At 67.2% G+C, this 56,559-nt stretch carries 54 protein-coding genes (1 of these 54 running past the window's edge); 33 read left to right on the forward strand and 21 right to left on the reverse strand.

The genetic code is table 11. The annotated features are described in order from the left end of the window. Positions 1-275 precede the first annotated feature (275 nt). The 4 genes from VL15_RS32505 (at position 276) to VL15_RS32520 (ending at position 4,360) form a co-directional block, all read left to right on the forward strand. Positions 276-1,373, forward strand: coding sequence for a polyamine ABC transporter substrate-binding protein (locus VL15_RS32505; protein WP_048250930.1), 1,098 nt, complete (start codon positions 276-278; stop codon positions 1,371-1,373). Between the two features lie 85 nt (positions 1,374-1,458). Continuing rightward, on the forward strand, positions 1,459-2,619 hold the full coding sequence (locus VL15_RS32510; RefSeq protein WP_048250931.1) for an ABC transporter ATP-binding protein: 1,161 nt from the start codon (positions 1,459-1,461) through the stop codon (positions 2,617-2,619). After that, complete coding sequence (locus tag VL15_RS32515; protein WP_048250932.1) at positions 2,616-3,542, forward strand: ABC transporter permease subunit; 927 nt, start codon at positions 2,616-2,618, stop codon at positions 3,540-3,542. Before VL15_RS32510 ends, VL15_RS32515 begins: the two co-directional genes overlap by 4 nt. Beyond that, positions 3,539-4,360, forward strand: coding sequence for an ABC transporter permease subunit (locus VL15_RS32520; protein ID WP_048250933.1), 822 nt, complete (start codon positions 3,539-3,541; stop codon positions 4,358-4,360). Before VL15_RS32515 ends, VL15_RS32520 begins: the two co-directional genes overlap by 4 nt. A gap of 96 nt (positions 4,361-4,456) precedes the next feature. Here the strand turns inward: VL15_RS32520 and VL15_RS32525 are convergent, their stop codons facing one another. The 4 genes from VL15_RS32525 to VL15_RS32540 form a co-directional block, all read right to left on the reverse strand. Further along, complete coding sequence (locus tag VL15_RS32525) at positions 4,457-6,058, reverse strand: RICIN domain-containing protein (protein WP_080971027.1); 1,602 nt, start codon at positions 6,056-6,058, stop codon at positions 4,457-4,459. A gap of 139 nt (positions 6,059-6,197) precedes the next feature. Further along, complete coding sequence (locus tag VL15_RS32530; RefSeq protein ID WP_048250935.1) at positions 6,198-7,004, reverse strand: sulfite exporter TauE/SafE family protein; 807 nt, start codon at positions 7,002-7,004, stop codon at positions 6,198-6,200. An 18-nt stretch (positions 7,005-7,022) separates the two neighbouring features. After that, the gene (locus tag VL15_RS32535; RefSeq protein ID WP_048250936.1) at positions 7,023-8,693 is read right to left on the reverse strand and encodes a bifunctional protein tyrosine phosphatase family protein/NAD(P)/FAD-dependent oxidoreductase; all 1,671 of its coding nucleotides are present in this window, start codon (positions 8,691-8,693) and stop codon (positions 7,023-7,025) included. 30 nt (positions 8,694-8,723) lie between these two features. Then, positions 8,724-9,608 carry an MBL fold metallo-hydrolase gene (locus VL15_RS32540; RefSeq protein ID WP_048250937.1) on the reverse strand — a complete coding sequence of 295 codons (885 nt, stop codon included), beginning with the start codon at positions 9,606-9,608 and terminating at the stop codon, positions 8,724-8,726. A 249-nt stretch (positions 9,609-9,857) separates the two neighbouring features. On the opposite strand from VL15_RS32540, the gene VL15_RS32545 reads away from it, so the two are divergent. From VL15_RS32545 to VL15_RS32565, 5 genes are all read left to right on the forward strand, one after another. Beyond that, positions 9,858-11,240: a sigma-54 interaction domain-containing protein gene (locus tag VL15_RS32545; RefSeq protein WP_048250938.1), complete on the forward strand. Its 1,383-nt coding sequence runs from the start codon at positions 9,858-9,860 to the stop codon at positions 11,238-11,240. Positions 11,241-11,321: 81 nt separating this feature from the next. Further along, positions 11,322-11,849 (forward strand): M949_RS01915 family surface polysaccharide biosynthesis protein, encoded by a 528-nt coding sequence (locus tag VL15_RS32550; RefSeq protein WP_048250939.1) that lies wholly within the window; start codon positions 11,322-11,324, stop codon positions 11,847-11,849. 160 nt (positions 11,850-12,009) lie between these two features. Beyond that, entirely contained in the window at positions 12,010-12,573 is a 564-nt protein-coding gene (locus VL15_RS32555; RefSeq protein WP_048250940.1) for a DUF2975 domain-containing protein, read from the forward strand. An 8-nt stretch (positions 12,574-12,581) separates the two neighbouring features. Next, positions 12,582-12,806: a helix-turn-helix domain-containing protein gene (locus VL15_RS32560; protein WP_048250941.1), complete on the forward strand. Its 225-nt coding sequence runs from the start codon at positions 12,582-12,584 to the stop codon at positions 12,804-12,806. A gap of 28 nt (positions 12,807-12,834) precedes the next feature. After that, positions 12,835-13,482, forward strand: coding sequence for a hypothetical protein (locus VL15_RS32565; protein ID WP_230684572.1), 648 nt, complete (start codon positions 12,835-12,837; stop codon positions 13,480-13,482). Between the two features lie 51 nt (positions 13,483-13,533). Here the strand turns inward: VL15_RS32565 and VL15_RS32570 are convergent, their stop codons facing one another. The 4 genes from VL15_RS32570 to VL15_RS32585 form a co-directional block, all read right to left on the reverse strand. Further along, positions 13,534-14,562 (reverse strand): MerR family transcriptional regulator, encoded by a 1,029-nt coding sequence (locus tag VL15_RS32570; protein ID WP_048250943.1) that lies wholly within the window; start codon positions 14,560-14,562, stop codon positions 13,534-13,536. 117 nt (positions 14,563-14,679) lie between these two features. After that, positions 14,680-16,257 carry an efflux transporter outer membrane subunit gene (locus tag VL15_RS32575; RefSeq protein WP_048250944.1) on the reverse strand — a complete coding sequence of 526 codons (1,578 nt, stop codon included), beginning with the start codon at positions 16,255-16,257 and terminating at the stop codon, positions 14,680-14,682. A gap of 2 nt (positions 16,258-16,259) precedes the next feature. Beyond that, positions 16,260-19,409 (reverse strand): efflux RND transporter permease subunit, encoded by a 3,150-nt coding sequence (locus VL15_RS32580; protein ID WP_048250945.1) that lies wholly within the window; start codon positions 19,407-19,409, stop codon positions 16,260-16,262. Then, positions 19,406-20,515, reverse strand: a complete 1,110-nt coding sequence (locus tag VL15_RS32585) for an efflux RND transporter periplasmic adaptor subunit (protein ID WP_048250946.1) — start codon at positions 20,513-20,515, stop codon at positions 19,406-19,408. The genes VL15_RS32580 and VL15_RS32585 overlap by 4 nt, the downstream gene beginning before the upstream one ends. Positions 20,516-20,694: 179 nt before the next feature. Between VL15_RS32585 and VL15_RS32590 the strand changes: the two genes are divergently transcribed. Beyond that, positions 20,695-21,315 carry a TetR/AcrR family transcriptional regulator gene (locus VL15_RS32590; protein WP_048250947.1) on the forward strand — a complete coding sequence of 207 codons (621 nt, stop codon included), beginning with the start codon at positions 20,695-20,697 and terminating at the stop codon, positions 21,313-21,315. Between the two features lie 27 nt (positions 21,316-21,342). On the opposite strand, the gene VL15_RS32595 is transcribed toward VL15_RS32590, so the two are convergent. Next, positions 21,343-23,076: a ClcB-like voltage-gated chloride channel protein gene (locus VL15_RS32595; RefSeq protein ID WP_196319653.1), complete on the reverse strand. Its 1,734-nt coding sequence runs from the start codon at positions 23,074-23,076 to the stop codon at positions 21,343-21,345. Between the two features lie 97 nt (positions 23,077-23,173). Next, positions 23,174-24,241, reverse strand: a complete 1,068-nt coding sequence (locus VL15_RS32600; protein ID WP_048250949.1) for a YeiH family protein — start codon at positions 24,239-24,241, stop codon at positions 23,174-23,176. 112 nt (positions 24,242-24,353) lie between these two features. Between VL15_RS32600 and VL15_RS32605 the strand changes: the two genes are divergently transcribed. The 8 genes from VL15_RS32605 (at position 24,354) to VL15_RS32640 (ending at position 32,161) form a co-directional block, all read left to right on the forward strand. Next, a complete protein-coding gene (locus VL15_RS32605) occupies positions 24,354-25,247 on the forward strand; it encodes a LysR family transcriptional regulator (protein WP_048250950.1) in 894 nt (297 codons plus the stop codon). Between the two features lie 161 nt (positions 25,248-25,408). Next, complete coding sequence (locus VL15_RS32610; protein ID WP_048250951.1) at positions 25,409-26,173, forward strand: sugar phosphate isomerase/epimerase family protein; 765 nt, start codon at positions 25,409-25,411, stop codon at positions 26,171-26,173. 28 nt (positions 26,174-26,201) lie between these two features. Continuing rightward, positions 26,202-27,194 (forward strand): sugar kinase, encoded by a 993-nt coding sequence (locus VL15_RS32615; RefSeq protein ID WP_048250952.1) that lies wholly within the window; start codon positions 26,202-26,204, stop codon positions 27,192-27,194. 158 nt (positions 27,195-27,352) lie between these two features. Then, positions 27,353-28,633 (forward strand): MFS transporter, encoded by a 1,281-nt coding sequence (locus VL15_RS32620; protein WP_048250953.1) that lies wholly within the window; start codon positions 27,353-27,355, stop codon positions 28,631-28,633. A gap of 4 nt (positions 28,634-28,637) precedes the next feature. Beyond that, a complete protein-coding gene (locus VL15_RS32625) occupies positions 28,638-29,603 on the forward strand; it encodes an NAD(P)-dependent oxidoreductase (RefSeq protein WP_048250988.1) in 966 nt (321 codons plus the stop codon). Positions 29,604-29,899: 296 nt separating this feature from the next. Further along, positions 29,900-30,943 carry a LacI family DNA-binding transcriptional regulator gene (locus tag VL15_RS32630; RefSeq protein WP_048250954.1) on the forward strand — a complete coding sequence of 348 codons (1,044 nt, stop codon included), beginning with the start codon at positions 29,900-29,902 and terminating at the stop codon, positions 30,941-30,943. A gap of 53 nt (positions 30,944-30,996) precedes the next feature. Beyond that, complete coding sequence (locus VL15_RS32635; protein ID WP_048250955.1) at positions 30,997-31,785, forward strand: YhfC family intramembrane metalloprotease; 789 nt, start codon at positions 30,997-30,999, stop codon at positions 31,783-31,785. A 13-nt stretch (positions 31,786-31,798) separates the two neighbouring features. After that, a complete protein-coding gene (locus VL15_RS32640) occupies positions 31,799-32,161 on the forward strand; it encodes a DUF3022 domain-containing protein (RefSeq protein ID WP_048250956.1) in 363 nt (120 codons plus the stop codon). Between the two features lie 33 nt (positions 32,162-32,194). On the opposite strand, the gene VL15_RS32645 is transcribed toward VL15_RS32640, so the two are convergent. Further along, positions 32,195-32,626: a PGDYG domain-containing protein gene (locus VL15_RS32645; RefSeq protein ID WP_048250957.1), complete on the reverse strand. Its 432-nt coding sequence runs from the start codon at positions 32,624-32,626 to the stop codon at positions 32,195-32,197. A 128-nt stretch (positions 32,627-32,754) separates the two neighbouring features. Next, a complete protein-coding gene (locus VL15_RS32650) occupies positions 32,755-33,300 on the reverse strand; it encodes a Spy/CpxP family protein refolding chaperone (protein WP_048250958.1) in 546 nt (181 codons plus the stop codon). Positions 33,301-33,555: 255 nt separating this feature from the next. Here VL15_RS32650 and VL15_RS32655 point away from each other — a divergent pair, with 255 nt between their 5' ends. Further along, positions 33,556-34,020 carry an Lrp/AsnC family transcriptional regulator gene (locus VL15_RS32655; RefSeq protein WP_048250959.1) on the forward strand — a complete coding sequence of 155 codons (465 nt, stop codon included), beginning with the start codon at positions 33,556-33,558 and terminating at the stop codon, positions 34,018-34,020. Between the two features lie 37 nt (positions 34,021-34,057). Here VL15_RS32655 and VL15_RS32660 read toward each other — a convergent pair whose 3' ends face one another. The 4 genes from VL15_RS32660 to VL15_RS32675 form a co-directional block, all read right to left on the reverse strand. Further along, entirely contained in the window at positions 34,058-35,434 is a 1,377-nt protein-coding gene (locus tag VL15_RS32660; protein WP_048250960.1) for a sensor histidine kinase, read from the reverse strand. Beyond that, entirely contained in the window at positions 35,410-36,075 is a 666-nt protein-coding gene (locus VL15_RS32665; protein ID WP_048250961.1) for a response regulator transcription factor, read from the reverse strand. Before VL15_RS32665 ends, VL15_RS32660 begins: the two co-directional genes overlap by 25 nt. Positions 36,076-36,157: 82 nt before the next feature. Then, positions 36,158-36,598: a hypothetical protein gene (locus VL15_RS32670; protein WP_048250962.1), complete on the reverse strand. Its 441-nt coding sequence runs from the start codon at positions 36,596-36,598 to the stop codon at positions 36,158-36,160. A 38-nt stretch (positions 36,599-36,636) separates the two neighbouring features. Continuing rightward, positions 36,637-37,419, reverse strand: a complete 783-nt coding sequence (locus VL15_RS32675) for a membrane protein (RefSeq protein WP_048250963.1) — start codon at positions 37,417-37,419, stop codon at positions 36,637-36,639. Between the two features lie 250 nt (positions 37,420-37,669). Here VL15_RS32675 and VL15_RS32680 point away from each other — a divergent pair, with 250 nt between their 5' ends. Further along, positions 37,670-38,770 carry a saccharopine dehydrogenase family protein gene (locus VL15_RS32680; protein WP_034181371.1) on the forward strand — a complete coding sequence of 367 codons (1,101 nt, stop codon included), beginning with the start codon at positions 37,670-37,672 and terminating at the stop codon, positions 38,768-38,770. A 95-nt stretch (positions 38,771-38,865) separates the two neighbouring features. Here VL15_RS32680 and VL15_RS32685 read toward each other — a convergent pair whose 3' ends face one another. Both VL15_RS32685 and cydX read right to left on the reverse strand, forming a co-directional pair. Further along, positions 38,866-39,483, reverse strand: a complete 618-nt coding sequence (locus VL15_RS32685) for an AAA family ATPase (RefSeq protein ID WP_048250964.1) — start codon at positions 39,481-39,483, stop codon at positions 38,866-38,868. Continuing rightward, positions 39,480-39,638, reverse strand: coding sequence for a cytochrome bd-I oxidase subunit CydX (cydX, locus tag VL15_RS39295; protein ID WP_048250965.1), 159 nt, complete (start codon positions 39,636-39,638; stop codon positions 39,480-39,482). The genes VL15_RS32685 and cydX overlap by 4 nt, the downstream gene beginning before the upstream one ends. Positions 39,639-39,817: 179 nt before the next feature. Between cydX and corA the strand changes: the two genes are divergently transcribed. Next, positions 39,818-40,795, forward strand: coding sequence for a magnesium/cobalt transporter CorA (gene corA, locus VL15_RS32695; RefSeq protein ID WP_048250966.1), 978 nt, complete (start codon positions 39,818-39,820; stop codon positions 40,793-40,795). 9 nt (positions 40,796-40,804) lie between these two features. Here the strand turns inward: corA and VL15_RS32700 are convergent, their stop codons facing one another. Both VL15_RS32700 and VL15_RS32705 read right to left on the reverse strand, forming a co-directional pair. Beyond that, the gene (locus tag VL15_RS32700) at positions 40,805-41,092 is read right to left on the reverse strand and encodes a YciI-like protein (protein WP_048250967.1); all 288 of its coding nucleotides are present in this window, start codon (positions 41,090-41,092) and stop codon (positions 40,805-40,807) included. Between the two features lie 302 nt (positions 41,093-41,394). Continuing rightward, positions 41,395-41,883, reverse strand: a complete 489-nt coding sequence (locus tag VL15_RS32705) for an adenosine-specific kinase (protein ID WP_155420342.1) — start codon at positions 41,881-41,883, stop codon at positions 41,395-41,397. Between the two features lie 142 nt (positions 41,884-42,025). Here VL15_RS32705 and VL15_RS32710 point away from each other — a divergent pair, with 142 nt between their 5' ends. Together VL15_RS32710 and VL15_RS32715 are read left to right on the forward strand one after the other, a co-directional pair. Continuing rightward, positions 42,026-43,012 carry a cysteine synthase A gene (locus VL15_RS32710; RefSeq protein WP_048250968.1) on the forward strand — a complete coding sequence of 329 codons (987 nt, stop codon included), beginning with the start codon at positions 42,026-42,028 and terminating at the stop codon, positions 43,010-43,012. 101 nt (positions 43,013-43,113) lie between these two features. After that, a complete protein-coding gene (locus tag VL15_RS32715) occupies positions 43,114-43,599 on the forward strand; it encodes an aminoacyl-tRNA deacylase (RefSeq protein ID WP_048250969.1) in 486 nt (161 codons plus the stop codon). Between the two features lie 491 nt (positions 43,600-44,090). Here VL15_RS32715 and VL15_RS42270 read toward each other — a convergent pair whose 3' ends face one another. After that, entirely contained in the window at positions 44,091-44,498 is a 408-nt protein-coding gene (locus VL15_RS42270; RefSeq protein WP_196319654.1) for a hypothetical protein, read from the reverse strand. On the opposite strand from VL15_RS42270, the gene VL15_RS32720 reads away from it, so the two are divergent. The 10 genes from VL15_RS32720 to VL15_RS32765 all read left to right on the forward strand — a co-directional run. Continuing rightward, positions 44,452-45,150: an energy transducer TonB gene (locus tag VL15_RS32720; protein WP_048250970.1), complete on the forward strand. Its 699-nt coding sequence runs from the start codon at positions 44,452-44,454 to the stop codon at positions 45,148-45,150. The two genes, VL15_RS42270 and VL15_RS32720, sit on opposite strands and share 47 nt — an antisense overlap. 86 nt (positions 45,151-45,236) lie before the next feature. Next, complete coding sequence (locus VL15_RS32725) at positions 45,237-46,151, forward strand: MotA/TolQ/ExbB proton channel family protein (protein ID WP_048250971.1); 915 nt, start codon at positions 45,237-45,239, stop codon at positions 46,149-46,151. Positions 46,152-46,171: 20 nt separating this feature from the next. Continuing rightward, positions 46,172-46,594, forward strand: a complete 423-nt coding sequence (locus tag VL15_RS32730) for an ExbD/TolR family protein (RefSeq protein WP_048250972.1) — start codon at positions 46,172-46,174, stop codon at positions 46,592-46,594. Positions 46,595-46,769: 175 nt separating this feature from the next. After that, positions 46,770-47,201, forward strand: a complete 432-nt coding sequence (locus VL15_RS32735; RefSeq protein WP_048250973.1) for an ExbD/TolR family protein — start codon at positions 46,770-46,772, stop codon at positions 47,199-47,201. A gap of 16 nt (positions 47,202-47,217) precedes the next feature. Continuing rightward, complete coding sequence (locus VL15_RS32740) at positions 47,218-48,408, forward strand: tetratricopeptide repeat protein (RefSeq protein WP_048250974.1); 1,191 nt, start codon at positions 47,218-47,220, stop codon at positions 48,406-48,408. Positions 48,409-48,710: 302 nt separating this feature from the next. Next, a complete protein-coding gene (locus VL15_RS32745; protein ID WP_048250975.1) occupies positions 48,711-49,286 on the forward strand; it encodes a helix-turn-helix domain-containing protein in 576 nt (191 codons plus the stop codon). A 348-nt stretch (positions 49,287-49,634) separates the two neighbouring features. Beyond that, on the forward strand, positions 49,635-52,433 hold the full coding sequence (locus tag VL15_RS32750) for a TonB-dependent receptor (protein WP_048250976.1): 2,799 nt from the start codon (positions 49,635-49,637) through the stop codon (positions 52,431-52,433). A 217-nt stretch (positions 52,434-52,650) separates the two neighbouring features. Then, a complete protein-coding gene (locus tag VL15_RS32755) occupies positions 52,651-54,573 on the forward strand; it encodes an extracellular solute-binding protein (protein WP_419188708.1) in 1,923 nt (640 codons plus the stop codon). Positions 54,574-54,585: 12 nt separating this feature from the next. Further along, positions 54,586-55,638 (forward strand): microcin C ABC transporter permease YejB, encoded by a 1,053-nt coding sequence (locus VL15_RS32760; protein ID WP_048250978.1) that lies wholly within the window; start codon positions 54,586-54,588, stop codon positions 55,636-55,638. Then, on the forward strand, positions 55,592-56,559 hold the 5' portion of the coding sequence (locus tag VL15_RS32765) for an ABC transporter permease (RefSeq protein ID WP_048250979.1). 154 nt of this gene lie beyond the right edge of the window; the window shows 968 of its 1,122 coding nt (coding positions 1-968); it begins with the start codon at positions 55,592-55,594; its stop codon lies beyond the right edge, outside the window. Before VL15_RS32760 ends, VL15_RS32765 begins: the two co-directional genes overlap by 47 nt.

A 56,559-nucleotide genomic window follows, 5' to 3' on the forward strand; every position in this document is an offset into this window, starting at 1 on the left:
CCGGCTCGCGAACGTCGTTTCGCCGCCGCCGGTTTTTCCCTGTGGACAGCCGCCGATTACCCGATAAAATTCCCCCGGAACACCCCGCCACGCGGGCGGCCTGACTGGCCGGCGGCGGGAATCTGTTCCGTTTGCGCGACACCGGCATGATTTTTTTGTGACGTAGCGCGAATGGTGGTAGTTTTCGGGGTTTTCGAGGGGCGGAGCACCAGAATGCGCCGCCATGACGAGGCAGACGGCAGCCGGACAACGTGTCCGGCCGGAGGGAGAGCGGGATGAAAGCAAAGGTAGTGGGCCGGTTCGCAGCGCTCGCGCTGTGCGTGGGTGCATCGGCGGCAGCAGCAGCGAAGGATACGCAGCTCAATGTCTATAACTGGTCCGACTACATTGCGAAGGACACGATCCCGAACTTCGAGAAGCAGTCGGGCGTGAAGGTCCGCTACGACAACTACGACAGCGACGACACGCTGCAGGCGAAGCTGCTGACGGGCAGCTCGGGCTACGACATCGTCGTGCCGACCAGCAACTACGCGGGCAAGCAGATCGCCGCCGGCATCTTCGCGCCGCTCGACAAATCGAAGCTGCCGAACCTCAAGTATCTCGATCCGCAACTGATGGCGCTCGTCGCCGGCGCGGACCCGGGCAACAAGTATTCGGTGCCCTGGGCGTACGGCACGACCGGTCTCGCGTACAACCTGACGAAGGCGCAGCAGGCACTCGGCAAGGTCCCGCTCGACAACTGGGACATCCTGTTCAAACCGGAAAACCTCGCGAAGCTGAAGACCTGCGGCGTGTCGGTGCTCGACGCGCCCGACCAGATGTTCGCGGCTGCGCTGCACTACATCGGCAAGGATCCAATGAGCACGAACCCGGCCGACTACAAGGCCGCGATGGACGTGCTGAAGAAGATCCGCCCGTACATCACGCAATTCAACTCGTCGGGCTACATCAACGACCTGGTCGGCGGCGACATCTGCTTCGCGTTCGGCTGGTCGGGAGACGTCGTGATCGCGAAGCATCGCGCGATCGAAGCGAAGAAGCCGTACAAGGTCGAGTACTACATTCCGAAGGGCGGCGCGCCGGTGTGGTTCGACGTGATGGCGATCCCGAAGGACGCGAAGAACAAGGATGCCGCGCTGCAGTGGATCAACTACATCGAGGATCCGAAGGTGCACGCGGCGATCACGAACGCGGTGTACTACCCGAGCGCCAACGCCGAGGCCCGCAAGTACGTGCGGCCCGACGTCGCGAACGACCCGGCCGTCTACCCGCCGGCCGACGTCGTGAAGACGCTGTTCCTGCTCAAGCCGCTGCCGCCTGAAATCCAGCGCCTGCAGACGCGTCTGTGGACCGAGCTGAAGTCGGGCCGCTGACGCGAGCGAAGTGAACCAGCAGTCATGAAGCCCCTGGTGCCCCCGGGGGCTTTGTTCGTCAAACGCAGGAGAGAAGCAGCACATCATGAATAGCCAGTCGGGTGGGCCGGTCGCGGGCGCACCGTCCTCCGTTTACGCCTCCGGCGCCGATGCGCGCGCCGAGAACTTTGTCCAGATCGTCGACGTCGTCAAGAAATTCGGCGACACCGAAGCCGTGCGCAGCGTCAATCTGACCGTGCGCCAGGGCGAGCTGTTCGCGCTGCTCGGCAGCTCGGGCTGCGGCAAGTCGACGTTGCTGCGGATGCTCGCGGGCCTCGAGACGGTCACGTCGGGCAAGATCCTGATCGACGGCGAGGACCTCGCGCAGATGCCGCCGTACAAGCGGCCCGTGAACATGATGTTCCAGTCGTATGCGCTGTTCCCGCACATGTCGGTCGAGTCGAACGTCGCGTTCGGCCTCAAGCAGGAAGGCGTGCCGAAGGCCGAACTGAGGGAGCGCGTCGCCGCGGCGCTCGAACTCGTGCAGATGAGCAAGTACGCGAAGCGCAAGCCGCATCAGCTGTCGGGCGGCCAGCAGCAGCGCGTCGCGCTCGCCCGCTCGCTGGTCAAGCGCCCGAAGCTGTTGCTGCTCGACGAGCCGATGTCCGCGCTCGACAAGCAGATCCGCCAGCGCACGCAGATCGAACTCGTCAACATCCTGAACAAGGTCGGTGTCACCTGCATGATGGTCACGCACGACCAGGAAGAAGCGATGACGATGGCGAATCGCCTCGCGGTGATGAGCGAAGGGCAGATCGTGCAGATCGGCTCGCCGAACGAAGTGTACGAATATCCGAACAGCCGCTTCTCGGCCGAATTCATCGGCTCGACGAACCTGTTCGACGGCGTGACCGTCGAGGATGAACCCGACCACGTGTACATCGAATCGCCGGAACTGCCGAGCCGGCTGTACGTGAGCCACGGCATCTCGGGCCCGCTCGGGATGCCGGTCACGGTGTCGGTGCGCCCCGAGCGGATCGCGCTCACGCGCAAGCCGCCCGAAGGCGCGTTCAACTGGGCGCGCGGCAGGATCAGCAACGTCGCGTACATGGGTGGTTATTCGCTGTATCACGTGAAGCTCGACGCGGGCAAGACGGTGATCGCGAACGTGTCGAGCCTCGCGATTTCCGAGCTCGACACGCCGGCGCTCGGCGACGAGATCTACGTGCGCTGGAGCGCGACCGCGGGTGTGGTGCTGACGTCATGACCACGTTCAAGTCCCTGCTCGAGTGGCCGGTGCGGCGCTTCAATCTGACGGGCGCGACGGCGGTCGTCGCCGGGCCGTTCACGTGGCTCGTGCTGTTCTTCCTCGTGCCGTTCGTGCTGGTCGTCAAGATCAGCTTCGCGGAGCTGCAGCTCGGCATCCCGCCGTACACGGAGCTCGCGTCGTACGCGGACGGTGTTGTGCACGTCGCGCTGAACCTGTCGCACTACGCGTTCCTGTTCACGGACAGCCTGTATTTCGCGACCTACGTGAACTCGGTGTGGGTGGCCGCGGTCACGACGCTGCTGTGCCTGCTGCTCGGCTATCCGATGGCGTACTACATCGCGCGCTCGAACCCGGCGACCCGCAACCTGCTGATGATGGGCGTGATGCTGCCGTTCTGGACGTCGTTCCTGATCCGCGTGTACGCGTGGATCGGCATCCTGAAGAACAACGGCCTGCTGAACAACTTCCTGATGGGGATCGGCCTGACCCATACGCCGATCGAGCTGTACCGCACGAACTACGCGGTGTACATCGGGATGGTGTATTCGTACCTGCCGTTCCTCGTGATGCCGCTTTACGCGCACCTCGTGAAGATGGACCTGCGCCTGCTCGAGGCCGCGTACGACCTCGGCGCCAAGCCGTGGAAGGCGTTCGTGCAGATCACGCTGCCGCTGTCGAAGAACGGGATCATCGCGGGCTGCCTGCTGGTGTTCATCCCGGCGGTGGGCGAGTACGTGATTCCCGAACTGCTCGGCGGCGCGAACACGCTGATGATCGGCCGCGTGATGTGGAATGAGTTCTTCAACAACGCGGACTGGCCGATGGCGTCGGCCGTGACCTGCGCGATGGTGCTGCTGCTGCTCGTGCCGATGGCGATGTTCCAGCATTTCCAGGCGAAGGAGCAGGAGGGCCGTCGATGAAGCCGAATCGTTACCTGCAGTTCGCGGCGCTGTTTGCCGGCTTCGCGTTCCTGTACATCCCGATCATCAGCCTGATCGTCTATTCGTTCAACGAGTCGAAGCTCGTTACCGTGTGGTCGGGCTTCTCGTTCAAGTGGTATTCGGCGCTGGTGGAGGACGACGAGCTGCTGACCGCCGCGTGGTTGTCGTTGAAGATCGGCGTGCTGACCGCGTTCGCGTCGGTGTTCATCGGCACGTGGGCCGGCTTCGTGCTCGCGCGGATGGGCCGCTTTCGCGGTTTCGCGCTGTTCAGCGGGATGATCAACGCGCCACTCGTGATTCCCGAGGTGATCCAGGGAATCTCGCTGCTGCTGTTGTTCATCGAACTGGCGAAGTGGATCGGCTGGCCGGCCGAGCGCGGCGTGTTCACGATCTGGCTCGGCCACGTGATGCTGTGCATCTCGTACGTCGCGATCATCGTGCAGTCGCGCGTGCGCGAGCTGAACCCGTCGCTGGAGGAAGCCGCGCTCGATCTCGGCGCGACGCCGCTGAAGGTCTTCTTCACGATCACGCTGCCGCTGATCTCGCAGGCGCTGATCGCGGGCTGGCTGCTGTCGTTCACGCTGTCGATCGACGACCTCGTGCTGTCGGCGTTCCTGTCGGGCCCCGGCTCGACGACGCTGCCGCTCGTCGTGTTCTCGCGCGTGCGCCTCGGGCTGAACCCGGAGATGAACGCGCTCGCGACGCTGTTCATCGTCGCGGTGACGGCCGGCGTCGTGATCGCGAACTTCGTGATGCTGCGTCAGGAACGCAAGCGGATGGCGGGGTTCGCGACCTGACGGCTGCGTTGCTCGCAGCAATGAAAAACGCCCGGTGCCGACGACGAGTCGGGCCGGGCGTTTTGCTTGGGCGCGCTGCGCGTGCTGCAGCGTCGGTCAGTACGCGAAGCTCTTGCCGGGTGTCGTCCAGACTGCCGTGGCGGCCGTGCACGGCTGGAGGCTCAGCGTGCCGCCGGCGGCAGGCGCCAGGCAGCGGCCCGTCGATTGCGACACGAGCTGAGTCGAACCCGGTCCCGTGCCGGCTTTCACGCGCCATTGCTGATCGGCCGCACCGGCGGTACAGGTGCGCAGCAGCGCGCCGGTTGCCTGCGCGGTGAGGCAGTAGCTGTACTTGGTCTGCAGCGTGCCGTCGCCCGCGGCGACCCACAGTTGCGGATTGAATTGCGTGCCGCCCGACGCGCGCACCGACGCGAGCGTCGGGCACGCGCCGAGCGTCGCGGGATGGCCGTCGGCGAGACCGCCCGACGCGGTCAGGCACGCGCCGGTTGCTTTCACGAGGCCGGCTGCCGATTGCTGCGGGCCGCCGACCAGCGTCGCGACGCCGTTCGATACGGACGCGTTCGCATCGCTGGCCGGACAGGTCTTGTTGACGGTGACCGACGGCGCCGGCACAGCCACCGCGTTGCCGATCGCGTCATACGCGCGAATGTCGAACTGCGCGTCGGTGTGTGCGATCGACGTGCAACTCGTGCGGCTCGAGTTCCAGTCGAAATATTCCACCCACTGGCTGATCGACGAAACCGGCACCTGCGTCTGCGTCGTGCCGACGTAGATGCTGCCGATGTCGAAGCTGTCGCCGGTGGAGCCGGGCGTCACGTCGGTGACGTTGCTCTTGAACCAGCCCGGGCCCTGGGCCGTGTCCGGCGTGATGCGGAACCGGTAGGTGTGGCCGGCCTGCCAGTCGTAGCGGTAGCGGCACTGCGCGCCCGCGCTGCCGTCCGTCGCCGAGCCGCTGACCGTGCAGTAGCTGCCCGCACCGATGCCGGCGCTGGCCGGCGTGCCGGGTTTGGCGGCCGTCGCGCCCCACAGGCTGAACAGGAATTGCCGGCCGCTGCCTTCGCTGGCCGATACGAGCTCGGTCGACTGCAGGCCCGTGTAGCCGTTCAACGAATTGACCTGGTTCGACCAGAACACGTTCGAGTTCGGGCCGGGATCCGTCTTCGGCGTGATGAACAGATCGAGCGTGCCGACGCTGCGCACGGTCGACGGGAACCACGTGTTGCTGTAGAGCCCCGGCGTCGAGCCGAGGAAGCCGGACAGCGTCGGCGCGGTCGCGGTGGACAGAGTCGCGAACCCGGGAGCCGGGTTGGCCGTGATCGTAAAGCTGCGTGCACCCGCCGGCGGCAGCGAGGCGACGGGCGGCACGTCGAGCGTGAAGCCGAGCGTGCACGTGCCACCGGCCGGCACCGTCACGCCGGACAGCGCGACCCGCGACGCGCCGTCATCCGTCAGCGTGCCACCGCACGTGCTGGTGAGGCCGTTCGCGGTGAAGCCGGCGGGCATCCCGATGAAGAGCCCGGCGGCGGCAGGTGCGGCACCGGTGTTGGCGAGCTTGAGCGTTGCCTTGTCGGTCCCGCCGACCGACGGCGAGAGCGTGGCGAGCGTCAGTGCGGCGGTGTAGGCGGGTGTCGCGAAAGCGGTGAGTGGGGCGAACAGCAGCGCGGCCATCGCCGCGCATCCTCGAGTGCTTGCTTGCATGCCGGAGCTCCATTTTCTTTGTTGGATTCGATGCGTGTGCAACAGCGCCGCGAGACGACTCTAGCACGCGATTCCGGCAGCTATATGAACAAATCTGAACGAAGGCGGTGACGGGCGCGGTCGATGCCCGTGCCATCGATCACGCGCCGAATGCCGCCTTCGCCAGCAACCCGAGCGCGACGCACACGAGCACGGCCGCGAAGCCGGCCTGCACGTGCCGCGCGGCGAGGTGCCGCGACGCACCGCGGCCGGCGGCCATGCCGAGCGCGGTTGCCACGGTGAACCACAGGGTCACGTCGAGCGGCGCGTGCGTGCCCGACACGAGCGTCGCGAACACGCCGCCGGTGCCGACCAGCGCGATCACCATCAGCGACGTCGCGACGACGCCGTGCATCGACACATTCGTGAACTTGCGCAGCATCGGCACGATCACGAAACCGCCACCGACGCCGAGCAGCCCGGTCATCAGGCCCGTCATCGCGCCGGTCGACGCAAGCGCGACGCCGACGGGCCAGGACCACACGAGACGGCCCGTATCGGGATTCACGCGGCCGACGCACAGCGGCGACGCGTCGGCATCGGCGGGAGCGTGCCGCAGCGCCTGCCGCAGCAGGCGGCCGGCGACGACCAGCATCGTCAGCGCGAACAGCGCGAGCAGCATGCGTTGCGGCAGCACGTGCGCGAGCCGCACGCCGAGCGTGGTCAGCGGCACGCCGGCCACGGCCATCAGCAGCGCCGCGCGATAGCGCACGAGCCCGCGGCGGAAGCCTTCGAGCGCGCCGAGCGCGGCGCTGCCCGCCACCGCGACGAGCGCGACGGGCGCGGCCTGCTGCATCGGCCAGCTCATGCCGACCACGAGCGCGGGCACCGCGAGAATGCCACCGCCGGCGCCGGTCAGGCCGAGCACGGCGCCAACGAAGCCGCCCAGTACAAGGGAAATCAGCATGACGTCATCGGGCTCCGGTCAACGTGCGATCGCGGGCTTCGCGAGCCATTCGCGACCCTTGAGCATCGCCTTCCAGTAAAGCGGCGGCAGCACGCGTTCCTTGAGCAGCCACGCAAGCCGCGACGGGCGCTTGCCGTCGATCAGCCACGCGGGGAAGGTCGGCGCGACCTTGCCGCCGTACAGGAATTCGGCGAGCACGATCTTGCCGCGCTCGACGGTGAGCGGACACGAGCCGTAGCCGTCGTACGCGGCGTCGCCGTGCGCGCGGCCGAGCGACGCGAGCAGGTTGTGCGCGACGACCGGCGCCTGCTTGCGGGCGGCCGCGGCGGTTTTCGCATTGGTCGTGTTGGTGACGTCGCCGAGCGCGTAGATGTCCGGAAACTGCTTGTGCCGCAGCGTCGCCGGATCGACGTCGATCCAGCCGGCCGCGTCGGCGAGCGGGCTCGCGCGCACGAAGTCGGGCGCCTTCTGCGGCGGCACGACGTGGATCATGTCGAACGCACGCACGACGGTTTCCTTGCCGCCGTCCGGCAGCGCGCGTGCGAACGTCGCACGGCGCGCGGGCCCGTCGATCGAGACGAGGTTGTGGCCGAACGACAGCGCGATGTCGTAGCTTTTCACGTACTCCATCAGCGCGGGCACGTAGTCGGCGACGCCGAACAGCGCACCGCCCGCATTCAGGAATTCGACGTTCGCGGCGTCGAGGTGGCCCGCGCGGCGCCAGTGGTCGCACGACAGGTACATCGCCTTCTGCGGCGCACCCGCGCACTTGATCGGCATCGGCGGCTGCGTGAAGAGTGCATTGCCGCCGCGGAACGCGCGGACGAGCTCCCACGTGTACGGCGCGAGATCGTAGCGGTAGTTCGACGTGACGCCGTTGCGGCCGAGCGTGTCGGCGAGGCCTTCGATCGCTTCCCAGTCGAGCTTGAGCCCCGGGCACACGACGAGCTTGCGATAACCGATGCGGCGGCAGCCGTCGAGCACGACCGTATGCGATTCGGGCTCGAAGCCCGCGACGGCGGCCTGGATCCGGTGTACACCGCGCGGCAGCAAGTCGGTGATTTGGCGCGCGGTCGTCTCGGGCCGGAATACGCCCGCGCCGACCATCGTCCAGCCCGGCTGGTAGTAGTGGACGTCGGCCGGGTCGATCACGGCGATGTCGAGCGACGCGTCGCGCGCGAGCAGGCTCGATGCAACGGCGATACCGGCCGCACCCGCGCCGACGATCACGATGTCGTGCCGCGCGTCGATGGCCGGCGCGGCTTGCGTGCCGCCTTGAGCGACGCGAGACGCGACCGCGCGCAGGTCGTAGCCGGCTGTATTGGCCGTCGCGACGATGTCGTTCAGCGGGCGCAGGCCGGCTTGCGACAGCGCCCACAGCGTGGCCGAGCGCGTGCCGCTGCGGCAATACGCGAGCACCGGGCCTTCCAGCGACGCGACGAGTGCGCCGAACTGCGCGGCCTGGTCGTCGGTGACCTTGCCCGTATCGACCGGCAGGTAATGCACGTCGATACCGAGCGGCGCGGCGGCCGCGCGAATCTCGGCGACGGTCGGCTGGTCGGGGCCTTCGCCGTCGGGCCGGTTGCAGACGATCGCGCGGATGCCGGCCGCGTGCAGCGCGGGCAGGTCGGCCGTCGCGATCTGCGGCGAGACCGACAACGCGTCGGTCAGCTTGCGAATGGTGGTCATGTCGGGGTTCTCGGTTGGGGGCGGCAGCGCTCAGATCGCGTCGAGCGGGATCTTCAGGTAGCGCACGCCATTGTTTTCGGGCTCGGGCAGGTGGCCGGCGCGCATGTTGACCTGCACGGACGGCAGCATCAGCACGGGCATCGCGAGCGTCGCATCGCGTGCGGTGCGCATCGCGACGAAATCGTCCTCGGTCACGCCGTCCTTCACATGCACGTTCGCGCGGCGCTGCTCGGCGACGGTCGTCACGAACTGCACGTCGCGGCCGCCCGGCTGGTAGTCGTGGCACAGATACAGGCGCGTGTCGGGCGGCAGGCCGAGCACGCGTGCGATCGAGCGGTACAGCGTGCGCGCGTCGCCGCCCGGGAAGTCGCAGCGGGCCGTGCCGTAGTCGGGCATGAACAACGTGTCGCCGACGAACGCCGCGCGCTGCGTCGCGTCGTCGACGCAGTAGGTCATGCATGCGGGCGTGTGGCCCGGCGTGTGCAGCGCGCGGATCGTCAGCGCGCCGAGTTCGAGCGTGTCGCCGTCGTCGACGAGCCGGTCGAACTGGCGGCCGTCCTCCGCAAAGCCGGGGCCCGCGTTGAACAGCGTGCCGAACACGTGCTGCACGCGGCGCACGTGCGAGCCGATCGCGATCCGGCCGCCGACTCGCGTCTTCAGGTAGGGCGCGGCCGACAGGTGGTCGGCATGCACGTGCGTTTCCAGCAGCCAGTGCACGGTCGCGCCGAGTTCGGCGACGCGGGCGATCAGCCGGTCGGCACTGTCGGTGCGCGTGCGGCCGGATTTCGGGTCGTAGTCGAGCACGCTGTCGATGAGCGCACAGGCGCGGCTCGCCGTATCGAGCAGGAGATAGCTGACGGTGTGGGTCGCCGGGTCGAAAAAGCCTTCGACCGACAGCGTGGGGGCATGGCTCACGGGATGTCCTCGATCGGGTTCTGCATCTGCAATCGGGATCTTTATCTCAAGAAACGTGCCAGCCGGCCCCGCGGCCCCGGTCGATGTGTCAGAGACTTGATTCGGCTCGGGTTTTCGGTACGGCCTCGGCAATGCGCAGGCGTCGCCGGCATCGACTTCCGAATGCGGACTGCCATATCTGGCAGTGTCGTGGCAGAATTGGCAGCCTGCCTGGCAGTTCGTCCGGCAGCATTCTCACCGAGCGTCCGCATGAATCCGCACGACACCATCCCGATCGTTCCCGCGCCGCGCCACGACGCCATGCCCGACGTGCGCGCGCTCGTCGCGTATCTCGAGCAGGACCCGCAGCCGATGATCGTCGTCGATCCCGACTACCGCATCCTCGCGGCGAACGATGCGTACCGGCGCCAGTTCGGTGTGGCGGGCGTCGAGCACGTGGGCCGGCACTGCTTCCAGGTCTCGCATCACTACGACGTGCCGTGCGACCAGGCCGGCGAGCATTGCCCGATGAAGCAGGCGCTGGAATCGCGCGGGCTGAACCGCGTGCTGCACATCCACCACACGCCGCGCGGCCCCGAGCATGTCGACGTCGAGCTGCGGCCGATCTTCGATGTGTCCGGCAACGTGATCGCGTATGTCGAGCGGCTGACGACGGTGCGCAGCGCGTCCGCGCAGCCGAGCGCGGAGGGGTTGGTCGGCGGCGCGGACGCGTTCAACGCGGCGCTCGGCGCACTGCAGCGCGTCGCGCCGTCGACGCTGCCGGTGCTGTTGCTCGGCGAATCGGGCACCGGCAAGGAACTGTTCGCTCGCGCGCTGCACGAGGCGAGCGATCGCGCGATGGGGCCGTTCGTCGTCGTCGATTGCTCGGGGATCGCCGAGACGCTGTTCGAGAGCGAACTGTTCGGCTACGAGAAGGGCGCGTTCACCGGCGCGAACCAGCGCAAGCCGGGCCTCGTCGAGACCGCGCAGGGCGGCACGCTGTTTCTCGACGAGATCGGCGACGTGCCGCTGCCGATGCAGGTGAAGCTGCTGCGGCTGATCGAATCAGGCACGTTCCGGCGCGTCGGCGGCGTCGAGGCGCTGCGCGCGGATTTCCGGCTCGTCGCGGCCACACACAAGCCGCTGCGCGAGATGATCGACGACGGCCGGTTCCGGCAGGATCTCTATTACCGGATCAACGCGTTTCCGATTCCGTTGCCGGCACTGCGCGACCGGCGCGGCGACGTCGCGCTGCTGGCCGAATCGATCCTGCGGCGGATCGCGAACGCGCGCACCGGCGCGGGCGACGCGAGCGCCCGGCCGTTCGTGCTGACCGAACGCGCGCGCGCGTGTCTCGATGCGTATGCGTGGCCCGGCAACATCCGCGAATTGCGCAACGTGCTCGAACGCGCGTGCCTGTTCGCGGACGACGGGACGATCCGGGTCGAGCATCTGCCGGCGGAACTGGTCGCCGCCTCGGCGGTGCCGCAGGACCGCGGGGCGGATGTGCGCGGCGTGTCGGACGCGGAACTCGTGCGCATCGCGCGCGCGTTCGACGGCACGCGCAAGGCGCTTGCCGAGCAGGTCGGGATGAGCGAGCGGACGTTGTACCGGCGGATGAAGGCGCTCGGGCTCGGGTCGCGCGACCGGTAATCGGTACGGGCGCGAGGCGGAACTGGCAGCGGCAGGCGGCTTTGCCGATAATGGCGCGTTCGATCCAGTCCCCCATCGCCGATGAAACAACACTTTCTTTCGCCTTGCCTGTTCGTCGCAGCTGCTGCGCTGGCCAGCCCGGCACCGGCCGCCGAATACACATGGACCGATGCGGCCGGCGCGCATGCGGTGACGCTTGCCAGAACCGAGTCCGGCGACGACGTCACGCTCAAGGTCTCCGCGACGCTCGACGGCCGCCCCGACTGGACGGTGCGCGATTACGTGAAGGAATGCCCGGTCGACGTGATCCTCGACGTCGTGCCCGCGTCGATCGAAATGCTCGACCTGCTCGGCAACGGCCGCAAGCAGTTCCTGTTCGCGTACAAGATCGGCTGCCGCGGCGACATCAGCGCCGACCAGGTCAAGTACTTCCTGGTCGACGGCGGCACGAAGTACGTGCTGCGCGGCGAGGAAACCGTGACGGTCAAGGGCAAGTTCACGGACGGCGGCGCGCCCCCGGTGCCGAATGCGGACCTGAAGGCCCATCCCGCGTTTCTGCACTACATGACGAAGCATTGGCGCGGGATCAGCGTACGCAACTACGAGTAGGCGGCTGCGTGGCCGCCTCGGCGCGTGCGAAGCCGGTTCGGTTAAGCGGCGAGAGGCCGTTGCACGATAAAAAAACATGACAAAACGACGATTAATTATCGTTTTACGATAATTATCGGCGTACAATCGGCGCGTGTTCAATCTCCGTCGAGGACCTCGCATGCATTCCGATCGCATCGCCCGTATCAGCCAGCGGATGGCCGCTGTCACGCTGTGGTTCATCGTCGCCATGCTGGCGCTCAACGCCGCTTGCTGGACGTTTCCGTCGCTGAGCGCGGCCGACTCCGGGCCCGGTTTCGTATTCGGCCTGACGGACTCGGTGATGTCGAACCTGCACGTGGACGTCGCCGCATTCCCGTGGTGGCAAAAGGCGGTCGGCATCCTGTTGTCGAGCGTGCCGCTCGTCGCGCTCGCGAACGGGCTGCGCCATCTGCGCGCGCTGTTCCGGACTTACGCGCGCCGCGACTATTTCTCTGCGCAGGCGGCCGGCCATCTCGGCAAGACGGGCCGCGCGATCGGCCTGTGGGTGCTGCTGAGCCTGCTGTGCGAACCGCTGCTGAGCGTGTGGGCGACGCTGCGCGAGCCGGTCGGCCATCGCGTGGTCAGCATCGGCTTCAGCATGCCGTACGTCGTCGCGCTGTTTACCGCGGCCTGCATCGCGGTCGTCGCGCACATTCTCCGGCAGGCGAGCGAGCTCGACGCCGAACATCGGCAGTTCGTCTGAGGCGCGCCATGTCGATCGTAGTCAAGCTCGACGTGATGCTCGCAACCCGCAAGGTCCGCTCGAAGGATCTCGCGGCGGCTGTCGGCATCACCGAACAAAACCTGTCGCTGCTCAAGCAAGGGAAGGTCAAGGGCATCCGCTTCGCGACGCTCGAGGCGATCTGCCGTTATCTCGACTGCCAGCCCGGCGACCTGCTCGCGTTCAGCGATGACGGCGGCGGCGAGCCGGATTGAGGCGTCGTCACGGCGCACGGCCGATGCGATGGCGCGACGTCGGCGGCTGGGTATCGTCGCGCTGGCCGGTGCAATCGCCGTGTCGATCCACGTGCTCGGATGGTTCGTGTTGCGCGGCGCGTCGATGACGGCCGGTGCGGCCAGACCAAAAGCCGAGGCGGCGGCACAATCCGTGCTGAGTGTCGCGTTGCTGCTGGCTCGGCCGATGCAGCCGCCGGCAACCGGCGTGGCCGCACGCACCGGCCAGAATGGGCACGTGCGTGGCAAGGGTCGATCGACGAAACTGTCCGGCGCCGCCGCGAACGCTCGCATGGCGACGCGTTCGCGTCCGGATGCATCGGGGGTGCCGCATGCACACGGGGACGCACCCGTGCAGGATCGACACGAAGACCGGCCGGCGAACGCGTCGACGCCCGATGTCGATTGGGGCCGCGATCTGGCGTCGATCGGCGCGCGGCGTGCGTCGGGGCGCAGTGTTGCCGAGGCGGCGGTCGACGTGTCGGGTGCGTCGTCCGGTCACGCGGCGCCGCGCCGCGATACCGTCGACGCCAGGCTGGCGAGAGGGATGTCGGGCGCGCGCCGCATCGACTGCCGGAACGCGTATGCGGGCGCCGGCCTCCTTGCGTTGCCGATGCTGGCACTGGATGCGGTTCGCGATACCGGCTGCAAGTGGTGACGCGGGCGGCTAGATCGGCAACCCGCGTGCCGCCCGCCACGCCATTCCCGATCAGCGCACAGGCGCAAGCTGCGCCATCGCCTCGCGCATGAAACCGAGCAGCGTCTCGTCGACCCACGTATCCTTCGTCAGCTGCGGTTCGTTCATCATCGCATGGCGGAATTTCGCGTGCGTGGCCGGATCGTTGCCCGCATAACTGCAGAACAGGTCGAGCCAGCGACGCGCGAGCGCACGGCCTTCCGGCGAATCGGGCTGCGCGCCCGATTCGATCGCATCGCGCACGTCGCCCATCAGTTGCGGCCAGTCCATCGCGCGTTCGCCGTAGTGCGCGCGCATGAAGCGGATCTCGTCCGGGGCAAGATACTTCTCGAAGATCCGCATCTTCGTTTCGGAAGCGGCGCGCAGCACGTAGTCGCGCAGCGCGGTCGAAATGCCGATCTTCGACTGCATCGCGGGTTCGTGTTCGTGCATCAGGTTCAGCTTCGCCAGCAGCCGCGGGTCGTTGTTCGTGTCGCGCACGAGCATCGCCATCCAGCGACCGGCGAGCGCACGGGCGCGCTCGTCCTCGGGCGGGACGCCCGCGTCGTGCAGCACGCGCACGTCGTCGACGAGCGCGATCCATTCCGCGTCGCCCGTCTGGCTCTTGCGGTACATCGGCATGCTTGCGAGTTCTGCCTCGGAGAAATATTTGTCGTACACGGTCATCAACTCCAGTGTGGTGAGCCAATCGGCCAGTTCCGGCTCGGTGCCCGCGGCGAGCTGCGCGTGCAGGTGCACGAGCCGCTCGCGCAGCTGCGCGGTCTGCGCGAGCTGGCGGTCGAGCGACGCGATCTGCTTCGCGACGAGATCGACGAGCGGGGCGTCGGGCTGGTTCAGGTAGTCGCCGATTTCGGTGAGCGACAGTCCGAAGCGACGCAGCGCCTGGATCTGGTGGAGCCGGGCGATGTCGTGGCGGTCGTACAGCCGGTAGCCGTTGTCGGCACGCGCCGAAGGCGTCAGCAGACCGATCGCGTGATAGTGATGAAGCGTGCGGACGGTCAGCCCGCTGCGTTTCGCCAGTTCTCCCACTTTCAGTCGCATTCGTTCCTCCGTTCGGTACGCACACTGGAGTCTCGAACGTTACGCTACGTGAGGGTCAAGCGGAAGATCGGAAATCGGGCGCGCCGGGGATCGCGCGCGCCCGATCGAAAGGCCGGCTTATTGCGGCGAAGGCGGGGTGTCGGGCGTGGCGACGCGCGCTTCCTTGCCGGTTGTGCTGTCGCCGGCCGCCTTGTCGACGGTTTTGCCGGCTTTATCGGTCTTGTCGGCCTTGCCGGCCGGCGGCGTGCCCATCGCCTGATAGAGCCGCGCGGTATCCGCGAACCGCGCGCCGGTCGCGCGGATCTCGTCGAGCCGCGCGTTGCGGTACTGCAGTTCGCTGGCGCGCGCGGCCGACGGCGGCAGCGCGCCGAGCCGCACGCGGGCGGCCGCGTCGTCGTATGCGCCACGTGCGGACAGCGCGGCGCGGGACGACGCGTCGAGCGCTTCGGCATCGTGTTCGAGCGCCGCGAGCGAATCGGCGACGTTCTGGAACGCGCCGAGCACGGCCTGCTTGTACTGGTCGACTGCGGCTTCGTAGGTGGCCTTCGCCGCGCGGCGCTGCGCGAACAGCGCGCCGCCGTGGAAGATCGGCTGGCTCAGCGACGCGCCGACGTTCCAGATCGCGCCGGCGCCCGACAGCATCGTCGGCCAGCTGAAGCCGCCTTGGCCCATCGCCGCCGATAGCGACAGCTGCGGGAACATCTGCGCGGTCGCGACGCCCACTTCGGCCGCGGCCGCCTTCAGCCCCGCGTCGGCCGCCTGGATGTCCGGGCGGCTTTGCAGCAGGTCCGACGGCACGACGACGGGCACCTGTTCGGGCAGGTGCAGATCGGCGAGCGTGAGATCGGCCGGCGGCCGGTCGGGCGTGCGGCCGACCAGCACTGCGAGCGCATGGCGTGCCGAGTCGCGCTGCTGGCGCAGCGCGGGCAGGCTTGCCGCAAACGTGTCGGCGCTTTGCCGCGCGGTCAGCGCGTCGCTGCGCGACGCCGAGCCGAGCGCGTAGCGGCGTTCGGCGTCGTGTGCCTGGTCGTTCGAAAGCGCGACGAGCCGCTCGGTCGTGTTGATCTGTGCGTTGAGCACCGACACCGTGATCGACGCGGTGACGATGTTCGCGGCCAGCGCGCGTCGCGCGGATTCGAGCTGGAACGCGCTGACGTCGACGCGTTTCGCGAGCGCGCGGTTCGCGAAGCGGGAGACGCCGAACAGATCGATCGTGTAGCTCGCCTGCAGTTGCCCGACGAACGTGTCGTACAGCAGCGTCGGCGCGCCGAGCGCGGGAATCGGCACGCCGAGCGCGCGCTGGCGCGTGGCCTGGCCGCCCGCGTCGATCGACGGCAGCATCGAGCTGCCGATCTGTCCGCGCAGCTGTTCGCGTGCGGCATCCAGCGAATGCGACGCCGCACCGAGCGTCGGGCTGTTGCGCAGCCCTTCGTCGACGAGCGCGTTCAGCGAATCGGAGCGGTACTGCTTCCACCAGTCGGGCACGGGCTGTGCGCCGACCTCGAACTGCTGCGCGACGCCTTGCGCGGACACGGTCTGCTGGATTTGCGGCGCCGTGCCGTAATGCGCGGGCGACGGCATCGCGGGCGGCTCGCCGCTCGGCGCGAACCACGCGCAGCCGGCGAGCGGGCCGGCGAGGCTCGCGGCCGCGAGCGCCCGCACGGCTTTCGTTTTCAGGTTCATCGATACGTCCATGGTCAGGCTCCCGACGGCGCGGCCGGCGTGCTGCCGCCTGGCGGCGGACCGTCCTGCGGGTCACGTTCGTCGCGCTTCACGCGGAACCACGTCGCGTACAGCGCGGGCAGGTAGAACAGCGTCAGCACGGTTGCGCTCGTGATGCCGCCCATCAGCGCGGTTGCCATCGGCCCGAAGAAGTTCGAGCGCAGCAGCGGGATCAGCGCGAGCACGGCGGCCGCGGCCGTCAGCGTGATCGGGCGGAAACGCCGCACGGTCGCGCCGATGATCGCGTCGACCCGGCCGTGGCCGACCGCGATGTCCTGCTCGATCTGGTCGACGAGGATCACCGAGTTGCGCATGATGATCCCGAACATCGCGATCACGCCGAGCATCGCGACGAAGCCGAACGGCTGGCCGAACAGCAGCAGCGTCGCGACCACGCCGATCAGCCCGAGCGGCGCGGTCAGCACGACCATCAGCACGCGCGAGAAGCTTTGCAACTGGATCATCAGCAGCGTGAACACGGCGATCGCCATCAGCGGCATCTGCGCATTGATCGACGTCTGCGCCTTCGCGCTTTCCTCGACCGAGCCTCCGATGTTGATCTGATAGCCGACCGGCAACTGCGCGCGCAGCGCGTTCAGCTTCGCGTCGATCGCATGCGTGACGTCGATGCCCTGCGCGCCGGCGCGCACGTCCGACTGCACGGTGATGGTTGGCTGGCGATCGCGCTCCCACACGACGCCGTATTCGAGCGTCGGCTTGAAGCGGCCGAGCGAGCCGAGCGGCACCGGGCCGTTCGGCGTCGGCAGCGCGAGGCCAGCAAGCTTCGCGGGGTCGACGCGATCGGCCCGCGGCGCGCGCAGGTCGACCGCGATCAGCTTGTCGCGCTCGCGGTACTGCGTGACGGTCGTGCCGGACAGCGTCATCGCGAGGAAGCTCGACACGTCCTGCGACGTGACGTTCAGCTCGCGTGCCTTCTTCTGGTCGATCTCGAAGCGCACCGAGCGCTCGGCGGGTTCATCCCAGTCGAACTGCACGTTCACGGCACGCGCATCGCCGCGCATCGTCGCCGCGACCTTCTCGGCGATCGAGCGGACCGTCGCGATGCTGTCGCCGCTCACGCGGAACTGCACCGGATAGCCGACCGGCGGGCCGTTCTCGAGTCGCGACAGGCGCCAGCGTACGGCCGGGAACTGGTCGCGCAGCGTGGTTTCGAGCCAGGTCGCGAGCTTTTCGCGATCCTCGACCGATTTCGCGGTGATCACGAACTGCGCGAAGTTCGGCAACTGAAGCTGCTGGTCGAGCGGCAGGTAGAAGCGCGGCGCGCCGCTGCCGACGAAGCTCACCGAATGATCGATCTCGGGGCGCTTGTCGATCACCTTCTCGAGGCGTTCGGTCTCGCGCAGCGTCGCCGCGAACGACGCACCCTCGGGCAGCCGCAGGTCGACCAGCAGCTCGGGCCGGTCGGAACTCGGGAAGAACTGCTGCGGCACCAGCGAGAAGCCCATCAGCGCCACGACGAACAGCGCGCCCGTGATCAGCAGCACGACGAAGCGCCGCTCGATGCACCAGTCGATCCAGCCGCGCAGCCGCCGGTAGAAGCGCGTGTCGTAGATGTCGTGTTCGTGGTCGTCGGGCAGGTGCGCCTCGTGCGCGTGCCGTTTGCGCTCGGGCAGCAGGTAATAACCGAGCAGCGGGATCAGCACGACGGCCGCGAACCACGACGCGATCAGCGCGATCGCCGACACCTCGAAGATCGAGCGCGTGTATTCGCCGGTGCTCGATTTCGCGAGCGCGATCGGCAGGAAGCCCGACACGGTGACGAGCGTGCCCGTCAGCATCGGAAACGCGGTGCTGGTGTACGCGAACGCGGCGGCGCGCGCACGGCTGTAGCCCTGTTCGAGCTTCACGGCCATCATCTCGACCGCGATGATCGCGTCGTCGACGAGCAGCCCGAGCGCGAGCACGAGCGTGCCGAGCGACACCTTGTGCAGCCCGATGTCGAACAGGTACATGAAGAGGGCCGTCACCGCGAGCACGACGGGAATCGAGATCACGACGACCATCCCGGTGCGCAGGCCGAGCGACACGAGGCTCACGACCAGCACGATCGCGACGGCTTCGGCGACGGCCTCGAGGAAGTCGTCGACCGAACGCGCGACCGCATGCGGCATGCTCGACACCAGGGTCAGCTTGAGGCCGGCCGGCAGTTGCGCCTGCAGGTTCTTCGATTCGGCGTCGAGCGCCTTGCCGAGCCGGATCACGTCGCCGCCCGGCTGCATCGTCACGCCGATGCCGAGCACAGCCTTGCCGGCCGCCCGCATCTGCGTGATGACCGGATCGTCGTAGCCGCGCCTGACCGTCGCGAGATCGCCGAGCCGGAACGTGCGGCCGTTGATGCGGATCAGCGTATCGGCGATCGCGTCGACATTGTCGAACTGGCCGCTCGGACGCACGAACACGCGATCGTCGGCGGTCGTCAGCACGCCGGCCGACGAGATGTCGTTCTGTGCGTTGATCGCCTGCCCGAGCTGCTGCGGCGAGATGCCGAGGCGCGTGAGCTGCGCGTTGTTGACCTCGATGAAGATCCGCTGGTCGGGGTCGCCGAAATAGTCGACCTTGCCGACGCCCGGCACGCGCAGCAGCACGGTGCGCAACTGGTCCGCATAGTCGTGGAGCTGCGCGGGCGAGAAACCGTCGCCCTCGAGCGTCCAGATGTTGGTGTAGACGTCGCCGAATTCGTCGTTGAAGAACGGGCCCTGCACGCCGGGCGGCAGCGTATAGCCGATGTCGCCGACCTTCTTGCGGATCTGGTACCAGGTATCGGGCACGTCCTTCACGGGCGCCGAATCCTTCATCGTGAAGAAGATCAGCGATTCGCCGGGGCGCGAGTAGCTGCGCAGGAAATCGATGGCCGGCGTTTCCTGCAGCTTGCGGCCGATCCGGTCGGTCACCTGTTCCTGCACCTGCCGCGCGGTCGCGCCGGGCCAGAACGTGCGGATCACCATCACGCGGAACGTGAACGGCGGGTCTTCCGATTGGGCGAGCCGCGTGTACGCGAGGATGCCTGCGAGCGTCGCGAGCGCGATCAGGTAGACGACGAGCGCCTGGTGGCGCAGCGCCCACGCCGACAGGTTGAACCGGCCTTCTTCGCGGGGGGTGCTCACGATGCGAAGTCCTCCGGATGCAGCGGCGCGATCGGGCGCACCTTCTCGCCCGCGCTGACCGTATGCACGCCCTGCAGCACGACGCGTTCGCCCGGCTGCAGCCCGCGCGACACGGTCACCGTGCGTTCGTTGAAGCGCGCGACGTCGACGCGGCGCAATTCGAGCGTGTCGTCCTTCGTGCGCACGACCCACACGGCCGGTTGCGCGCCGTCGTGGAACAGCGCGGTCGCGGGCAGCGTGATCGGTTGCGCGTCGCCGGCGGCCGGCGTGCCGTCGAACGCGACGCTGGCGGTCATCCCGAGGCGGATCGCCGGATCGGGCGCGGCGAGCGTGAGCTTCACGCGATAGGTGCGGCTTTGCGGATCGGCGGCCGGCGCGATTTCGCGCACCTTCGCGGCGAACTGGCGGCCTGGCAGCGACGGCAGCGTGACGGTCGCCGCATGGCCGGGCGCGAGCGACGCGAGCGCGGCCTCGGGCACGTCGCTGACGACGTCGACGTCGCCGGACCACGCGAGCTGGTAGACGGCTTGACCGGCCGACACGTTCTGGCCGGTGTCGGCCTGTTCGGCGGTGATGGTGCCCGCATGATCGGCGACGAGCGTCGCGTAGCGGAGCTGGTTCTTCGCGAGCGCGAGCTGCTGCTGCGCCTGGTCGCGTTGCGCGAGCGCCGACGTGTAGCTGTTCTCGGTCTGCTCGAGCTGCGCGGTCGCGATCAGGTTTTCGCGTGCCTGCGCGCGATCGCGGTCGAGCTGCTGCTTCGCGAACGCCAGGCTGTGCGTCGCGGCATCCAGCTGCGCCTGCGCGCTCGCGGCGTTTTTCTCGACGTCGGACGGATCGAGCAGCGCGACGACCTGGCCGACCTTGACCGTATCGCCGAGGCGCACCTTGCGCTCGACGATCTTGCCGGCGATGCGGAACGACAGCGGCGTCGCGTAGCGCGGCTGGATCTCGCCGGGGAGCGTGCGCGCGGCCGCCGCGTCGTCGGCGTGCGCGGGCAGCGCGACGACGGGGCGTGGCGCGGGCGGCGCGGATTCTTTCGGATGACAGGCGGCAAGGACAAGCGCGGCGCCGATCAGCAGCGCGGCGCGGGAACCGGAGCGATTCACGAAACCCCCAGGTGAGGTGGAGCGGAACGAAGCCGGCAAGCGCGACGGGCGCTTGCCCCAAGCGGCGCCGGCACGGGCGCGCGGACAACATCTTTCGGAAACTGTGGCGGATTCTAATGCACACCTGTATCCGAATGCAAAGATGAATCCGAAAGGGAATTGGTGCTAGACTGCGCGCCATGAAACCACAGCGCTTAACTCGCGAGCAGAGCAGGGACCAGACGCGTGAACGTCTGCTGAAAGCCGCGCACCGTATTTTTCTGAAGAAAGGCTATGTGGCCGCGAGCGTCGAGGACGTCGCGGCAGCGGCCGGCTATACGCGCGGCGCGTTCTACTCGAATTTCCGCAGCAAGTCGGACCTGCTGCTGGAGCTGCTCGAGCACGACCACGCGTCGGTGCGGGCCGATTTCGAGGCGATCTTCGAAGGAGGCGGGCCGCGCGAGCAGATGGAATCGATGGCGCTTGCGTACTACCGGACGCTGTTTCGCGACGACGAATACTCGCTGCTGTGGGGCGAGGCGAAGCTGCAGGCGGCGCGCGACGCGAAGTTCCGCGTGCGCTTCAACCAGTTCCTGCACGGCAAGCGCATGCAGATGGCCGAATTCATCCAGCGCTTTGCCGAGCGCGCGGGCACGCCGCTGCTGCTGCCGGCGGACACGCTCGCGTTCGGGTTGATGTGCCTGTGCGACGGCGTGCAGTCGTACTACACGGCTGATCCGCAGCACGTGTCGGCCGACACGGCCGAAGCGGTGCTCGCGGGGTTCTTCGCGCGGGTCGTGCTGGGGCGCGCGCCGGACTGACCGGCACATGCGGTTCGGCGGCGCGTTTCAGCGCTCGCCGGTCATCCTGCGGTACGCGTCGAGCAGCGACGTCTTGTAGACCACCCCCGCGAGCGTCGGCTCGGCCTCGCTTTCGATCACCGGCAGCCGTTCGCCCTGGAACGCCATGAAGCGCTCGAGCGCGGTGGCCAGCGGCATGTCGGGCGTGAGAAGCGGAAACGGCGTATGCGCGTAGTGCGCGGCCGTCTTGTCGGTCGTGTCGCGCTTGTCGAGCAGATCCGACGTGATGTCCTTCAGCGCGACCGCGCCGCGGAAGCGCCCGGCGTCATCGGTCACGTACAGGTACTTCACCGGATATTCGAGAAACACGCGCGTCATGTCGGCGACGCTCGCGGTGAGCGGCACGACCGTCTGCGCGGGCTGGATCAGTTCGCGCATCTGCGTGGTGCGCAGCCGCAGCCGTTCCTGTGCGTCCTGGTAGTGGTGCAGCGTGATCTCGTACATCGACGTCGTGCCCGTCGCGCGGGCGACGAAATACGCGAACACGCACGACACCAGCAGCGGCAGCACGACCTGGTAGCTCAGCGTCATCTCGAAGATCATCAGGATCGCCATCAGCGGCGCCTGCGTGGCGCCCGCCATGAATGCGCCCATCCCGACGATCGCGTAAGCGAAATACGCGGACGTATGGCCGGGCCACAGCGCTTCCATCGCGAGCCCGAACAGCGAACCGAACACCGCGCCGACGAACAGCGTCGGCGTGAAGACGCCGCCGATCGCGCCCGAGCCGACCGTCGCGGAGGTCGCAACCACCTTGAACACGAGCACCGCGACGAGCGCCTGCCAGGTCCACGGCGAATGCAGGATGTTGTTCACGACGCTGTAGCCGTTACCCCACACGTCCGGCGTCCATATCGAGATCACGCCGACGACGAGGCCGCCGAGCGCGAGCCGCACCGGCAGTGGCATCGGCAGCCGCTTGAACTGGTTCTTCGACGCGTCGAGCAGGTGCAGGAACTGCGGCGCGAGCACGCCGCACAGCGCGCCGAGCACGACGAACAGCAGCACCTCGGGGCCCGTGACGGCCGGGAACACCGGCATCTCGTACGGCGGCCGGTAGCCGGCGAATTCGCGCATCACGATGTTCGCGACGACCGACGCGACGACCATCGGCCCGAAGCTTTCCATCGCGATCGTGCCGAGCACGATTTCCGACACGAAGAACGCGCCGGCGATCGGCGCGTTGTAGGCGGACGTGATGCCGGCGGCGGCCCCGCAGGCGACCAGCAGGCGCAGGCGCGGCGGATCGAAGTGCACGAAGCGGCCGACCAGCGACGCGGCGAGTGCCGCGAGCTGCACCATCGGGCCTTCGCGGCCGATCGAGCCGCCGCTGCCGATCGTCAGTAGCGACGACACGCTGCGCCACAGGCTCTGCCGCACGGGCACGATGCCGTTGCCGAGCGCGACGGATTCCATGTAGTCGGTCTTGCCGGAAGCCTTGTCGCCGCGCGTCGCGAGCAGCAGCACGCAGCCGGCGAGGAAGCCGCCCGCGGCCGGCATCCAGAACCGCACGTACCACGGCAGGCTCTTCGCCATCTGGACGAAGCTGCCGCTGCGCCCGGAGATCAGGTGCTGCATCAGGTCGATGCCTTCGCGGAACGCCATGGTGGCAAAGGCGCCGCCGACGCCGACGATGGCCGACCAGATCAGCATCGTATGGGCGTCCGACAGGCGGAACAGCGTTTGGGCGCGAGTGCGCAGCTTCAGCAGGAACGAGAGCACGGCTGAAAGAGGGCGATGGAAAACGACGCGAAGCATAGCATTGCGCCGCGCCCGCGGGACCATCCCGTCGGGCGCGGCGCGCGAAGTGTTGCGGGGCTCAGCCAAGCCAATGTTGTACCGCCCAGGTGATCGCGTAGCCGCCGGCGATCAGCCACACGTAGAGGATCAGGCCGGTCATCAGCGCGCGGGGGCCGGCCGCGCGGATCTGCGACACGCGCGTTTCGATACCGAGCGCGGTCATCGCCATCGTCAGCGCGAAGGTGTCGAGCACGTTCAGCGTGTGGGTGACCTGGCCCGGCAGCACGTTCAGCGAGTTGACGATCACGAAGCCGAGGAAGCCGAGCGCGAACCAGGGCACGGCCACCTTGCGCTTGCCTTGCGCACCGCCGGCCGTCGCACGCGCCGAACGGGCGAGCCACCAGCCGAGCACCAGCAGCACGGGGACCAGCAGCATCACGCGCGTCATCTTGACGATCGTCGCGATGTGCGCGACCTGCGGGCTGATGTCGCTCGCCGCGCCGACCACCTGTGCGACCTCGTGGATCGTGCCGCCGAAGAACAGGCCGAGGCCGGCCGGATCGAGGTTCAGCAGCCCGGCGTGATACGCGATCGGATACAGGAACATCGACAGCGTGCCGAACAGCACGACGCTGCCCACGGCCATCGCGCTCTGGTGCGGCTTCGACTGCAGCGTCGACTCGAACGCGAGCACGGCGGCCGCGCCGCAGATCGCGCTGCCGGCGGCGGTCAGCAGCGCCGCGTCGCGGTCGAGCTTCATCAGCTTCATGCCGGCCCAGGTGCCGATCACGAGCGTGCTGACGACGACCAGTACCGAGACCGTCAGGCCCGGCAGCCCGACCTGCGCGATTTCCTGCAGGCTCACGCGCAACCCGAAGAACGCGACCGCGATGCGCAGCAGCTTGCGCGCGGAGAAGTTGACGCCGGCCGCCCAGCTGGCCGGCATGCCGTCGCGCAGCGCATTGCCGTACAGCGCGCCGGCGACGATGCCGACGATCAGCGGCGACAGGCCGAGGCCCGCGATCGCGGGGAGCTCGGACAGGCTCGTGACGGCGGCGGCGAACAGCGCAACGAACAACACGCCGTTCAATTGGCCGCGCATCGACGGCGCGGCGTGGCTGAGATGAGGTGTCGGGGCAGTGGACATGGAAGCACCGTGATGGAGCATGTTGCGATGCTGCAATCCTAATTTTGTTATATCGATATGAAAAATTGTGATTTGTGACGTAAACTATCCGGAAAGCCGATAATTTATCCCCATGACCCCGGATCAACTGATAACGTTCGCCGCCGTCGCCGAACACCTGAACATCAGCCACGCCGCCGTGGCGCTGCATCTGTCGCAGCCGGCCGTGTCGGGCCAGTTGCGGCTGCTGCAGGACGAGTTCGGGGAGCCGCTGTACCAGCGCGACGGACGCGGCATCCGTCTGACGCCGGTCGGCGAACAGCTTGCGCAATACGCGAAGGCGCAGCGCGACACGTTCGCGCAGGCCCGCGCGTTTCGCGACGCGGTGCGCGGCCTCGAGGCCGGCACGCTGCGGGTCGGCGCGAGCACGACGCCCGCGAGCTACCTGCTGCCGTACCTGATCGCGGCATTCCAGCCGCGCGCGCCGCGCGTGGCGATCCACACGATGAGCGGCAATACGGCCGACGTGGTCGCGGCGCTGCCGTCGCTCGACATCGCGATGATCGAAGGGCCGCCCGGCGAGGCGCTGCCGCCCGGCACGGCCGTGCATGCGTGGCACGAGGACGAGATCGTCGCGATCGTTCCGGCCGGCCATCCGCTCGCAGCGCCCGGCTACGACGCGGGCGTGACGCTCGACGCGCTCGCCGCGCATCCGCTCGTGCTGCGCGAGGAGGGTTCCGGCGTACGGCAGCTCGTCGAGCGTGCGTTCGCGCACGGCGGCGCGCCGATGCGCGTCGCGTTCGAGATCGCGGGCGTCGAAGCGGTGAAGGAGGCCGTGCGTGCCGGGATGGGCGTCGGTTTCGTGTCCGCGATGTCGCTGCGTCATCAGGATGCGGCGCTCGTGCTGCGTTCGCTCGCGCCCGCGCCGCTCACGCGTCATTTCTCCATCCTCGTGCCGCATGGCGGCGCGCCGTCGCGGGTCGCCGCGCAATTCCTCGAAATGAGCCTCTCGCAGGACCTCGCCTGAACAGCCGAAGCCGGCCCGGGAACGCGCGATGCGCGCCTTCGGGCGCGCGTTCATGCGGCACCCTGTCTTAGGGATTTCCTCTATAGCGTGGGTCTGACACGAAGCGCACCATCCGTCTCAAGCAAATGGAACCGGTTCCATTTCGGTGAAAAAGGGCAGAAATGGCAGACATCGTGATCGTGGCGAGCGCATTCGGGATGGACCGCGTGCGCCAGGAGGGCCACCGCGCATTCGTCGCGACCGCGGCGGCAGCCGGTGCGACCGGTTTCGAGGTGCGGCGCGAACTGTTCGCGTCGGACGACGATGCGGCACCCGGCGCGCTGGCCGAGCTCGGCGCGCAGCTTGCCGGCCACGGGCTGTGGTCGGTCTATTCGACGCCGGCCATGCTGTACACGGAAACGGGTGCGCTCGATGCGGACGCATTGCGCGACACGCTCGCGGAGGCCGACGCGCTCGGCGCACGCTTCGTGAAATTCCAGCTCGGCGGCTTCGCCGGCGACGCGCAGGCGGCCGATATCGTCGCGCTGTCGCGCGGCGCGCGGGCCCGCGTGGTGGTCGAGAACGGCCAGCTTCCGGTCGGCGGCACGCTCGCGCAGTTCCGCGGGCTGTTCGATGCGCTGGCGGCAGCGGGCACGCCCGATGCGCTCGGGATGACGTTCGACATCGGCAACTGGCAGTGGCCGGGCGAAGCGCCGCTTGATTGCGCGCAGATGCTCGCGCCGCATGTGGAATACATTCATTGCAAGGCAGTCGAGGGCGAGGGCGCGCGCCGCTTCGCGGTCGCGCCGGCGCCGAACGACCCGCTCGTGACTGGTGTGCTCGCGGCGCTGCCGCAGCATGCGCCGCGCGGCATCGAGTTTCCGTTCGACGCGGCCGACCTGGCGGGCGATGCATGCCGGCGCGTCGCGTGGCTCGCAACCGCGTGACGGCGACAGGATACTGGAGAGTTCAGTCATGAAAGCAGCACTCGATGTCGTGACCTACGGCGAAGCGATGGCGATGTTCGTCGCGACCGAGCCCGGCCATCTCGCGCAGGCGGCGCAATTCGCGAAGCGCATCGCGGGCGCCGACCTGAACGTCGCGATCGGCCTGGCGCGGCTCGGCTTCCGGGTCGGCTGGATGAGCCGCGTCGGCCGCGATTCGTTCGGCGGCTACGTGCTCGACACGCTGGCGCGCGAGGGCATCGACGCGTCATGCGTGACCGTCGATCCGCGTTACCCGACCGGTTTCCAGCTGAAATCGCGCAACGACGACGGCAGTGATCCGACCGTCGAATATTTCCGCAAGGGCTCGGCCGCGAGCCACCTGTCGTGCGACGACTACGTGGCCGACTACGTGCTCGGCGCGCGTCACCTGCACCTGACGGGTGTCGCGCCGGCGATCTCCGCGACCTCCTGCGAGCTCGCGTTCCATCTCGCGCGCGAGATGCGCGCGGCCGGCAAGACGATCTCGTTCGACCCGAACCTGCGCCCGACGCTGTGGCCGTCGGCCGACGTGATGGCGAAGACGCTGAACGCGCTCGCGACGCTCGCCGACTGGGTGCTGCCGGGCCTCGCCGAAGGGCGGCAGCTCACCGGGCACGACACGCCGGCCGACATCGCGGGCTTCTATCTCGCGCAGGGCGCGCGCGGCGTCGTGATCAAGCTCGGCGCGGAAGGCGCGTATTTCCGGACGGCCGACGGCCGTGAAGGCACGGTTGCAGGCGAGCGCGTCGAGCGTGTCGTTGACACGGTCGGCGCCGGCGACGGCTTCGCGGTCGGCGTGGTCAGCGCGCTGCTGGAAGGCCGGAGCATCGAGCAGGCGGTCGCGCGCGGCAACCGGATCGGCGCGCTCGCGATTCAGGTGATCGGCGATTCGGAAGGCTTGCCGACGCGCGATGCACTCGACCGAATCGAAAATGTCAGCAATCGCGCCGATCGCTTAGAGGAAACCGTCACCGCGCAATGAGAGGCCGGACACGGCACAATCCGCGGATTCATTTCGTGCATCGAGCACCGCTTTGCGTGGGGCCGGACGGCAAAGCAGGCGACCGGAGCGGTGCTGATGCACCGCTTCCGGCCGCGAAGCGCTGAAGTGTCAGCCCGGTCAACATAGGAGACATTCTGATGGCAACCAATCTCGCAGCCCGACGCTGGTGGACGATCATGCCGATCGTCTTCATCACGTACAGCCTCGCCTACCTCGACCGCGCGAACTACGGGTTCGCGGCCGCGGCCGGCATCAACCAGGACCTCGGGATCAGCAAGGGCCTGTCGTCGCTGATCGGCGCGCTGTTCTTCCTCGGCTACTTCTTCTTCCAGATTCCCGGCGCGATCTATGCGGAGCGCCGCAGCGTGAAGAAGCTCGTGTTCGTCAGCCTCGTGCTGTGGGGCGGCTGCGCGGCGCTCACGGGCGTGGTCAGCAACATCCCGTCGCTGATGGTGATCCGCTTCCTGCTCGGCGTCGTCGAGGCGGCCGTGATGCCGGCGATGCTGATCTACATCAGCAACTGGTTCACGAAGAACGAGCGCTCGCGCGCGAACACGTTCCTGATCCTCGGCAACCCGGTCACCGTGCTGTGGATGTCGATCGTGTCGGGTTATCTCGTGCACGAATTCGGCTGGCGCCACATGTTCATCGCCGAAGGCGTGCCGGCCATCATCTGGGCCGTGTGCTGGTGGTTCCTCGTGCAGGACAAGCCGGCCGATTCGCCGTGGCTCAACGCGCAGGAAAAGCGCGACCTCGACGCCGCGCTGGTGGCCGAGCAGGCGGCGATCAAGCCCGTGCGCAACTATGCCGAAGCGTTCCGCTCGCCGGCCGTGATCAAGCTGTGTGCGCAGTATTTCTGCTGGAGCATCGGCGTGTACGGCTTCGTGCTGTGGTTGCCGTCGATCGTCAAGAACGGCTCCGATCTCGGCATGGTCGCGACCGGCTGGCTGTCCGCGCTGCCGTATCTCGCGGCGACGATCGCGATGATCGCCGCGTCGTGGGCGTCCGACCGGGTCGGCTCGCGGCGCGGCTTCGTGTGGCCGTTCCTGCTGATCGGCGCGGCCGCGTTCGCCGCGTCGTACGCGCTCGGCTCGTCGCATTTCTGGATCTCGTATGCGCTGCTGGTGGTCGCGGGCGCCGCGATGTACGCGCCGTATGGCCCGTTCTTCGCGATCGTGCCGGAGTTGCTGCCGAAGAACGTCGCCGGCGGCGCGATGGCGCTGATCAACAGCATGGGCGCGCTCGGCTCGTTCGTCGGCTCGTACTTCGTTGGTTACCTGAACGGCGCGACCGGGTCGCCCGTCGCGTCGTATGCGTTCATGAGCGCCGCGCTCGTCGCCGCGGTGATCCTCACGCTGTCCGTCAAACCCCAGGCGCGCGATGCGCATCCGCTCGCGGCGCCGCTGCAAGGAAAATGAAACGATGAAGCCTCGTATCGTCGCGTACAAGCCGCTGCCCGATGACGTACTCGCGTACCTGCGCGAGCATGCGGACGTCGTGCAGGCCGACGGCGCCGACGCGCTCGCGGATGCGCTCGGCAACGCGGACGGCGCGATCGGCGCGAGCCTGAAGGTCACGCCGCAGATGCTCGACCGTGCGCCGCGGCTGAAGGCCTGGTCGACGATCTCGGTCGGCTACGACAATTTCGACGTCGCGGATCTCACGCGGCGCGGCATCGTGCTCGCGCATACGCCGGACGTGCTGACCGAATCGACCGCCGATACGGTGTTTTCGCTGATCCTCGCGTCCGCGCGGCGCGTGGTCGAGCTGGCCGAGTGGGTGAAGGCCGGCCACTGGCACCGCAGCATCGGACCCGACCTGTACGGCACCGACGTGCAGGGCAAGACGCTCGGCATCGTCGGGCTCGGGCGCATCGGCGGCGCGGTCGCGCGCCGCGCGGCGCTCGGCTTCCGGATGCAGGTGCTGTACGCGAACCGGTCCGCGCATGCCGAAGCCGAGGCGCAGTACGGCGCGCGGCGCGTGACGCTCGATGAGTTGCTCGCGCAGTCGGATTTCGTGTGCGTGCAGGTGCCGCTGTCGCCGGAAACGCACCATCTGATCGGCGCGCCGGAATTCGCGAAGATGAAGCGCGGTGCGATCCTGATCAACGCATCGCGCGGGCCGGTCGTCGACGAAGCCGCGCTGATCGACGCGTTGCGCGCGGGCACGATCCGCGGCGCGGGGCTCGACGTGTTCGAGAAGGAGCCGCTGCCGGCGGATTCGCCGTTGCTGCAGATGAAGAACGTCGTCGCGCTGCCGCATATCGGCTCGGCGACCCACGAGACGCGCCACGCGATGGCGCGTTGCGCCGCGGAAAACCTGGTCGGCGCGCTGGCCGGCACGCTGCGCACGAATCTCGTCAATCCGGACGCGCTCGCACGGGCCTGAGCCGCGGCAGGCGACCGGCCGGCGGGGTGCCGGCGCCGTTAGAGTCGATGGTCTTGGTGCCGGAGGGCTGGCTGCGTTATGATCGCCCGCTCGTCGTATCGATGGTCCGGCAACGCTGCCGGCTGCGTTCGGCGACGGGCATCCGCGCCAGGTCCGGTGCGGCCGACTGCTACCAGTGCAAGCGCTGAAGCGCCAACGCTGACCGACAGGAGAGTCCGCCGGGTGGCTTACGTTTCCAACAACAAAGGTCCGTCTGCTCACGAAGCGGCGCGGATCATACGTCGCGAGGCACGACAGTGACCGATTCGCAACCTTCCACGACGCGTCCGGCGACGATCAGCGACGTCGCGCGCGAGGCCGGCACGGGCAAGACCAGCGTTTCGCGCTACCTGAACGGCGAGACGCATGTGCTGTCCATCGATCTGCGCCAGCGGATCGAAGCGGCGATCGCGCGGCTCAACTACCGCCCGAACCAGATGGCGCGCGGGCTCAAGCGTGGCCGCAACCGGCTGCTCGGCATGCTGGCGGCCGACCTGACCAATCCCTACACCGTCGAAGTGCTGCAGGGCGTCGAGGCCGCGTGCCACGCGCTCGGCTACATGCCGCTCATCTGTCACGCGGCGAACGAAGTCGAGATGGAGCGCCGCTTCCTGCAGCTGCTCACGACCTACCGCGTCGAAGGGCTGATCGTCAACGCGCTCGGCGCCGACGAGGACGTGCTGCGCCCGTTGCGCGGAGCCGGCATCCCGGCCGTGCTCGTCGACCGGACCGTCGAGGGTTTCGAGGCCGACCTGATCGGCCTCGACAACGCGGACGCAATCGAGATGGCGCTCGCGCACCTGGTCGAACACGGTTTCGACGCGATCCATTTCGTCGTGCAGCCGTTCGAGCGCGTCAGCTCGCGGCGCGTGCGCGAGGCCGCGTTCCGCGCGGCGCTGGATGCGCGCGGGCTGACGGTGCCATCGACGATCGTGCTCGACCTGAACGAACCCGACGCCGTCGCCGCGGCGCTCGCCGACGTCGATACCCGGATCGACGACGCGGCACGGCGCGGCGTGCGCGCCGCACTGTTCGCCGCGAACGCGCCGGTCGCGCTGGCGATCGCGCGCCACCTGCGCGCGCGGTTCGGCGCCGCGTGGCAGCAGAAGGCAGCGCTGCTGTCGATCGACGATCCGGAATGGGCCGAGCTGATCGGCATCACGACGATCCGTCAGCCGACCTACGAAATCGGCTACAAGGCCGTCGAATTCGTGCACGAGCGGATCGACGGCGCAGCGGGCGACGTGCGCGTCGCGATGCTGCCGGGCGAGTTGATAACGCGCGCGTCGACCGCAAGCTGAGTATCATTCGGGCACGCAGCGCGCCAGGTGCGCTGCCCCGAACAAGGAATTACATGATTGTCGCTCCCGTCACGCTGGCGGTGCTGATCGCCGCCACGCTGATCATCGCGCTGCTGCCGCTCGTCCTCTACCGACTCCTGCGCAAGCCGCTTGCGCTCAATCGTCGCGACACGATCGTCGGCGTCGCCGTCTTCACGCTGTTTGCGATGATCCTCGAACGTGCGTTCCACGGGCTCGTGCTGAGCCAGACCCCGGCGGGTGGCTGGCTGACGCAGCCGCTCGCGTTCGTCGCGTACAGCGCGCTCGCGACCGCCGTGTTCGAGGAAGTCGGCCGTTATCTCGGGATGCGCTTCCTGAGCCGGCGTTACGGCGCGTCGGTCGGCGACGGTCGTGCGATCGGCTACGGGATCGGTCACGGCGGCGCCGAAGCGTGGTTCGTCGGCGTGCTCGTGTGGGGCCAATGGTCGTATCTCGCGTGGCTGGCGAGCCGCGGCCAGCTCGAGACGCAACTGTCCGACCTGCCGGGCGATACCGTCGTGCGGCTGCACGTGATGCTGGCAACACTGTCGGCGCAGTCGATGCTGCTGTTGCTGCTCGAGCGCTGCGCGGCATTCGTGCTGCAGCTTGCGCTGTCGGTGCTGGTATGGCGCGGCGTGCGCGCCGGCCGCGCGGGCGTGTTGCCGCTCGCGATCGTGCTGCATGCACTCGCGGCGGCGCCGGCGCTGCTGTACCAGGTGCGTGTGCTGCCGGCCGCATGGGTCGAGGGCGCGTATTTCGTGCTGGCCGCGATCCTGGTCGTCGTGATGGTCAAGACGTGCCGGCCGTCGCGTACGGCTGCCTGACGGGAGAGACGGGATGGACGACTATCTGATCGAATGCCAGAGCGCGGAATTCGACGCGCTCGCGCGCGTGATCTGCGATCTCTTTCCGGAGCAGACGCGCTTCGCCGAAAGCAGCGACGAGCGCGGGCGGTTCCTGTCCGTGCACTGGCTCGCGATGCGTTTCGGCGCGACGCCGAAGCGGATGACGCTCGATATCCGCGTCGTGCCGGCCGCGCTCGCGCGTTATCTCGCGCTCAAGCCGATGCAGCGTGCGCGCAGCCACGCGGTGCTGCATGCGTATACGGAAGCGATGCTCGGGTCGCTCGAGGAGCGACACGCGGCCGGTGAGGCCGTCGAGCGCAACGCGGAACTCGAACTGGACGAAGACTTTGCGTGAGCGTTCGCGCCGGCGCCATGCCGGCGCGCGGCATTACGCGTCGCGGTAGACCTGCGCGAAGCGCTGCGCCTGCACGACGCCGTAGTCGCCGGGCGCGTACTGCATCACCCAGTCGCCGGCGACGCCGCGCAGCGTGTCGCCGTTTTCGGAGCGGGCGATCGTAAACGGCTCGTCCATCCGGCGGGCGAGCACGACGGCCGGCCGGTTCCGGTATGCGCCCGGTGCGCCGTGCGCGAGTGCCGGATCGGCAGGCAGGTATTTGGCGTCGAAACGCGCGCGCGACACGACCCAGCGGTCGCCGGTCGAGCCCGTGATCAGCGCGTCGCCCGCGGCATAGCGGTTCGGGCCTTCGAGGCTCATCAGTTCGCCGTCGGCGTCCGCGAATGAAACCGCGACGGTTTCGTCCTTGACGACTTGACGGGCCTGCGGGTCGTTACGCAGATCGATGTGCTTGAGTTCGAGCATGGCGAGGAAGTGCGGGAAAAGCCGGGAGCTTATCCCGAATTCGGCGCGCCGTGTGACGCGCCGATCGCCTGTAGCGGGCACGGCGCCGCTCGGCCCGGACGGCCAGCGCGGCGCCGGCGGGGAGGGCGTCAGGGCTGGGCGGGTGCGCTTGCGGCTTGCGCGGCTGCCGCCTTGCCGTCCTTGCCCTTCGCCTTGCCCTTGCCGCGGTGCTCGCCGCCGTGATTCAGCCAGCTGCGGAACGTCGTGTCGGCCAGCGCTTTCTGCTCGGCCGGGAAGCTCTCGTAGAGCGGCGCGAAGGCGTCGGCGAGCTTCTTCGCGCCGTCGGCGTTCGCCTGCGACAGTTCCGCATACTGCTTCATGTCGTCGAGCGCCGATACGTCGTGCTTGGCCATCCGGTCACGATAGAGGCGGCCCATCGTGTCGCCGTTGTCGCGCATCGTGTCGGCGAATGTCTTCCATTGCGGTTCCTGCGCCGACGTGATCTTCAACTGGTCGTGCAGATACTTGATGCGCTGCTCGACGCGGGCTTCGTGGCGTGCGGCGCGCTGCTCGGCGCTCGGGGCCGAAGCCGCGGGTGCCATGGCCGGGGCGGCCGCTTGCGGCTGCGCCGGGGTTTGCGCGAATGCACTGGCTGCAACGACGAGCGTAGCGAGGGTGAGCGAGATTTTCTTCATGGTTGGCTCTCCGGGGTGGTGTCTTGCGAGCGGGCGCGGCGGCAACTGCCGCAAGCGCAACTCTCGCGTCGCCTGCTATTAGTAGCACGTTGCGTGCGGCGCGGCAGTGAATGCGACACTTGCTTACATCCGATACGAATCGAAATTGAAAGGTTCGTATCGGCGCCGGGCAATGCCGTTTGGGCATGCCGGCGTTCGGCGCTATCATCGCGTCACCTTTCACTCAGCCGGCGCGTCGCGCACCGGCCCAGCCTCATGCGTCCACCCCGCCTCGATCAACTCGACGATCTCGACCGGCAACTCGTCGCGCTGCTGCAAGCCGATGCGCGCGCAAGCGTCGCGGATCTCGCGCGCCAGCTCGACGTCGCGCGCACGACGGTCGTTGCACGCATCGCGCGGCTCGAACGCACCGACGTGATCGCCGGCTACAGCGTCCGGCTCGGGCAGGACGTGCTCGATGCGAGCATCTACGCGTATGTCGGCATCATCCTCACGCCGAAGTTCGGCAAGGACGTGTTGCGCAAGCTCGACCGGATGCCCGAAGTGCAGCTGCTGTGCGCGGTGAGCGGCGAGTACGACTACGTCGCGTGGCTGCGCGCCGATTCGCCCGAACGGCTCAACGACCTGCTCGACCAGATCGGCACGCTCGAAGGCGTCGAGCGCACGACGACGTCGATCATTCTGTCGCGCAAGATCGATCGCGGGACGATCGGCGGCTGACGCTCAAGTCCCGCGTGCGCCGCGCGCATCGGTCCGGCTATCGGTCGGGCTGCACCGCGCCAGATGGCCGCGCGAGCGGAATCCGCACCGATACGCGCAACCCGCGCGATTCCCGTTCGTCCGCATACGCGAGCGTGATGCCGGCACCCATCCGGTCCGCGAGGATCTTCACGATCGACAGGCCGAGCCCGGAGCCGATCTGCACGTTGCCGGGCACCCGATAGAACGGATCGAACACGCGCTCGCGTTCGTTCGGCGCGATGCCCGGCCCGGTGTCGGAGACCGTCACGCACGCGTGCGTGTCGGTCCGTTGCGTCGACAGGTCCACGCGTCCGCCGGACGGCGTATAGCGGATCGCGTTGTCGACCAGATTCATCACCAGCGACGTGAGTTCGAGCTCGTCGACGGGTACGCGGGTGTCCGGGCCGTCCTCGACGCCGATGTCGAGCGACTTCGCGTCGGCCAGCGGCATCAGGTCTTCCAGCACGCGGCGATAGATCGCATGGACCGATACGGCGCCGGGCGGCGCGGCCGGCGCGCTTTGCGCACGCGCGAGTGCAAGGAGTTGTCCGATCAGGTGGCGGCTGCGTTCGAGCCCGCCGCGCAGCGCGGCGAGTCGCGCACGCGCATCGTCGGGCAGGTCGGTGTCGGCCAGGCGTTCGGCCTGCAGCGACATCGCTGTCAGCGGCGAGCGCAACTCGTGCGCGGCGTCGGCGACGAAACGACGCTGCGCGTCGACCGATTGCGCGACGCGCGCCAGCATCCGGTTGATCGCGACGACGAACGGCCGCACCTCGACCGGCACGCGATCGGCCGGCACCGGGCGCAGGTCATGCTCGTCGCGCGCGTCGATGCCGGCGGACAGCGCGGCCACCGGGCGCAGCAGCTTGCGCACGAGATCGGCGACGAGCAGCAGCAGGATCGGCACGAGGAGCAGCAGCGGCAGCGCGGTGCGCCACGCGCTTTCGCGCGCGACGTCGTCGCGCATGCCGGCGTTCTGCGCGACCGCGATGCGTTCGCCGTTCGCGAACGTACGGACCATCACGCGATACTCGTTGCCGCCGGCCTCGACCGTATGCAGTCCGTCGGCGAGCGTCGGCGGTAACGCAAGCGGCGGCGCGCCGTCGGTGCCCGGCTGCGGCGTGCCGCCGAGCGGCTGCACGATCACGCGCGACAGTTCGTCGCTTTCGCGCGCGGGCCCGGCGCCGCCGGCGTGTGGCGACGGCGCGCGCTGGTGGTCGAGCAGCGTCGCGACCTCGCGCAGCACGTCGTCCTGCAATTCGTGCGCTTCGTCGAATGCCGATGAAAACGCGAACGCGGCCGCGGCCGTTGCGACGACCAGGATCACGGCCGACAGCACGACCGACAGCCGGAACCCGATCGACTCGCTCAGGCGCTTCTTGAAACCATCCATCCCACACCCCTGACGTTCTTGATCACGGTGCTGCCCAGCTTGCGGCGCAGCGAATGGATCAGGAATTCGACCGCGTTGCTTTCGACTTCCTCGCCCCAGCCGTACAGGCGATCCTCGAGTTCGCGCCGCGACAGGATCGCGCCGGGGCGCACCAGCAGCGCGCGCAGCAACGAGAACTCGCGATTCGACAGCGGGACCGGCGCGTGCCCGTCGACGGCGGCTTCGCGCGTCGCCGGATCGAGTGACACGATGCCGTTGCTCAGCAGCGGCGCGGCCGAACCGGCACGACGCCGGATCGCGACGCGAATCCGCGCGAGCAGTTCGGCCATTTCGAACGGCTTCACGATGTAGTCGTCGGCGCCGCCGTCGAGGCCGCGCAGGCGGTCGTCGAGCCCGTCACGCGCGGTGACGATGAGCAGCGGCGCGCTGGCGTCCTTCGCGCGTATGCCGGCCAGCACGTCGAGCCCGTCGCGGCCGGGCAGGCCGAGGTCGAGCAGGATCAGGTCGTAGGGCTGGGCCGCGAACGCGGTCAACGCGTGGACGCCGTCGGTGACCCAGTCGGTGGCGTACGACGCGTCTTTCAGCGCGGCATGGACTGCCTCGCCGATCATCGGGTCGTCTTCGACGAGCAGTATTCGCATACGTATTCTCCGTGCCGCGCAAACGCCGCCAGCGTATGCGATTCCCGGGCGCGCGTCACGTACCGCGCGCCCGGCGCAACGGTTATTTGCCGCTGAACCGGTCGAAGGCCGCGAGCAGGTTCTTCATCGCGGCCGCCGAATCGGCCTGGGTCGGATGATCGGCGCGCAGCGCGCTGAGCGCGCGGTCGATCTCCTGGTCGACCATGTGCCAGTCGGCGGCGGCGCGCGGCTTGAGGCCGGCCTCGGCCGCGTCCCACGCGATCTCGAGATCCTTGATGCGCGTCTTCGCACCGGGCAGGTCGCCCTTGCCGACGAGCGTATTGACGTCGGCGGCGATCGTGCGGAACTGCGACAGGTCGCCGAGCTTCGACGCGTGGCCTGCCGCGGACGACGCCGCGGCCGACGCCGGCACCGAGGTCGATGCGTTCGCATCCTGCTGCTTCGAACAGCCGGCGGCGGCGCTCAGCAGGGCTATCGTGGCCGTGGCAACGGCGAGACGGGAAACGGAGTAACGGAGGTGCATGGGGTGTCCTCGATGCGATGAACGGAAAGGAAAGGGTGTCATTCGGCGGCGCCGGCACGCGTGTGCGGGCCGCTGCCGAATTGCGCGACGGCGACGAGCAGCACGATCACGGTCAGGAACAGCAGGCTCGTCCACGCGGCGCCGAAGCCGAGCCCGCCGTATGCGCGGGCCTGCGTGAGCAGGTCGCCGAGCGAGGCACCGAACGGGCGCGTCAGGATGTACGCGATCCAGAACGCCAGGACCGCATTGACGCCGAGCCGCCACATCACGAACACGGCCGCGATCAACCCGCCGAAGATCAGCGCGCCGAGCGTGAAGCCGAGCCCGAGCGCCTCGGTCGCGAGATCGCCGGCGGCGGTGCCGAGCGCGAACGTGCAGAGGATCGCGGCCCAGTAGAACAGCTCGCGCCGCGGCGTGACGATCGTGTCGATCGACAGCGTGCCTTCGATGCGATGCCACACGAAGAAGATCGCGGCGAGCACGACGGCAAACGCGGCGGTGCTCGCATACAGGCTGACGTTGAGGCCGTCGGTGAGCAGGTCGGTGATCTGCGTGCCGACGATGCTGACCAGCACCACCGTGAGCCAGTAGATCCACGGCACGTAGCGGCGCGTGCGCAACTGCAGCCACAGCGCGATCGCGAGCAGCGACGCCATCGCGATGCGCGTGAAGGTCTGGCCGAGGCCCGCGTTGACCGCGAGAAAGTCCGCGCCGGTTTCGCCGACCGTGGTCGACATGATCTTGATGATCCAGAACGACAGCGCGACGTCGGGCACCTTGTTCAGCCAGTGCGACGCGCGATTGACGGGCAGGGATTGCATGCGATGCCTCCTTGGGGAGCGGGTGGTCGGCATGCAGTCTGAAACGGGAGACTTAGGCCAGCCATAGCGAGGCCGACAGCGGGCGAAAAGGCATCGTTTCGACATTTCGACGAAATGTATCGTCGTAACGTCGAAATTATCGGTCGTTTCGCATCACTCTTCGTCTTGGAACTGATTTTGCGCGTCTCTACACTGTGTTCATGGCTCAACGCCGTCCACAACACCAAACCCATCATCAGGAGATAAGCGCATGAAAATCGCCATCGTCGGCGCAGGTCTGATCGGCCACACCATTGCTCACATGCTGCGCGAAACGGGCGACTACGAAGTCGTCGCGTTCGACCGCGATGCGGATGCGCTCGCGAAGCTGTCGCGCGAAGGCATCGCGACGCAACGGGTCGATTCGGCCGACGCGAACGCGATTCGCGAAGCAGTGAAGGGCTTCGATGCGCTCGTCAACGCGCTGCCTTATTACCTCGCGGTCAACGTTGCCGCCGCCGCGAAGGCTGCCGGCGTCCATTATTTCGACCTGACCGAAGACGTGCGTGCGACCCACGCGATCCGCGAACTGGCCGACGGCTCCGACCGTGCGTTCATGCCGCAGTGCGGCCTCGCGCCGGGCTTCATCGGCATCGCCGCGCATGAACTGGTGAACGGCTTCAGCGAAGTTCGCGACGTGAAGATGCGCGTCGGCGCGCTGCCCGAGTATCCGACCAACGCGTTGAAGTACAACCTGACGTGGAGCGTCGACGGCCTGATCAACGAATACTGCCAGCCGTGCGAAGCGATCCGCGACGGCCGCAAGCAGTGGGTGCAGCCGCTCGAAGGCCTCGAGCACTTCTCGCTCGACGGCACCGAATACGAAGCGTTCAACACGTCGGGCGGCCTCGGCACGCTGTGCGAGACGCTGTCGGGCAAGGTCGAGACGCTCGACTACAAGTCGGTGCGCTACCCGGGCCACCGCGAACTCGTCCAGTTCCTGCTCGAGGACCTGCGCCTGTCGACCGACCGCGACACGCTGAAGTCGATCATGCGCCGCGCGGTGCCGTCGACGAAGCAGGACGTCGTGCTCGTGTTCGTCACGGTGACGGGCGTGAAGGATGGTCAGCTCGTGCAGGACGTGTTCACGCGCAAGATCTTCGCGAAGGACGTGTGCGGGATGCACATGAGCGCGATCCAGATCACGACGGCCGGCGCGATGTGCGCGGTGCTGGATCTGTTCCGCGAGAAGAAGCTGCCGCAGAGCGGTTTCATCCCGCAGGAAAAGGTATCGCTGAAGGCGTTCCTGTCGAACCGCTTCGGCAAGCTGTACGAAGGCGGTACGATGGAGCGCGTGCACGCGGTGGCCTGACCACCCGCCTCAGGCACGAGGGCCGTACGACGCCGGGAGCGCAGCAGCGCTTCCGGCGTTGTTTTTTGTGGGAGCGGGAAGGGTGTCGGTGCCGGTCAGGCCGGCAGTGGCGGGACGATCGTCGCGGCGGGCGCCGGCGGCACGATGCGGTACAGCAACGCGTCGACGTCCTTGTCGGACGGCGCGGTGTTGTCGAACATCACGATGCCGTCGCATTCGTGGCCGGTCGGCACGAAGCGGCGCTGCCGGTATTCGTCCCAGTGCGTGAGCTTGTACGCATCGTTCGGGTTGCCGCGCGCGACGATCCGTGCGTGCGCGACGTCTTCCGACGTATGGACCCAGACGACCGTCAGCGCGACGTCGGGCCCGATGCCGAGCCACGCGCGGTCGAGGATGCGCCGGTCGCGTACTTCGCGCGACAGCGGGCCGACGACGATCGCGCCGATGCCGAGCGCGAGATTTTCACGGGCCGTGTCGAGCAGGCCGTGGTATTCGGGATCGCGCAGGTGCTTCAGGTAGAGCGGGCTGTCGCGGTCGTTCGGATCCTCGGTGAGCGCGCCCATCGCGGCCGAGCTGTAGCGGCCGTACAGCGTGTCCTTGTCGAGCAGGCAGAAAGCCTCGCCGGTGGCGCGCATCAGCGGCCCGATGAGCCGCTTCGCGAGCGTGGTCTTGCCGGTGCCGGCGTGACCGCAGAAGAACACCAGGTGCGTCACGAATACTGGCTCCCCGACCTCTGGCTCGACGTGTCGCCGCGCGTGTCAGCGCGCTTGTCGTCGCGCGAGAACACTTCCGCTTCCAGCCACATCGCGTTGATGATGCCGAAGCCGAGCGCCACGCAGATGCCGAGTATCCACGAGAAATACCACATGGGTCTGTCTCCTTGACGGTGGGGCCGCACGGCCGTGCGGCGGGCTTGCCGAAGTGCGTCGCTGCGCGTGCTGCGGCGCACGCAGCCCGATCATGACCAATATCGGCGTGCCGCGCAAGCCGGGCCGCCCGCGCAGCAAACCGGTAAACTGATGCGCAAACCGCAACATCACGGACAACATGCTGATCAACTGTGCTGCATACCAGGATGGCCGCAAGCTGGCCGACATCGATATCGACGCCATCAGCGACTACGTGTCGAAGCCCGAATGCTTCGTGTGGGTGGCGCTGAAGGATCCGACGCCCGAGGAAATCGACCTGATGGGCGAGGAGTTCGGGCTGCACGAGCTCGCGCTCGAGGATGCCCGCAAGGGGCATCAGCGGCCGAAGATCGAGGAGTACGGCGATTCGCTGTTCGCGGTGCTGCATATGGTCGAGCTCGACGAGGAAGACGAACTCAAGGTCGGCGAACTGAACGTGTTCGTCGGCCCGAACTATGTGCTGTCGATCCGCAACCATACCGAGCAGGACTTCCGCGACGTGCGCAAGCGCTGCGAGCGCGAGCCGCATCTGCTGCAGGAAGGCTCGGCGTTCGTGTTCTACGCGCTGATGGACCAGGTCGTCGATCGTTATTTCCCGATCCTCGAAACGCTGGGCGCCGAGCTCGAGGCACTCGAGGACCGCATCTTCACGAAGGCCACGCCGGCGTCGTCGCGCGCGATCATCGAGGATCTCTATTCGCTGAAGCGTCGGCTCGTGATGCTGCATCAGCACACGGCGCCGCTGATCGAGCCGCTCGCGAAACTCACCGGCGGGCGCGTGCCGCAGGTTTGCAGCGGGATGGCGGCTTATTTTCGCGATGTGTACGACCATCTGCAGCGGATCGTGAAGACGATCGAAGGGCGGCGCGAGATGGTCGTGACGGCGATCCAGGTCAACCTCGGCATGATTTCGCTCGCCGAGAGCGAAGTGACCAAGCGGCTCGGCTCGTTCGCCGCGCTGTTCGCGATTCCGACGATGATCGCCGGCATCTACGGGATGAACTTCGCGAACATGCCCGAGTTGCACCTGAAATACGGTTTCTACGGCTGCATCGCGGTGATGCTCGCAGCCGATCTCGGGTTGTGGTGGCGTTTCAAGCGGGCAGGGTGGCTGTAGCCCGCGCGCCTAGCGCGGCGCGTGCTTGCCGATCACGACGCGCCACGGCCGCACGCGCCACGATTTCACGAGACCGTTCTGCACGTACGGATCGGCGCGCGCGAACGACTCGGCCGCTTCCGGCGAATCGCCTTCGAACACGAGCACGGCCTGGTCGGCCGGATCCGACAGCGCGCCGGCGAGCATGAGTTCGCCGCGCTCGGTCGCGGCCTGCGCGAGTGCGAGGTGCTGCGCGCGGAACGGTTCGCGCCGGGACAGGTAATCGTCGACGAGATCGTAGATCAACTGGTAATGCATGCGTTGCTCCGGGAAGGGTCGGTGGCCGTGGCCGGTGTGTCGGTGCGGCCGTCGGTTGGCCTGCTGCGGCCAGTATAGGACAGCCGGTCGGTGGCAGCGCGGCGCAAGCGGGCGCGTATCCTTGCTCGCTAAAATGCAACTAACGGTCCAGTTGGCTTGCGCCCCGGAATTCCTGCCGCCATCGCGCGTTCGATGCATCGGCCTCGGCGTCTTGTGCGGCAAGGTGAGCGTGGACGGGCTGCAGGACGGGCCCGGGCACAAGCGACGCGATATGACGCTTCGTCTACCCCGGCGGCCCGCGCCTACGCCTTGTATCCGATCGTACGCAGCAGATCCTTGCGCCAGCGCACGTCTTCGTCGTTCTCGACGCCGAGCGGCGGAAAGCCGTCGACGACGCCGACGATCCCGCGTCCTTGCGCGGTTTCCGCGACGATCACGTCGGTCGGGTTCGCGGTCGCGCAGTAGATCCGGCAGACCTCTGGCACGGCCTTGATCGCATTGAGTACGTTGACCGGATAGAAGCCGTCGCCGAGGAACACGACGAACGCGTGACCGGCGCCGATCGCCAGCGCGTTGCGGCACGCGAGTTCGACGAGTTCCGCATCGGTGCCCGAACGGCGCACGAGCCGTTTGCCCGATGCCTCGCAGAATGCGAGCCCGAAACGGATGCCGGGCACGGTGCCGACCAGCGTCTCGTGGATGTCCTCGACGGACTTGATGAAGTGCGACTGGCCGAGGATGAAATTCACGGGCTCCGGTTTATCGACGGCGATGGTGTGCAATTGCAGCATGGCGGACCTCGTCTGGCGATGCGGCGCGTGTGCCGCAATGAACTCTCCCAGCTTAGTACGCGGCTGCCGGCGTCGAAAGCGGCGGGCGCGTCCTATCCTTCGTTGTGTAGGGCGCGCAAGCGCGAACGCAAAGGAGGCGACCATGGACGTGCGGCAGGGCTTCGTGGACTGCGTGGGGCGCACGCCGCTGATCCGGCTGGCGAAGCTCAGTGCGGAAACGGGCTGCGAAATCCTGGGCAAGGCGGAATTCATGAATCCGGGTGGCTCGGTGAAGGATCGCGCGGCGCTTTACATCATCCGCGACGCCGAGCAGCGTGGCGCGCTGAAGCCGGGCGGCACCGTCGTCGAGGGCACGGCGGGCAACACGGGCATTGGTCTTGCGCATATCTGCGCGGCGCGCGGTTATCGCTGCGTGATCGTGATTCCCGACACGCAATCGCCGGACAAGATGGCGATCCTGCGGACGCTCGGCGCCGACGTACGCCCGGTACCGGCGGCGCCGTACCGCGATCCGAACAATTATCAGAAGATTGCCGGGCGGCTCGCGGACGAACTCGACAACGCGGTATGGGCCAACCAGTTCGACAACGTCGTCAACCGGCAGGCGCACTACGAGACGACCGGGCCGGAAATCTGGCGCGACACCGCGGGCACGGTCGATGCATTCGTCTGCGCGACCGGCACGGGCGGCACGCTGGCGGGCGTGAGCCGTTACCTGAAGGAGCAGAATCCGGCGGTCCGGATCGTGCTGGCCGATCCCCACGGCAGCGGACTCTACGGTTACGTGAAAACGGGCGATCTCAGCGCCGAAGGCAGCTCGATCACCGAAGGCATCGGCTCGACGCGCGTCACCGCGAATCTCGCCGACACGCCGATCGATGACGCCGTGCGGATCGACGATGCGCTGTGCGTGAAGATGGTCTACCGGCTGCTGTGCGAAGAAGGGCTGTACGTCGGCGGATCGAGCGGCATCAACGTCGCGGCGGCGGTCTGGCTGGCCCGCCGGATGGGCCCGGGGCACACGATCGTGACGTTGCTGTGCGATCGCGGCGACATCTATCGTGCGCGGCTTTTCAACCGCGAATGGCTGCGCGAAAAGGGGTTGGAACCGGAGCCGGCGCCCGAATGAGGAAGGGGCGAGGCGGCGATTTCCATTGGCCCGAATGCGACCTATGCTGAACAAATCCGGAGCGAACTCCGTTCGCCCGATTCGCCCAGACGAGGTGTGCCATGCCTGTATCTGCCACCCTGCAGGATTGCCTGCGCCAGAAGTCATCGCGGTACGAAGTCGTGTACCACCCCTATAGCCATACGAGCATGGAGACGGCCGCCGCCGCGCATATTCCCGGCGATCGTCTCGCGAAAACCGTGCTGCTCGAGGACGACGAGGGCTACGTCGCCGCCGTGTTGCCGACGACGCACGCGGTGCGCCTGTCGGACCTCTGGGTGAAGACGGGACGCCATCTCGTGCTCGCCCGGGAAGTCGAGCTGCGCGAACTGTTCAAGGATTGCGACATGGGCGCGCTGCCGCCGGTCTGCATGGCGTACGGGATGAAGACGTTCCTCGAGGAACGTCTCGCGGAGCAGCCGGAAGTCTATTTCGAGGCCGGCGACCACGAAGCGCTGATCCACATGATGCAGGACGAATTCCTGATGCTCATGGAGACGGCCGAGCGCGCGCATTTCTCGCACAAGATGCAGGGCATGCATTCCTGAGCACGCGGTGCATGCGGTGAGGCGCGGGGCGGTGCGCATGCGTGCGCACCGATGCGCGGGCGACAGGGGCGTGTGCCAGTTCACCGGCTTTGGTGTGCGATAGTTAATTCGATATGCGAAATAATTTTCATGGATCCAATTTTGTGAGTGGAAGTCTTGTATCTGAATCGGACTCCGTATTGATTGTGCGGAGAACCACTCGCGTTCTCGACGTGTCGCGGAAGCGGTGCAGGCCGGCCTGGGGCAGGTAGCCAAGGGGGCGGAGGGTCGATGCCGGCGTTGGCGATGTGGCCGGGCGAAACTGGCCGGTCGCATCCGGACCGGTTCATTTTGCTGCGACGCAGGAAATACGCGAATGCCTATGTTGGAAGAACTTAATATCCGGTTCCGAATATATCAATACAAATAGATTACCGTTTAAATAATAAAAGGTTGATTTATGCTTACCGGAATATTATTTGAATAAACCCTCCAAACTTTGTATTCAGGCATCAAATAAAGTTTGACGCCAAAATTTTTTCCTTGCTATTGTCTGCACCCAAGTGAGCGGCGCCATTGACATCACCGTGTAACGAACGGCGAATCGTCATACGAAACGCGAGGCTGCGCCCGCCAGCTGACAATTGCCTGAACGTGCGGGCGCATGGATTTCCGGTGTGACACCGGGCCGCGCCAGCCGGAACGATTCCTTGAAAAAGAATTAATTGGAATTCGAATACGATTCTTTCAATTCGGATTGCCAATTGAATTTGAAATGAAATTTTCGGATTGATGCGGTGGCGATGCCGACCTGGCTGCGCCGCCGGCAGCAATCCGAAACTGGGCGAATCGCTTGGGGGATGGAAGGTGGGCATGAAAGTCGAAGAACGTCTGGCTACATCGAACAGCGGACTGGCCATGCTGGGGCGTCCGCGAGAGTTCGGCAAGAAGCAGCAGAATCCGGTGCGCCGGTTCGGCGGCATCGGTATCGTCCTGGTGCTGCATGTCGTGCTGATCTACGCATTGCTCAACGGCCTCGCGACGAAAGTCGTGCAGGTGATCCAGCATCCGATCGAAACCCGCATCATCGAGCCGGTCAAGCCGCCGCCGCCACCGCCGATGCCCGTGGTCAAACTCCCGCCGCCGAAATTCGCGCCGCCGCCACCGCCGTTCGTGCCGCCGCCGGAAGTGCCGGTGCAGGCGCCGCCGCAGGCGACGATCACGCACCAGGCAGCTCCCGTACCTTCCGCGCCGGCCGTACAGGCGCCGGTCGTGGCGCCCGCTCCGGCGGCCAAGCCGGTCAGCCATGACGTCGGTGTCGTCTGCCCGAACTCGGACACGCTGCGCGCGTCGATCCAGTACCCGAAGGAAGCGCAGGAAAACAACATCACGGGTGACGTGACGATCGAGTTCGTCGTGGATGCGGAAGGGAACATCACGAACGAGCGGGTGGCGCAGTCCGCGGATCCGATCCTCGATCGCGCCGCGTTCAACACCGTAAAACGGTTCAAGTGTGTCGCGCAGGGCCAGTCGGTGCGGGTCCAGGTGCCGTTCTCGTTCAATCTGAATTGATGCAGTGGGCGGCCCGGCTCGAGCCGGGCCGGGGAAAACCATCTCGAACTGACGTGTTTAGTTCAACGAAATAGCAGGAGTGGGGTATGACGAAGCGTTCACTGGCCGCGCTGGCGGCAAGCATGTTGATGTCCGTCGCGGCAGTCGACGGGTTCGTTGCACCACAGCTCGCCCACGCGCAGGCAAGCGGTGCGGCCGGCACGGCGGCGCAGGCCGCGGCGCCGTCGGCCGCGCCCGCGCCGGTTCCGGCCGCCGCCGAGCCGGCTCCGCCGCCCGCGCCGGCCACGACGGAAGCGGTCGAGAATCCGTACGGGCTCGGCGCGCTATGGAAAAACGGCGACTTCGTCGCGCGTTTCGTGTTGATCCTGCTGGTGATCATGTCGATGGGAAGCTGGTACATCATGATCACGAAGTTCCTGGAACAACTGCGTGCGAATCGCCGCGCGAAGCTGGCGGACGCGCAGCTCTGGACCGCACCGTCGCTGGCCGAGGGCGCGAAGCTGCTCGATGAGGCGTCGCCGTTCCGGTTCATTGCCGAAACGGCGATCGAGGCCGGCGAGCATCACGAGGACGCGCTGCTGGAAGCGGTGGACCGCAACACGTGGATCGACGTCTCGGTCGAGCGCTCGATCACGAACGTGTCGAACCGGATGCAGGACGGACTCGCGTTTCTGGCGACGGTGGGCTCGACGGCCCCGTTCGTGGGGCTGTTCGGTACGGTCTGGGGGATCTATCACGCGCTCACGGCGATCGGCATTGCGGGCCAGGCGTCGATCGACAAGGTCGCGGGCCCGGTGGGCGAGGCGCTCATCATGACCGCGATCGGCCTGGCCGTCGCGGTGCCGGCGGTGCTCGGCTACAACTTCCTGGTCCGGCGCAACAAGTCGGTGATGGAGCGGGTCCGCAACTTCGGCGCGCAACTGCACGCGGTGCTGCTGGCCGGCAACCGGCGTCCGGTGCGTGCGTCGTCGCCGGCGGCAACGGCATCGCTTGCGAACTGATCGGCTGACGGAGACGCGCGATGGCCATGAACGTCGGGCAGGACGATAGCGACGAGGTGATCGCCAACATCAACACGACGCCGCTCGTCGACGTGATGCTGGTGCTGCTGATCATCTTCCTGATCACGATCCCGGTCGTGACGCACACGATCCAGCTGCAACTGCCGAAGGAAACGGTGCAGCCGCTGCAGACGACCCCGAAGAGCATCGAGATCGCGGTGAATCGCGATGGCGATTTCTTCTGGGGCGAGCAACTGGTGGACGCGCCGACGCTGCTCGCGAAACTGAAGGGCGTGTCGCAGCAGCAACCGCAGCCGAGCGTCCACGTACGGGGCGACCAGAACACGCGCTACGAGTTCATCGGCCGGGTCGTCACGATGTGCGAGCGCGCGGGGATCGCGAAGCTGTCGTTCATCACGGAGCCGCCTGCGCGCGGGGGTTAGTGTTGCTGGGGAAGCGTTGCGAGGCGGGGGGATTGAGCAGGTGCTAAGGCACTCACTCTTATCGACCGCAAAGCATGGGACCCGCGTAAACGCTAAAGCGCTAACGCTGGTCGACCGCGAAGCATGGGATCCGAGTAGGCGCTAAAGCGCCAACTCGGATCGACAGGAGCCGACGATGGGAATGAATGTGCCTTCGGGTGGGGGCAATGCGGAACCGGAAGTGATGGTGGACATCAACACCACGCCGCTGATCGACGTGATGCTGGTGTTGCTGATCATGTTGATCATCACGATCCCGATTCAGATGCATTCGGTGAAGATGGACTTGCCGGTGGGCAATCCGCCGCCGCCGGCAACGCCGCCGGAAATCGTGCAGATCGACATCGACTTTGACGGCACGACGACATGGAACGGCGCACCCGTGCCGGATCGTGCGGCGCTCGAGTCGAAACTGACGCAAGTGGCGGCGGAACCCGTGCAGGCGGAGATCCATCTGCGGCCCAACAAGCTGGTGCCGTACAAGGACGTGGCGGCCGTGCTGGCATCCGCGCAACGCGTGGGCGCGACCAAGATCGGCCTGATCGGTAACGAACAGTTCATGCAATGACGAAACGGACGAGCCGATGAACCAGCGACGATGGAAACGGATGATGGCGGTGACGGCGCTCGGCACGGCATGCATGCTCGGCCAGCCGGCGTTGCCGGCGGATGCGCTGCGGCCGGACGTGGCGAAACCGCTGGCGGCGGCGCAGGAGCTGTACCGGGCGCACAAGTATCGCGATGCGCTCGGCAAGATCGCCCAGGCCGCGGCCGTGCCCAACCGGACACCGTACGAAACGTACATGGTGGAAGAGATGCGCGGCGCCGCGGCGATGGCGGCAGGCGACTCCGGCACGGCCGCGCAGGCCTACGAGACCGTGCTGAACTCGGGGCGGTCGTCGGGCGACGACGAGCAGCGGACGACGGCGGCGCTGGCCGGCATCTACTTCCAGCAAAAGAACTACCCGCTGGCGATCCGGACCGCGCAGCGCTACCTGAAGGCGGGTGGAACGGATCCGGAAATGCGCACGCTGCTCACGCAGTCGTATTACCTGTCGAACGATTGCGCACCGGTCGTGAACCAGTTGAAAGCGAGCACGGATGCGCAGGCGAATGGCGGACACGCGCCGGATGAAGGGCAGTTGCAGATGCTCGCGACCTGCGCGCAGAAAGTGAAGGACGGCAACGCGTACCGCGGTGCGCTCGGGCTGCTGGTGGCCTATCACCCGAGCCCGGCGTACTGGGACGAAATGGTCACGGCCATTCGCGGCAACCCCGGGTATCTGTCGTCGCTCGACCTCGACATCTACCGGTTGCGCCGTGTGACGGGATCGCTCGCGACGGCCGACGCCTACATGGAGATGACGCAGCTTGCGCTGGTGGCGGGACAGCCCGCCGAAGGCAAGCAGGTGATCGACCAGGGGTTCGCGTCCGGCGTACTCGGCAAGGACGCACAGGCGGATCGCGAGAAGCGGCTGCAGACGCTTGCCGCCAAGCGCGCGCAATCGGGTGCGGACGCCGCGACGCCGGTGGCGCCGCTCGATGCGGGGATGAACCTCGTCTTTGCGGGCCATGCGCAGCAGGGTTTGCCGATGATGGAGCAGGCGATCGCGAAGGGCGGGATCGAGCATCCCGATGCGGCGCGACTGCGGCTCGGCGAGGCGTACTACGTGGCCGGCCAGAAGACGCGCGCGGTACAGGTGCTGCGCACCGTCAAGGGGGCCGACGGTTCCGGTGACCTCGCAAAGCTCTGGACGGCAGTGGCATCCCGGTAACGCAACGGAACGGCGCGACGGCGCGCGACGCAGGCGCGGTCGGCAGGCGGCATGCCGCCGCTGCAATGCAAGTGCTTGACGGTCAGGTCCGACGAGGAAAAGGGGCAGCCTTGTTAGTTAGTAAACCGAATGAAATGTGCGAAGGCCGCATGACCGCGCCGAGGCGGTGTCGCGCTGCGCCGCGTGCCGCCTTCGCGCGGCAGCAGCGTGTTGCCGGGTGTCACGCCCGGCCGGTCGCGTCATCGCTTCGGTCAAGGATCGCCGACATCAATCCGATTTCGACTGCGAGGTTCCGTCTTTCCATGCCTTTGCCCCCTGATGAGTCGGTGCTCGTCGCCGTGTCGCTAGGAAACAAGATCCGGGCGCTGCGCCAGCGCCTGAAGCTCACGCTCGACGAAACGTCGACGATCGCCGGCATTTCGAAACCGTTCCTGTCGCAGGTCGAGCGCGGGCGGGCAACGCCATCGATCACGTCGCTGGTCCGGATCGCGAAGGCGCTCGGCGTGACGATGCAGTATTTCATCGACACGCCGACGGAAGCGCGCTCGGTGTGCCGCGGGAACTCGCTGCAGTATTTCCAGTTCGCGAATTCGGCCAGCCTGTTCGCCCGGCTGACGAACCTGGTGGACGGCCGCAAGCTCGACGCGATACTCGTGCGGGTGCCGGTGGGGCAGTCGCCGTCGGAGGTGACGACGCATGCGGGCGAGGAGTTCGTCTACGTGATGCGCGGGCAGGTCGCGCTGACGCTCGAGGATTGCACGTTCACGCTGAACGAGGGCGATACCGCGCATTACGAATCGACGATGCCGCATGCATGGCACAACACGGCGGACGAGGAGGCAGTGATCGTCTGGGTCGGCACGCCGAGGCTGTTCTAACGGCGCGGCCGGCGCGGTGCGCCGCGATGAAGGAGAAGTACCCGATCGACAGCGGATGGCACATGGTGCGGCGCGAGAACCGTGTCACCGTCCACAAGATCTTCCGTTGATCGAATCGGGAAGCAGTACGTTATGCGCTCAATGCAGGTAGTTAGTATGACGAATCAAAATCGAAAAAGACGGTGGTGCTGAGTGGCGTGGGTGCCCCGAGGCCGATCCGTTCGAGTCATCGCAGTCGGAAGGGTGGCAATCGCGGGTTCCGGTACACGGGCGCCCAGGACGTGCAAGGAATCCACAAGATTCCGGCGCGCAGCAGGTGGGGTCTTACTACGAGCGAGAGGGAACAAGATGAAGCAAAGAGTTTTGGCGTTGGCCATCAAGAGGATAGTCTGGGCGGAACTGGCGCTGACGGCCGTACTGGTGCCGCCGGCGTTCGCCCAGAGCCAGCCGGCGCCGGGTGCCGTCGCGGTCGCGGATGCGGTCGCGAACGGCGCGCCCGTGACCGTCGCACAGGCGGGCGGCACGTCGGGCGCCGCCGCTGCGACGGGTGCCGCGGCGCCCGATGCGGCGTCCGGCGCGGCAGCGGAGGCCACGCCCGCGACATCCGGTGCGAACGGGCAGGGCAAGGTCGCGCAGATCAAGCGGTTCGAAGTGACGGGCTCGCTGATCCGGCAGGCCGACAAGACCGGTTTCCAGCAGGTGCAGACGATCACGCCGAAGGAAATCCAGGCCAGCGGCGCGGTGACCGTCACCGACTTCCTGCGCGATGCGGCAGCCAACTCGGCGAACAGCTGGGGCGAAGGGCAGTCGGGCAACTTCGCGGCCGGCGCCGCCGGCATCGCGCTGCGCGGCCTGTCCGAGAAATATACGCTCGTGATGGTCGACGGCCAGCGCGTGGCGCCGTACGCGTTCTTCTCGAACAGCGTCGATTCGTTCTTCGACCTCAATACGATCCCGCTCAACGATATCGAGCGCATCGAAATCGTGAAGACGGGCGCCGTGTCGCAATACGGCTCGGACGCGATCGGCGGTGTCGTCAACATCATCACGAAGCACGATTTCCGCGGCCTGCAGCTCGACGGCAGCCTCGGCAGTGCGATCAACGCCGGTAATGGCGACGGGACGATCAAGTTCGGCGTGCTCGGCGGCTTCGGCGACCTGAACGCCGACCGTTTCAACGTGACGGCGGCGCTCAGCTACTACAAGTCGAACGGCTTCACGCTCGCCGACCGCGATTCGACCCGCAACCAGGACTTCACGGGCAAACCGGGCGGCTTCTCGCTGCTCGCGCCGTCCTACTGGAACATGCCCGGCGGCGTCGCGCAGGCGTTGACCGGCGGTTGTCCGTTCGGCGGCTCGGTGCATCCGGCCGTGTCGAATTCGCTGTCGGCCGGGTCGCCGGGCACGGTCTGCGGGTACAACACCGCTGAAAGCACGTCGATCCTGCCGATGACCGAGCGCCTGAACGCAAAGATCCATGCGGACTTCAAGATCGACGACAAGACGACCGCGTTCGCGGATTTCCTCGAGAGCTACAACACGACCACGACCAACGACGGCCTGTGGAACAACGTGATCGGCAACCCGCAGAACCCGGCGCTCGTCTGGAATCCGCAGACGAAGCTGCTGTCGCCGTTCAACACCGTCGTGCCGATCAGCAACCCGTACAACACGACGGGCGCGGCCACGCCGCTCACCTATGCGTTCCCGAACACGGTCGCGCAGAAGACCTGGGCTAACTACTGGCGCGCGGCCACCGGCATCAAGGGGTCGTTCACGCTGCCGTACGGCGACTGGGACTGGGCGACGTCGGTCAGCCATTCGCAGAGCACGGTGTCGAACGTGTTCACGAACCAGCTGAACGTCAACGCGCTGAACAACATCTACCAGAACGGCACGCTGAATTTCGCGAACCCGGCGGCGACGCCCAACGCATTCAACGGGCTGTACCAGGAAGCGAACAACCTCGGTATCTCGAAGCTCGACACGATCGACGCGACACTGTCGACGCCGAACCTGTTCCATCTGCCGACCGGTGACGTCGGTATCGGCTTCGGCGCGCAGTTCACGCACCAGAGCGAAGTGCTGACGCCGGGCTCGGAATACCTGAGCGGGGCCGTCATCACGCCGGACCTGGAGACGGTGAACGGCCAGCGCAACGTCGCGGCCGTCTATTACCAGATCAACGTGCCGATCCTCGAGAACCTGACGTTCAGCCAGGCAGGCCGTTACGATCACTACACGGACGTGGGCGGCGCCTTCTCGCCGCGCTTTGCGTTGCGCTACCAGCCGATCAAGGCTCTTACGCTGTATACGTCGTACAACCGCGGTTTCCGCGCGCCGACCTTCGTCGAGGACAGCAAGTCGCAGACGCTCGGCATCCAGGTCGACCCGGCCACCGGCCAGAACTATACGTCGATCACCGTCGGCAACCCGAACCTCGCGCCGGAACGCACGCGCAACTTCAACATCGGCTTCCAGGTGTCGCCGAGCCGCTATACGGACCTCGGTTTCGACTGGTACAAGATCCGCATCGACAACGTGATCGGCCAGGGCACGCCGTCGCAGGTCGTGACCGATCCGACGACGGGCCAGTTGCTGTACAAGGTGATTCCGTATCAGAACCTCGGCTACCTCGACACGAACGGCTTCGAAGGCACGTTCCGCCAGGGCCTGCCGCTCAAGGGCTGGGGCACGGTCACGCTGTCGGGTGACTGGGCGTACATCAACAGCTACAAGATCGGCTTCCCGGGCGGCACGCCGGTGAACGGCGCGGGCAACAACTTCACGATCACGCAGCCGTTCGGCGGCAGCTTCCCGCGCTGGCGCGGCAACACGACGCTGGACTGGAACTACCGCAAGTTCGATGCGGCGCTGACGTGGGAGTTCACGGGCCCGTACGCGCAGAACCTGCTGCCGGCGCCGGCGCCGTCGAAGGTCGGTTCGTACAGCCAGTTCAACCTGATGATGACGTACACGGGCTTCAAGAACTGGACGATCTACGGCGGCATCAACAACATCTTCAACCGCACGCCGCCGTACGACCCGATCTTCGCGAACGGCACGCTGGACCAGAGCGGCTATGACACGTCGGTGTATTCGTACATCGGCCGGTTTGCGCAGATCGGCGCGACGTACAAGTTCTGATGGCGATTGCGATGCACTGACAGGCTTTAGACCGGCCGCTCCGCGTCCACACCCCCCCTTTATGGAGCGGCCTTTTTTCGCCTGGCGCCACGACGGCGCGGCTTGCAGGATCTTCTACAGCACGAACACCCAGCGGGACGCGGCGGGCACGCGGCGTCCGGCACAGGCTTCGACCGCGCGCGGGCGTCACGCCCGCACGCTTCCGGACAGACTGACCATGACATTGTTGAAATGGCGATGGACACGTGAGCCGCGCCACGCGCGCCCGACGCGCATGCACGCGCGGATGCGCAACGGCACGCGTGCCGCGCTGCTCGCCTGCGCGGCGCTGTTCGTGTCGGGCGGCGCCATGCCACGGGCCGCGCTCGCGGTGTCGGCGATCTCGCAATACGACCAGCCGAAGTATCGGCCGGATTTCACGCATTTCGACTATGCGGATGTGGATGCACCGGACACCGGTACGCTCAATTTCGAAAACTACGACGAGCGGCAAAGCTACGATTCGCTGAACCCGTTCCTCGTGCGCGGCTCGCCCGCGCCGGACATCAAGAACCTGATGTTCGACACGCTGATGCAGCGCAGCTGGGACGAACTCGCATCCGAATACGCGTTGATCGCCGACGACGTCGAGATCGCGCCCGACGGGACGTCCGCGACGTTCCACATCAACCCGGCCGCGCGCTTCTCGAACGGCGACGCGATCACCGCGGCCGACGTCAAGTATTCGTTCGACACGCTGACGAGCCCGCAGGCATCGCCGATCTACAACGCGCAATTTTCGATCATCAAGCGCGTCGTGGTGGTCGACAGTCATGCGGTCCGTTTCGAATTCAAGCACGCGGAGCGCGACGCGGCACTGATCGCGGGCGACCTGCCGGTGTTCTCGCCGAAATGGGGGCAACGCGCGGACGGCACGCGGCCGCCGTTCGACCAGATCGCGAACACACCGCCGATCGCGAGCGGCGCATACCTGATCGAGCAGCGCAAGAACGACAAGCAGATCCGCTACGTGCGCAACCCGCACTACTGGGCCGCGAACCTGCCGTCGCGGCGCGGGATGTTCCGCTTCTCCAGCGTGTCGTTCAAGCTGTACCTGGACGAGTACACGGCGCTCGAAGCGTTCAAGGCCGGTGACATCGACGCGCGGATGGAATACAGCTCGACGCAATGGGCGCGCAAGTACGTCGGCAAGAATTTTCGCAACGGCCTGCTGAAGAAGGGCGAATTTCCGGACGGCCCCGCGCAGATGCAGGGGTTCCTGATCAACATGCGCAAGCCGATGTTCCAGGACGTGCGCGTGCGGCGTGCGCTCGCGCTGGCGTTCGACTTCGACTGGATGAGCCGGATGATGTTCTACGGGCAATATCGCCGCACCAGCAGCTTCTGGGAGGCGAGCCCGTTCGCGGCGTCCGGCATGCCGAGCGCGAAGGAGCTGGCGCTGCTCGAACCGTACCGGTCGACGCTGCCGCCCGAGGTGTTCGGCCCGATGGTCAGCCAGCCGTCGACGCTGCCGCCGGGTTCGCTGCGCGCGAACCTGAAGGAAGCGCGCGACCTGCTTGCGCAGGCCGGCTGGCACTATCGCGACGACGCGCTGCGCGACGCGAACGGCACGCCGATGACGATCGAGATCATCGACGACCAGCCCGGCATGGACCGCCTGATCCTGCCGTACACGCAGGCGCTTGCGACGCTCGGCATCCACGCGTACCTGCACGAGATCGACAGCGCGCTCTACCTGAAGCGGCTCGACAATTTCGAGTACGACATGACGACGTACATCTACCTGCCCGTGACGATCCCGGGCGCGGAGCTGACACGCCGTTTCGGCAGCGCGGCCGCGTCGGAGCCGGGCTCCGAGAATTATCCGGGCGTGAAGTCGAAGGCGGTCGATGCGCTGATCCGCGCGGCGCTCGCGGCCGACACGCTCGACGATCTCGAAACGGCCACGCACGCGCTCGACCGCGTGCTGATCAACCTGTACGCGCTGATCCCGCAGTACTACCTGCCGAACGCGCGGATCGGGTACAAGGCGACGCTCGGCCATCCGGCGATCGTTCCGGACTCCTATTTGTACGAGGACTGGATCATCGACTACTGGTACGTGAAAAAGCCGGCGGCGCAACCCGCTCCGGCGGCCTGACGGGGAGCGACGATGCTGGCATACATAGTGAGGCGGCTGCTGCTGATGATCCCGACGCTGCTCGGGGTGGTGACGATCACGTTCGCGGTCACGCAGTTCGTGCCGGGCGGCCCGGTGGAGCAGGTGCTCGCGCAGTTGCGCCACGGCAGCGCACGCGGAGGCGAGGCGGGCGGAGGCGGGGGTGGCTACCACGGCAGCCAGGGTGTCGATCCGCAGCAGATCGAGCAGATCCGCAAGCAGTTCGGCTTCGACAAGCCGCCGCTCGAACGCTACGTGCTGATGCTGAAGAGTTATGCGACGTTCGACCTCGGCCAGTCCTACTTCGCGCACCGCAGCGTGTGGGCGGTGATCCGCTCGAAGCTGCCGGTGTCGATCACGCTCGGGCTGTGGACGGTGATCCTCACGTATCTCGTGTCGGTGCCGCTCGGCATCGCTAAAGCGGTGCGCAACGGCTCGCGGTTCGACACCGTGACGAGCGTGCTGGTGCTGACCGGCTACGCGGTGCCGGGTTTCGTGCTCGGTGTGCTGCTGCTGATGCTGTTCGGCGGCGGCACGTTCTGGCAGGTGTTTCCGATGCGCGGGCTCACGTCGGACAACTTCGATGACCTGACGCTGATCGGCAAGACGCTCGACTATCTGTGGCACATCGTGATGCCGGTGACGGCGGCGGTGATCGGCAATTTCGCGATCGTCACGATCCTGACGAAGAACACGTTCCTCGAGGAAATCGGCCGGCAGTACGTGCTGACCGCCCGCGCGAAGGGGGCGCCGGAGCGCGACGTGCTGTGGAAACACGTGCTGCGCAATGCGGCGATCCCGCTGCTCACCGGGCTGCCGGCAGCATTCGTCGGCGCGTTCCTGAACGGCAACCTGCTGATCGAGACGCTGTTCTCGCTCGACGGGATGGGGCAACTGTCGTACGACTCGGTGATCCGCCGCGACTATCCGGTCGTGCTCGGCTCGCTGTTCCTGTTCACCCTGATCGGTCTGCTGACCAAGCTCATCGCGGATATCTGCTATGTCGTCGTCGACCCCCGTATCCAGTTCAGCCGCCTGGACCACTGATTCCCCGTGCGCGTGCGCGCCGTCGCCGTCGCCGTCGCCGTCGCCGTGGCGACGCACGTGGCAGCGCTTTCGCGCGCAGCCGCTCGGTTATGCGAGCCTCGTGATCTTCGCGGCGCTGTTCGCGCTCAGCCTGTGCGCCGACGTGCTGTCGAACGACCGGCCGCTGCTCGTGCGCTACGACGGGCACTATTATTTTCCGATCGCGAAGGACTATCCGGAAACCGAGTTCGGCGGCGACTTTCCCGCGAAGACGAACTACCTCGATCCGTACATCCGCGCGAAGCTCGAGTCGCACGGCAATTTCGCGATCTATCCGCCGAACCGCTACCGCTACGACACGATCGACTACTTCGCGTCGCGGCCGTATCCGGCGCCGCCGTCGGCGAGCAACTGGCTCGGCACCGACCAGTTCGGGCGCGACGTGCTCGCGCGGCTGCTGTACGGGTTCCGGCTGTCGGTGCTGATGGCGTTCGCGCTGACCGTGTCGGGGGTGCTGGTCGGCGTGCTGACCGGCGCGCTGCAGGGCTTCTACGGCGGCCGCACCGACCTGTTCGGGCAGCGCCTGATCGAGATCTGGAGCGCGCTGCCGGACCTGTACCTGCTGATCATCTTCGCATCGCTGTTCACGCCGTCGCTGTGGCTGCTGTTCATCCTGCTGTCGATGTTCGGCTGGCTCGTGCTGTCCGATTACGTGCGCGCCGAATTCCTTCGCAACCGCACGCTCGATTACGTCAAAGCGGCACGCACGATGGGGCTGACGAATGCGCAGATCATGTGGCGCCACGTGTTGCCGAACAGCCTCACGCCGGTGATCACGTTCCTGCCGTTCCGGATGAGCGCCGCGATCCTGTCGCTGACGAGCCTCGATTTCCTGGGGCTTGGCGTGCAGCCGCCGACGCCGAGCCTCGGCGAGTTGCTTCA

The sequence above is a fragment of the Burkholderia cepacia genome, from assembly GCF_001039005.1.
GTDB lineage: Bacteria > Pseudomonadota > Gammaproteobacteria > Burkholderiales > Burkholderiaceae > Burkholderia > Burkholderia theae.

Bases quoted from the DNA above. Each gene is read 5' to 3' on its own strand.
- VL15_RS32535 (WP_048250936.1), bottom strand. From the start codon at position 8,693: ATGACCACCATTCGCAAGCTGACCGACGCGTTGTCGGTCTCGCCGCAG.
- VL15_RS42270 (WP_196319654.1), bottom strand. From the start codon at position 44,498: ATGGCCAGTCCGCTGTTCGATGTAGCCAGACGTTCTTCGACTTTCATG.
- VL15_RS32755 (WP_419188708.1), top strand. From the start codon at position 52,651: ATGACATTGTTGAAATGGCGATGGACACGTGAGCCGCGCCACGCGCGC.
- VL15_RS32640 (WP_048250956.1), top strand. From the start codon at position 31,799: ATGGACGACTATCTGATCGAATGCCAGAGCGCGGAATTCGACGCGCTC.
- VL15_RS32700 (WP_048250967.1), bottom strand. From the start codon at position 41,092: ATGCATTACCAGTTGATCTACGATCTCGTCGACGATTACCTGTCCCGG.
- VL15_RS32525 (WP_080971027.1), bottom strand. From the start codon at position 6,058: ATGCAAGCAAGCACTCGAGGATGCGCGGCGATGGCCGCGCTGCTGTTC.
- VL15_RS32520 (WP_048250933.1), top strand. From the start codon at position 3,539: ATGAAGCCGAATCGTTACCTGCAGTTCGCGGCGCTGTTTGCCGGCTTC.
- corA (WP_048250966.1), top strand. From the start codon at position 39,818: ATGCTGATCAACTGTGCTGCATACCAGGATGGCCGCAAGCTGGCCGAC.
- VL15_RS32635 (WP_048250955.1), top strand. From the start codon at position 30,997: ATGATTGTCGCTCCCGTCACGCTGGCGGTGCTGATCGCCGCCACGCTG.
- VL15_RS32740 (WP_048250974.1), top strand. From the start codon at position 47,218: ATGAACCAGCGACGATGGAAACGGATGATGGCGGTGACGGCGCTCGGC.
- VL15_RS32650 (WP_048250958.1), bottom strand. From the start codon at position 33,300: ATGAAGAAAATCTCGCTCACCCTCGCTACGCTCGTCGTTGCAGCCAGT.
- VL15_RS32655 (WP_048250959.1), top strand. From the start codon at position 33,556: ATGCGTCCACCCCGCCTCGATCAACTCGACGATCTCGACCGGCAACTC.
- VL15_RS32620 (WP_048250953.1), top strand. From the start codon at position 27,353: ATGGCAACCAATCTCGCAGCCCGACGCTGGTGGACGATCATGCCGATC.
- VL15_RS32590 (WP_048250947.1), top strand. From the start codon at position 20,695: ATGAAACCACAGCGCTTAACTCGCGAGCAGAGCAGGGACCAGACGCGT.
- VL15_RS32665 (WP_048250961.1), bottom strand. From the start codon at position 36,075: ATGCGAATACTGCTCGTCGAAGACGACCCGATGATCGGCGAGGCAGTC.
- VL15_RS32555 (WP_048250940.1), top strand. From the start codon at position 12,010: ATGCATTCCGATCGCATCGCCCGTATCAGCCAGCGGATGGCCGCTGTC.
- VL15_RS32615 (WP_048250952.1), top strand. From the start codon at position 26,202: ATGAAAGCAGCACTCGATGTCGTGACCTACGGCGAAGCGATGGCGATG.
- VL15_RS32575 (WP_048250944.1), bottom strand. From the start codon at position 16,257: ATGGACGTATCGATGAACCTGAAAACGAAAGCCGTGCGGGCGCTCGCG.
- VL15_RS32730 (WP_048250972.1), top strand. From the start codon at position 46,172: ATGGCCATGAACGTCGGGCAGGACGATAGCGACGAGGTGATCGCCAAC.
- VL15_RS32750 (WP_048250976.1), top strand. From the start codon at position 49,635: ATGAAGCAAAGAGTTTTGGCGTTGGCCATCAAGAGGATAGTCTGGGCG.
- VL15_RS32625 (WP_048250988.1), top strand. From the start codon at position 28,638: ATGAAGCCTCGTATCGTCGCGTACAAGCCGCTGCCCGATGACGTACTC.
- VL15_RS32705 (WP_155420342.1), bottom strand. From the start codon at position 41,883: ATGCTGCAATTGCACACCATCGCCGTCGATAAACCGGAGCCCGTGAAT.
- VL15_RS32715 (WP_048250969.1), top strand. From the start codon at position 43,114: ATGCCTGTATCTGCCACCCTGCAGGATTGCCTGCGCCAGAAGTCATCG.
- VL15_RS32605 (WP_048250950.1), top strand. From the start codon at position 24,354: ATGACCCCGGATCAACTGATAACGTTCGCCGCCGTCGCCGAACACCTG.
- VL15_RS32610 (WP_048250951.1), top strand. From the start codon at position 25,409: ATGGCAGACATCGTGATCGTGGCGAGCGCATTCGGGATGGACCGCGTG.
- VL15_RS32550 (WP_048250939.1), top strand. From the start codon at position 11,322: ATGAAACAACACTTTCTTTCGCCTTGCCTGTTCGTCGCAGCTGCTGCG.
- VL15_RS32515 (WP_048250932.1), top strand. From the start codon at position 2,616: ATGACCACGTTCAAGTCCCTGCTCGAGTGGCCGGTGCGGCGCTTCAAT.
- VL15_RS32710 (WP_048250968.1), top strand. From the start codon at position 42,026: ATGGACGTGCGGCAGGGCTTCGTGGACTGCGTGGGGCGCACGCCGCTG.
- VL15_RS32735 (WP_048250973.1), top strand. From the start codon at position 46,770: ATGGGAATGAATGTGCCTTCGGGTGGGGGCAATGCGGAACCGGAAGTG.
- VL15_RS32530 (WP_048250935.1), bottom strand. From the start codon at position 7,004: ATGCTGATTTCCCTTGTACTGGGCGGCTTCGTTGGCGCCGTGCTCGGC.
- VL15_RS32745 (WP_048250975.1), top strand. From the start codon at position 48,711: ATGCCTTTGCCCCCTGATGAGTCGGTGCTCGTCGCCGTGTCGCTAGGA.
- VL15_RS32570 (WP_048250943.1), bottom strand. From the start codon at position 14,562: ATGCGACTGAAAGTGGGAGAACTGGCGAAACGCAGCGGGCTGACCGTC.
- cydX (WP_048250965.1), bottom strand. From the start codon at position 39,638: ATGTGGTATTTCTCGTGGATACTCGGCATCTGCGTGGCGCTCGGCTTC.
- VL15_RS32545 (WP_048250938.1), top strand. From the start codon at position 9,858: ATGAATCCGCACGACACCATCCCGATCGTTCCCGCGCCGCGCCACGAC.
- VL15_RS32675 (WP_048250963.1), bottom strand. From the start codon at position 37,419: ATGCAATCCCTGCCCGTCAATCGCGCGTCGCACTGGCTGAACAAGGTG.
- VL15_RS32645 (WP_048250957.1), bottom strand. From the start codon at position 32,626: ATGCTCGAACTCAAGCACATCGATCTGCGTAACGACCCGCAGGCCCGT.
- VL15_RS32720 (WP_048250970.1), top strand. From the start codon at position 44,452: ATGAAAGTCGAAGAACGTCTGGCTACATCGAACAGCGGACTGGCCATG.
- VL15_RS32505 (WP_048250930.1), top strand. From the start codon at position 276: ATGAAAGCAAAGGTAGTGGGCCGGTTCGCAGCGCTCGCGCTGTGCGTG.
- VL15_RS32725 (WP_048250971.1), top strand. From the start codon at position 45,237: ATGACGAAGCGTTCACTGGCCGCGCTGGCGGCAAGCATGTTGATGTCC.
- VL15_RS32565 (WP_230684572.1), top strand. From the start codon at position 12,835: ATGGCGCGACGTCGGCGGCTGGGTATCGTCGCGCTGGCCGGTGCAATC.
- VL15_RS32760 (WP_048250978.1), top strand. From the start codon at position 54,586: ATGCTGGCATACATAGTGAGGCGGCTGCTGCTGATGATCCCGACGCTG.
- VL15_RS32510 (WP_048250931.1), top strand. From the start codon at position 1,459: ATGAATAGCCAGTCGGGTGGGCCGGTCGCGGGCGCACCGTCCTCCGTT.
- VL15_RS32680 (WP_034181371.1), top strand. From the start codon at position 37,670: ATGAAAATCGCCATCGTCGGCGCAGGTCTGATCGGCCACACCATTGCT.
- VL15_RS32600 (WP_048250949.1), bottom strand. From the start codon at position 24,241: ATGTCCACTGCCCCGACACCTCATCTCAGCCACGCCGCGCCGTCGATG.
- VL15_RS32560 (WP_048250941.1), top strand. From the start codon at position 12,582: ATGTCGATCGTAGTCAAGCTCGACGTGATGCTCGCAACCCGCAAGGTC.
- VL15_RS32660 (WP_048250960.1), bottom strand. From the start codon at position 35,434: ATGGATGGTTTCAAGAAGCGCCTGAGCGAGTCGATCGGGTTCCGGCTG.
- VL15_RS32670 (WP_048250962.1), bottom strand. From the start codon at position 36,598: ATGCACCTCCGTTACTCCGTTTCCCGTCTCGCCGTTGCCACGGCCACG.